The organism is Pseudomonas marincola, from assembly GCF_900116605.1.
GTDB lineage: Bacteria > Pseudomonadota > Gammaproteobacteria > Pseudomonadales > Pseudomonadaceae > Aquipseudomonas > Aquipseudomonas marincola.
Map to the genome: position 1 here is coordinate 57,293 of NZ_FPBC01000015.1, position 54,678 is coordinate 111,970.

Below are 54,678 nucleotides of genomic sequence, written 5' to 3' on the forward strand. Positions count from 1 at the left end.
CTGCTTTGCGGTATACAGGCGCGATTGGATTCAAACACCTGCTGGGTTCACAGATAGGGAATTTCATGAATATTCGACTGCTCTTATTGCTCACCATCACCGGACTCCTCAGCGCGTGCAGCAGCGCGCCAACCGCCCCGCCCGCTCAGCCCGAAGCGGTGCTGGCCGAGCCGACGCCTGCTGGCCAGAATGAAATCAGCGGTAATCTGCTGGGCGTTCCAGAGGGCGCCGTCGCCGAAGTTGCCCTGCTGACCATCGGCTCGAACGGCCTGCCTTTCACCACACTGGGCAACATTCAACTGCGCGGCACGGGCGAGCCACTGCCGTTTCGCGTGCTGTTCAATCCGCAAGCCTTCGCCAAGGGTATTCGCGTTGAGTTACGCGGCCGCGCCAATCAATCCGGCAAGCTGATCCTGCACATGCCAAAGCGCGTTATCGACTCGCCCCAAAGCCAATCGGTTGGCGATCTGCGCATGGTCCCCGCGCCATGAGCCCACCCGGCCACTTGCAAGCGGCATTGAGCGAGCTGCTGGGTGATGCACAGTTAGTCGCCGCGCAACTGCCGGGCACTGAGCTGATGTTATGGCTGATCAACCCAGAGAATATGCAGCGCGCGTTCAGCCCTGAGGAAACCATGCGTATCCTCAATGAGCCAACCTACTGGTGTTTCTGCTGGGCAAGCGGCCTGGTGCTGGCCCGCTGGCTGGCCGAGAATCCGCACTGGGTGGCGGGCAAGCGCGTGCTTGATTTCGGCGCGGGCTCGGGCGTAGCGGCGATTGCCGCCGCCAAGGCTGGCGCACTCGAAGTGGTGGCCTGCGACCTTGATCCGCTGGCGATCGCAGCCTGCAAAGCCAATGCCGACCTCAATAATGTGACGCTGGGCTATTCGGATGACTTTTTCAGCGAAGCGGATCGCTTCGACCTGATCATCGTCGCCGATGTGCTCTACGACCGGGCCAACCTGCCGCTGCTCGACGAATTCCTCAGCCGCGGCAAACAGGCGCTGGTTGCCGACTCGCGGGTGCGCAACTTCGAACATCCGCTGTACACCCGCCTCGGCGTGATGGAAGCCTGTACCTGGCCCGATCTGGCAGAACCTGCCGAGTTTCGCCACGTCAGCCTGTATCATGCAGAGCGCAGAGTTCACCCTTGATTTAAGCGCCACCCGCCCGCATTTATAAATCTATAAACGCCTCTATTTTGACCCGCGAGAGCCGACCATGAGCGACACCCCTTATATTTTTGATATCTCCGGCGCTGCCCAGTTTGATCAACTGGTCATCGAGAACTCGTTCCACAAGCCGGTTCTGGTCGATTTCTGGGCGGATTGGTGCGCGCCCTGCAAAGCACTGATGCCAACGCTGGCGCAAATTACCGAGGGTTATCAGGGCGAACTGCTGCTGGCCAAGGTCGACTGCGATGCCGAGCAGGATATCGTCGCCCGCTTTGGTATCCGTAGCCTGCCAACCGTGGTGCTGTTCAAGGACGGCCAACCGATAGATGGCTTCAGCGGCGCCAAGCCGGAATCTGAAATTCGCGCCATGCTCCAACCTCACGTCAACGAGCCCGCTGCGCCGCAAGTCGACCTGCTGAAAAGCGCGCAAGCGCTGTTTGCCGACGGCCATATCAGCGAAGCCGAAGCGCAGTTGAAGCAACTGCTCGCCGAGGACAACAGCAACGCACTGGGCCTGATTCTGTATGCCCGCTGCATGGCTGAGCGCGGCGAGCTGGCAGAAGCCGAAACCGTCCTAAATGCCGTGCAGGGCGATGAACACAAGCAAGCACTGGCGGGTGCGCGGGCGCAACTGACGTTTCTGCGTCAGGCGGCTGAAATGCCGGATATCGCTGCCCTGAAAACCCGTATTGCGCAAAACAGCGAAGATGACGAGGCGGTGTATCAACTGGCCGTCCAACAACTCGCCCGCCAACAATACGAGCCGGCGCTTGATGCGGTGTTGCGCCTGTTTGTGCGCAACCGTGGCTACGCTGACGGCATCGCCCACAAGACCTTGCTGCAGGTGTTCGAGCTGCTGGGCAATGATCACCCGTTGGTGACGTTGTACCGGCGCAAACTGTATCAAGCGATTTACTGATGTAATTTTTATCGCCCCACCGGCTCTGTAGAGACAACACCGCCGCAGAATCCCTCTCGGATCTGCGGCGTTTTTATAGCTCTCTAAAGGTTGCAGGGACGTATGTCGAACAAACTTTCAAAAATCGGTTTTTACCTCGCGCTGTACGGCACGGTTTTCATCATCGCCTGGATTGGTGCGTTCAAGTACCACCCCGATGAAGCCCAGGCCATCAGCGGCCTGATTCAGAATTCACCTTTGCTGTCATGGCTTTACGCGGTGGGCAGCGTGCAAGGCGTGTCATCCATGATTGGTACCGGCGAGCTGATCATTGCCGCGTTGCTGGCCCTGTATCCGCTCAGTAAAAAAGCCTCACTGCTGGGCGCCCTGCTGGCTATCGGTTTATTCCTGACAACCCTGACGTTCCTGTTCAGCACGCCCGGTGTTTTACATACCGAGGGGCTTTTCCCTTCGCTGCTGGGCTCGTTCCTGATCAAGGATGCCGTGCTGTTGGGCGTTTGCCTGTGGGTTGCCGGCGAGTCGTGGGACGCCATCAAGCAGCAATAGCCTGGAATTTTATATGCGTGAGGCGGCGCAATGCGGCCTCACGCATCTCCCAGCCAGTGATAAACCGGCGCATCCTCGCCATTCTCAACCCGCACCAGCGGACTGTGGCGCATGCGCACCAGCAGGCGCTTTCCAGCTTGCTCGCTGCCGGCCAGTGCCGACAATTGCCCCAGCAATTGCGGGCCATCGATTTGCCCGGCATTGCGCAGCAGCGTCAGGCTTGTGCTCCACAAGTCATCGGTAGCCGGCGCTGATGCCGCAACCGGAGTCGTGGGCGCAACATCCTGCACTGCGGTCTCTGCCCGCCCCGCCAGTTGAGCCCACTCATGCGGCTCCATTTCGACCGTCAAATCCACCGGCCATTCGCCGATCTTGCCGCGTATGCGCACCATCGCTACCTCCACCGTAATGCTCGAATGCTCCCACGCAGAGAGGGTGAGCGACAACTGCTGATAGCAATTGCTGTTATATTTCGTTATAACGTAACAATCATCACACGACACATGGACTCGATATGCGCCGCTTACTCCTTGCTGCTCCCTTCGTTCTGCTGCCATTGTTGGCTACCGCTCAAGAGCATGATCACACTGACCACGACAGCCTCCCCGCGCATGAGCATGGCTCGGCGCAGCTAAACGCGGCGCTCGACGAACACACTCTGGAACTTGAACTCAACAGTCCGGCAATGAACCTTTTGGGCTTTGAGCACGCGGCAAACTCTGCCGAGGATAAAGCCGTTGTTGCCGAAGTGGCACGCGCGCTGGCCGACCCGGTAACCTTGTTTGGTTTGCAAAACGGTAACTGCAGCGTCATCGAGCAAGACATTGACGGGCCTATGTTTGGCGGCCATGAAGAGCACGCGGAGCATGAACACAGCGCCGACGACAGCGACCATAAGCATGAACACGAACACGAACACAGCGATATTCACGCGCAGTACAGCTTCGACTGCAAACAACCCGAGGCCCTTGGTCAGCTGGATCTTGGCGGGCTGTTCAAGCGTTTCCCGGGCATGCACAAGATTCAACTGCAGATGATCGGCCCGGCAGGCCAGAAAGGTGCACAATTGGACCCGGCTAACGCGACTGCCAACTTTTAAGCACACCAAGCGAAGATCGGTCGGGGCAACTCGACCGACATGAACATGACCTCGACGTTGATTAGTTTGACCGACCTGGGCTTTGCCTGGCCCGGCCAGAATGAGCTGCTGGACATTCCGAGCCTGACCCTGCAACGCGGTGAGCGGCTGTTTCTCAGTGGCCCCAGCGGCAGCGGCAAAACCACCTTGCTGGGTTTGCTTGGCGGCGTACAAAAAGCCAGCCGTGGCACCGTCATGCTGCTCAACCAGGATCTCGGCGCCATGAGCGCCAGCGCACGGGATCGCTTTCGGGTGGATCACACCGGCTACATCTTCCAGCAGTTCAACCTGCTGCCTTTTTTGTCGGTGCGCGAAAACGTCGAATTGCCCTGCCACTTCTCGAAACTACGCAGCAGCCGCGCACGTTTTCGTCATGGCAGCGTTGCCAAGGCCGCGACTGAGCTGCTCGGCCATTTGGGCCTGGCGGATCGCGACTTGCTGGAACGCCGCGCCGACACCCTGTCGATCGGTCAACAACAACGCGTGGCCGCCGCTCGCGCCCTGATCGGCCAGCCGGCGCTGGTGATTGCTGACGAGCCGACCTCGGCACTGGATGCCGACTCGCGTGAGCGCTTTCTGGAGTTGCTGTTCGCCGAGTGCGCCACGGCCGAATCCAGCCTGTTGTTTGTCAGCCACGACCAAAGTCTGGCCAAACATTTCGACCGCACTGAATCGCTGGCATCGCTCAATCGCGTCAAGCGTGAGATGGAGAATTAAGCGTGTACCTATTTCGTCTGGCGCTGGCCAGTCTGGCCAACCGCCGCTTCACCGCCTTGCTCACGGTATTCACCATTGCTCTGTCTGTTTGCCTGTTACTGGCGGTCGAGCGCGTGCGTACCGAGGCGCGCACCAGCTTTGCCAATACCATCAGCGGTACCGACCTGATCGTGGGCGCACGTTCAGGCTCGATCAACCTGCTGCTCTACTCGGTTTTTCGCATCGGCAACGCCACCAACAATATCCGCTGGGACAGCTACGAAACCATCGCCAAGCACCCGCAAGTGAAGTGGGCAATTCCAATTTCACTGGGCGACTCGCATCGCGGCTATCGCGTAATGGGTACGTCCACCGACTATTTCAGCCACTACCGCTACGGGCGCAAGCAAGCACTCGAACTGGCTCAGGGCCGCGCATTCGCCGATGATCCGTTCGAAGTCGTACTGGGCGCCGAGGTGGCCGAGGCGCTGCATTACAAGCTCAAGGACGAACTGGTCCTCGCGCACGGCATTGCCACCATCAGCCTGGTTAAACATGCCGACAAACCATTTCACGTCGTCGGCATTCTCAAGCGCACCGGCACGCCAGTAGACCGCACCCTGCATATTTCCCTGAGCGGCATGGAAGCACTGCATGTCGACTGGAAAAACGGCATGCCAGCGCGCAAGGGTCAGGGCGTCAGCGCAGAACAAGTCCGCGCCATGGACCTGCAACCGCAGGCGATTACGGCCATGTTGCTGGGCCTGAAAAGCAGAATCGCAACCTTTGCCCTGCAACGCGAAATCAACGAATACCGTGGCGAGCCGTTGCTGGCGATTTTGCCGGGCGTGGCCCTGCAGGAACTCTGGAGCCTGATGAGTACGGCAGAAAAGGCACTATTTGTGGTGTCGCTGTTTGTCGTGCTGACCGGTTTGATCGGCATGCTCACCGCCATCCTGACCAGCCTTAATGAACGCCGCCGCGAGATGGCCATTCTGCGCTCAGTCGGCGCCCGCCCGATCCACGTCGCCGGGTTGCTGATACTTGAAGCTTTCAGCCTGGCGCTGGCCGGTGTGGCGCTCGGCCTTGGCTTGCTTTACGTCGGCATCGCGCTGGCGCAAGGCTATGTGCAAGCCAATTACGGTTTGTACCTGCCGCTAAGCCTGCCGTCGCACTATGACTGGAGTCTGCTCGGCGCTATTCTCTGTGCTGCGTTGCTGATGGGCTGTATCCCGGCGTGGCGCGCATACCGTCAATCTCTGGCGGATGGCTTGTCCATTCACCTTTAACCGTTACGAGCGCATCCGATGCCACGCTTTATCACCGCCCTACTCCTGGCCAGCAGCTTGCTGGCGGCATCTGCCGCCAGCGCCAATCCGGTTCGCGAATTGATCTGGGACGACCTGATCCCGCCAGACGCGCCACCGGTAGCTGCGCAAATGGCGCCAATGCATGATCTCTCGCAACTTGCCAATGTGCTCGACGAGTCTGGTCCGGCAGCCAGTCAGCCGGCGCTCAATGCTCCCGTGGTCAAAGCGCTCGACGGTGAGAACATCCGCCTGCCCGGCTACATCGTGCCGCTGGATACCGACGATAACGGCGACGTTACAAGTTTTTTGCTCGTGCCCTATTTCGGCGCCTGCATCCACGTACCGCCACCACCGCCCAACCAGATCGTAATGGTCCGCAGCCAGAAGCCCGTGAAAATGGAGTCGCTGTATCAGCCGTTCTGGATCGAAGGCAAAGTCAAAGTTGAAAGCGCCAGCAGCGAAATAGCCGACGCCGGCTACCAATTGCAAGCCAGCAAAATCTACCCCTACGAATTACCGGACAGCTAATCCCTACAACTGTCACCAACCGGCTCATGCCTCACACAACCGGGACTGGTACACCCCACAGATCGCCGTGACGGTTTACCCTGCGGGTTAACCATCCTCCGTCGGGATTCCAGTGGAATACCATTCACCCCACAAACCGGAGGATGGATAGCGGAGCTTCGCGACGCAATCCGTCAGGCGATATATGCATCGACGCATAAACCCACCCGCGGCAATTGACCGGCGCGCCGACCGAACAAAAACCGGAATGGGTACATCCCACAGATTGCCATGACGGTTTACCCTGCGGGTTAACCATCCTCCGTCGAGAAGGTCACCGCGGTATTCGACTCACACCACAAACCGGAGGATGGATAGCGGAGCTCCGCGACGCAATCCGTCAGGCGATTTATGCATCGACGCATAAACCAATCCTCGGCAATCGACCGGCGCGCCGACCGCGCAAAAATCCGGAATGGGTACATCCCCGAAGATCGTCATGACGGTTTACCCTGCGGGTTAACCATCCTCCGTCGAGGTGCCGGTGGAATACGATTCACACCACAAACCGGAGGATGGATAGCGGAGCTTGGCGACGCAATCCGTCAGGCGATTTATGCACCAACGCATAAACCACCCACCCCGCACGCGCGGCTTAACGGTTGCTGAGCAGGTTTGAGTCTTCGGCGAAGCTCAGTTCGCTTTCGGCCCAGCGTCGCCAGTCATTGACGGTTTTACGATTGGCGCCGCCCGCTTCGGCCTTTTTCAGTGCCGCGAGGCCGGCCTTCCAATGCGCCTGCTCCATTTGCAGTTGCGCGACCTTCAGCCAGTGCTGGCCGCTGCCGCTGTTTTTGGCCAGTTGCTGGAATACCTGCACGGCCTTTTGGCGATCACGCGCTTGCCACCAGAGGCTGCCCAAACGCTCTTCGCGAGCACTGCTGCGCTGCAGATAACCTTGTTCAAGCATGCCTTGCAGCAAGGTTGCGCCCTGCCATGGCTGGTCCGCTGCACTGGCCATCAGCACCAGATTATCCAACTCGCTGGCTTTGAACCGCAGCCCTTTGCGGTAAGCCGCACGCAAGGTCGCCAGGGCGCGCTCAGGTTTGCCGCTAATTTGCTCAAGCGCTGCCAACTGCCGCCATTGCTGCACATCATTGACGTGACGTTTGAGCAACTGACGCTGCCAGTTTTCGGCAGCTGGATAGCGCTTTAACTGTGCATTCATGGAAACCAGAAACTGCAGCCAGCTGTCGGCAGCCTTCGGATTGGCTTTGACGTAGCGCTCGGCTAAAGGCAGTGCCTTGGCTGGTTGCCCGGCGCCCTGATACGCCTGCACCAGCATTTGCAGCTGCTCTTCATTGGCCTTGGCCTGAAGCGGTGACAGCAAGCTGATGACTTGCTTGTAGCGCTTTTCGACCAGATTCAGCCGTGCCAGATTGATGGTCTCGGTGGCACTTTGTTCAGCGTCTAAATGTTTGCTCTTGAGCGCTTTATCAAGCAACTCGATGGCTTGCGCGTTGTTGCCCTCGGCCCAGGCCAGATAACCCCGGCTGCGCCATAGCAAGGCTTGCTCAAGCGTATCGGGCGCTGCTTTGGCGCCATCCAGTGCGCGCTTGGCGGCGGAGTAATTACCCTGCTGCTGAGCCGCTTGCGCCGTATTCAGCGCCTTCAACACAGAGGGATCAACTGATTGCGCAGCCTGTGTCGCTGACGCCCAAACCAAAGCAGTCAAAAACAGTAAACGATACATATCAGCCTTTCCCCTCTAAACGAAAGTACAAGGTTTTTACCGCCTCACGGGACACTGCCAGACCGCTCTCCGTGCGCGGCGCAAAACGCCAGCGCACGGCGGCGCGACGCGCTACACGTTCAAATACGTTGGCAGGCTCAGCCTCAAGCACCCGCACATTTTCGACCTTGCCGGCGCGGGTGATGGTAAAGGCCAATTTGACGTGCCCCTGAATCCCGCGCTGCAAGGCATAACGCGGATATTCCGGACGCACATCATTGAGCGGCATCACTTCGCTTTCCGGCCCACCCGCAGCAGCGCCGGAATCAGCTGGGACGGCAGGTGCAGCCGCTGGCGCTACCGCTGCTGCGCTCAGGCCGGTCAGACTTGGTGCGGGTGCAACACTGACGCTGACGCCAGCACTCAGGCTCGGCATCGGCATATCCAGCGCCGGCAAGCTTGCGCTTGGCGTGGCCGCGACCGGCGTTGGCGGAGTCGGCGGCTGAGGTGTTTGTGGCTGCGGCGGTTGCGGCGCTTGCTGGCGGGTACGCGACTCGGGGCTGCTGGTGTCGGTGTCCATGCGCACGAAGTTGGCGACCGATACCGGCTCATCCGATGGCTGGCTGTGTGGCGGCGCAACCATGTACAGCATCAAGCCGAACAGACCCAGCGCGACCAGACACGCGGCGGCTAATGATCCGAGTAAACGCATCAAAGCGCTCCCGAACTGGCCGCCAGCGCTACGTCTTGCACACCGGCCAGACGCGCCTGATCCATCACCTGCACCACCAGACCGGTACGTGCATCCTGGTCAGCCTGCACCACCACCGAACCTTCCGGCTGGTCGACCCGCATGCGCTCAATGTGCGCACGCACGCTGCGTACATCCACCACCTTTTTATCCATCCACACCTGCCCGTCGGCAGTCACCGCGATCAGGATATTGCCCTTGTCCTGCGGATTGGCCGTTTCGGCTTGTGGACGCTGCACTTCGACACCCGACTCCTTGATAAAGGAGCTGGTGACGATGAAGAAAATCAGCATGATGAAAACCACATCGAGCATCGGTGTGAGGTCGATGCCGGTGTCTTCGTCTTGCTGATGGTGACGACGCATTCTCATGATGATCTATCTCAGTCGTGACGCAGCTGGTCAGCCAGCCGCTCAATAGCCTGGCGGGCGTCACGTTCAAGACGCGCCAGGCTGAACAATCCACTAATCGCCAACACCATGCCGGCCATCGTCGGCAGTGTTGCCTGCCAGACGCCCGCCGCCATGCCGCGCGGATTACCGCTGCCGTTAATGGCCAGCACATCGAACACCGCAACCATGCCGCTCACTGTGCCCAGCAGGCCGAGCAACGGGTACATGGCCACCAGCGTTTTGCTCAGGCGCAGCGGGCCCATCAGTTGCTCGCGGGCTTGCGCAAGCCAGGCGCTGCGTACCGAGCGCTGCCAGTTTTCTGCGCTTTCCTGCTGCATCGCTTGCCACGCATGCAAGCGCTCAGTGGCCCATTGCGGGAAAACCCGGCGAATAAACCACAGGCGCTCGAAAGCAAGCGTCCAGAACAACACGCACAACCCCGCCAACGCCCACATCACAACGCCGCCCGCCTGCATGAAATCGAGCAAGGCGTAACCGCTGTCGGTCAGACGCAGCCACAGGCCGTAGACTTCACTCACGACGCGGTGCTCCGGACAAATGCAGGGCAATCAGGCCGGCGCTTTGTTGCTCAAGCAGTTGGATCAGATTTTTGCTGCGGCTGGCCAGCAAGGTGTGCAGGAACAGCAGCGGAATTGCCACCAACAAGCCCAGCACGGTGGTGACCAGCGCCTGCGAAATACCATCGGCCATTAGTCGCGAGTCGCCGCCACCGCCCTGAGTAATCGCCTGGAAGGTGACGATCATCCCGGTGACCGTACCCAGCAAACCCAGCAGCGGCGCAACAGCACTCAGCAGCTTGAGCAGGCCCTGGCCTTTCTCCAGCGGCGGGGTTTCGAGCATGATCGCCTCGTCGAGTTTCAGCTCCAGCGTTTCCAGATCCGACAGCTGCGGCTTGGCGCCGAGCACACCAATCACCCGGCCCAGCGGATTGTCATCACGCGGTGCACTCAGGTCACGCATCTGCGCACTCACGCCACGTCCGGCGCGCCCCAGAACAGCCATGCGCCACAGCGCAAGCAGCAAACCAACAACGCCCAGCGCGACAATCACCCATCCCACCAGACCGCCTTGCTGCAAGCGATCCCACGGCGTCGGTTGACGCTGCAACTGCGCCAGCAAGGTGCCCCGAGTCGGGTCAATCGGCAGTACGCCCAAGGCCTCTTTGCTTTGCAGGTAATCACTCACCAGCGCTTGCCCGGAAGGCTGACGCGCCGGAGTCAGGAGGTTCTGGGTGTCGGCATCGAAACGCAGGAATGCATTGTCGTCGAACGCCGAAAACGCCCCAACGCGCAGCACCTGCTTCTCGCTGCGCGTGCCGTCGGCAGCAACAACCGGCAACTTCACCCGTGCAACCTGACCACTCGCGGTAAGGTCTTCAAGCAGCAGCATCCAATAAGCTTCGAGATCTTGCGCGGCCGGCAAGGTGCGGCTTTTCGCCAGATTATTCAGACGCTCCAGACGCTCGGGGAATTGCGCATTAAGCAGGCTGTCTTGCCATTGCCCGGCCACATCGCCAGCGCTCTGACGGACCACGCCGAACAGCTCGCCCAAGTGACCTACGCGTTGGTTGAGCAGTTTTTCCTGCTCTGCCAACTGGGTTTCCTGAAGGTCGAATTCGGCTTTCAAGCGAGCCGCTTCGGCTTGCTGCTGGCTCAGTGCCGCCTTGGCTTTACTGAGCATTTGCGCACGCTCAGCGCTTTCGCTGATAAACGCCTTTTCGCGCGCCTGCATAGCCGTTACTTCACTGGCACGATCACTGCGAATGCGTTGCAGCAATTGTTCAGGGCTGAGTACTTCGTTGGCCGAGGCCATTATTGGCAGCAGGCTGAGCAAGAGCGCGCCGAGCAGATTTCGCTGAATGACAGGACGCATTAATGGCTCTCCCCAACCAAGGTTTTGACAGGTAACTCAAGCAACGCCGGCGCCTCTTCCTGACGGGCAATCGCCAACGCCTGGTGCAACGGACGCCGTGCAGCGTTATCGAGCACCTGCCAGCTTTGTGCCTGCGGATTCCACCAGCCACTTTCACGGCCGTCGAGTGTTTGGTAATAAAGCATTGCGCGCCCCAGGCGCAGGAACTCGACATTGCGCGTGCCGCCCTCTACAGGCAGCTCACCACGCCAGGCTTCAAGCGTGCGACCGTAATCGCTCTCGACTTGATAAGCCTCCAGAATGCGCCGGTATTTTTCCGCCAGACTGATGTCGGCTCGCGGCATCATTTCCTCAAGTTGAGCGAGGCGATCTGCACGCTCTTGCGGCAAGAACGGTACGTCGGCCGCAATGAACTCACCCAGCACCTCAACCATTTGCCGCATCAACGGCGTCACGGCTTCCTGCGTGCGCTCGATCCCGTCGAGTTGGGCCTGATAACCCTCAAGCTCTTTGCGCTGAGCTTCAACCAGTTCGCGCAGTTGTTGGTTGTAGCCTTTCAGGGCTTCGGCTTGTTGTACGGCATCGCGGTACTCACCGAGCATTTCACGGCTGCTGTCATCAAGCTTTTCGATGCGCGCTTGCGAGGCTTTGGCGTCTTGAGCCAGCCCTTGGCTTTCATCGAGTGCATTGTCGAGCGGTGCCGCAACGAGCGTGCCGCTAGATAGCAGCATGGCCGCAATGAGCGCACGAAGAGGATGGGGGTTCATGCAGTTTCCTTGACAGATACGCGAAGTACTAAAGATAACCATTATCATCTAGACGCGCAGGCAAAGGCAATCCATTCGTCGAGATTGGGCAGAATGCCATCCTATTGAGCTGGATCAACAAGCGCTTTTTACCAAGCCTTATGCTTATTCCATTCCCGATTTACAGCAACTCGATGGAGTTAATTAATGAATAAGCAACTGTTTGCAGCTCCCCTTCTTGCGCTTGCCATGGTTGCACCGTTCGCTCAGGCGCACGAAGCCGGTGACATCATCGTTCGTGCCGGTGCAATTACCGTTGACCCGCACGAAGACAGCTCAGGCATTGGCAGCCCGCTGGGTGACCTGGGTGGTCACGCAACTGTTGATAGCAGCACCCAGCTCGGTTTGAACTTCGCTTACATGATGACCGACCACTTGGGCCTCGAGTTGCTGGCAGCGACCCCGTTCTCACATGACATCGGCGTATCCGGCCTGCCCGGCGGCCTGGCCGGCCTCAACGGCAACCTTGGCGACGTTAAGCAACTGCCGCCTACCCTGAGCCTGGTTTATTACCCGCTGGACAAGAACTATGCGTTCCAGCCTTACGTCGGCATCGGCATCAACTACACCGCGTTCTACGATGCATCGACTTCAGGCTCCGCAGAAGCCAAAGGTTTCAGCAATCTTGACGTCAGCGACTCATGGGGTGCGTCCGCACAGATCGGCGCCGACTACATGATCAATGACAACTGGATGATCAACGGCCAGATCCGTTACATCGACATCGACACCAACGCCCACGTTGACCTGGCCGGTGTCGGCAACCTGAAAGTTAACGTTGAAGTTGATCCATGGGTTTACATGGTCGGCCTCGGCTACAAGTTCTGAGAACAATCTCAGGCACAAAAAAACCGGCTCAGTGCCGGTTTTTTTGTGCCGCGAAGAAAGTGACTAAAGCCCCAGCAGGTTTTTCAGACCTTGCTTGATCGAGGTTTGCTCAGGCATTTGATAACGCGACTGCAAACGCGTGTTATCGGCGCGAGAGTGACGAATATCGCCGGCACGCGGCGCCTTGTAACTTACCTCCGGCAAGCCGCCAAACAGCTCGCCAATCGACTCGAGCAATTGATTGAGGCTGGTGGTTTGATTCCAGCCGACATTCAGCGCATCAACGCCGACGTCAGACGTCTTCAGGCCTTGCATCAGCAGGGCAACCAGATCGGCCACATAGAAGAAATCGCGGGTTTGCTCACCATCGCCAAATACGCTGATCGGCAAACTCTGCTGAGCGCGCTGGGTGAAGATACTGATCACCCCGGAATAAGGTGACGAGGGGTCCTGACGCGGGCCGAAGATGTTGAAGAAGCGAAAAATCGCCGGCTCCAGACCGTGCTCACGGCGATAAAAGTCCAGATAGTACTCACTGGCCAATTTATCTGACGCATAAGGCGTGAGCGGCGCTTTGGCGGTTTCCTCGACAATCGACTGGCCCTGACCATTACTGCCATAAATTGCCGCACTCGAGGCGAACACGACGCGCTTGAGCCCATGCAGGCGCATGGCTTCACAGATATTCAGGGTGCCGACGAAGTTGCTCTGATGCGTACTTACCGGGTCATCCACCGACGCCTGAACCGAGGCAACTGCCGCCAGGTGCACGACCGCAGCACAACCGGCAACAGCGTCGGCAACAACGGCCGCGTCGGCGACATCGCCCTGGATAAACTGCAGTCGCGGGTTATCCAGCGGCAGGTTGTCGCGCTTGCCCATCGACAGGTTGTCGAGCACGCGCACGCTGCGCCCTTCAGCCAGCAGTGCATCAACCAGATGCGAGCCGATGAAGCCGGCCCCACCCGTAACAAGAACAGGTAAATCAGACATGGCGGTAATAATAGTCCAGTAGATTAGGCAGTCCCGCACGCCAGGCGCGGGGTTTTATGCCAAAGGTATGAAGGATTTTTTTGCAAGCCAACACCGCGTGCTGCGGCTCTTCGGACGCATCGGGGCGTGCGACGTGGGCTTGCGGGGTGATTTCCTCAACCAAACTACTGCGGAAGTTACGCGCCTCACTCAGGGCAGCCTGCCCTAACGCCAGCGAGGTGGTCGCCTCGTGGCCGCCGTAGTGGTAAGTCCCCCACAGCGGAGTCATGCAATCCAGTTGCTTGAGTACCGCGAGTATCACCCGCGCGGCGTCATCAATTGGCGTCGGATTACCGCGCCGGTCATCTGCCAGATACAACGCCTCATCACGCTCGGCGCGGCTCAGGAAACGCCCCAGCAGCCCCTCAGGGGTGCCGTCCAGAAGCCAGCCAAAGCGCAACAGCACATGCCGCGGGCAGGTAGCGCGGACACTTTGCTCAAGGTATCGCATGGCCTGACCATGCAAACCCAAAGGTGCAGGCTCGTCTTTTTCACTGTAAGCAGTCGCCCGCGAGCCATCGAATACGCGATAGCTAGAAGGCTGAATCAGCATGATTTCATGGTGTTTGCACAGCTCGGCCAGACGCTCGACCGCCCGCTGCTGCTCGTTGAAGCGCGCAGGGGTCACCGTCTCGGCCTGAAACCAGTCGAAGTAATACGCCAGATTGATCAGGGCATCCGGGCGAGTCTCATCGAGCAACTGAGTCAGGCTGGCAGCATCCCAACCCGACTCCGGCGGCTTGGGTGCCAGAAAGCCAATGTCTTCCTCGGCGCCCTGCTGAATCAGCGCCTGCCCCAGCACATTGCCACCACCTAACAGCATCAAACGCATTCGCATAATCGATAGCTATCTCAGCAATCAGTACGGTTATAAATAAGAGAAAGCTAACAAAGCTTCTGTGAGGTCACATAACTTGCATACTAAAGCTCAGGCGAGCAAAAACAAAATCAGGTCACATGAAAACGCCCACTTAACGCGGGCAGATAAAGTATCACATGACCCACGTCAGTTTAGTTTGATTAAGTCGCGCTATTGCCGGGTCGCCACGCCCATCGCCGCCCTTCGGATGGCACGGGTCAAGTCCGGATTATTGATTACGCTTAGGTAACCTTCAAAAAGGATCAACATCATGCGCATAAATACACTACTGGTTGGCGCGGTTGTTTCATTGGTTTGCCTGAACGCCAACGCGATTGACAGCAAATACCGGGAGAAACTCGAACGCTCCGGGTGCACTCAGATATCCGAGATGCAAGGCTGCGACATCAATAAAACCAAAGCCGAAAATGCCAAAGCGGGTTACGGCAGCAGCCAGACCGAAGCCACCCCAAAAGCCAGCACTGGGCACGGTGACCGACAGCTGACGGCAGTAAGTGACGAAGGGCAAACCGTCGCGAAAATCCGTATCGACTCGAAAAATCAGGTCTGGGTCAACGGCAAGTCGGTGAAAGCCAAACACACCGGCGGCGCGCTGCATTTCCAGCAAGGCATGATCACCTACACCGTAACCGACAATCCCGATGCCGACAGCTTCTGGATGGACACCGATGCGGGCACCAAGGGTGACATCAAAGCCCAGGGTGGCATGTAAGCGCGATCAGCCCCACTCAACGCTGCACTGCCCGTGCAATGAGTGTCGCCATTTCAATTGAGCAGAAACGATGAAGCCCCCGTAAACGGAGGCTTCATCAACAGCTTTTAGATGATTACATCATCCGTTACTTAGAACGGGATGTCGTCATCGAAGCTGTCGTAGTCAGCGGCTGGCTGAGGAGCCGGCGCAGGACGTGGCGCAGCCTGAGGCTGTGGTGCACGTTGTTGCGGCGCAGGACGCTGCTGACGTGGAGCGGAATCACCACTGTCGTTGTTCGGACGGCCGCCGAGCAGTTGCATGGTGCCTTGCATGTCGACCACGATTTCGGTGGTGTAACGCTTGATACCGTCTTTTTCCCACTCACGGGTCTGCAGCTTGCCTTCGATGTAGACCTGCGAACCTTTACGCAGGTACTCGCCAGCAATTTCAGCCACTTTGCCGAACATTGAAACCCGGTGCCATTCGGTCTTCTCGACCTTCTGACCGGTTTGCTTGTCGGTCCACTGCTCACTGGTAGCCAGGCTCAGGTTGGTAACCGCGTTACCGTTTGGCAGGTAGCGGGTCTCCGGATCTTGTCCGCAGGTACCGACCAGAATGACTTTGTTAACCCCACGGGCCATAACGTTCTCCTAAGCTTTCAGCTCATCACCGGGGCTGATCCAATCAAGCGATCCAGTGACGGGCGATCCAATTGTTGAGTATCCACTTTGATGTAGATGGCTGACTCATCGGCCACTACGACAGCATCCGCCACACCGGGCTCTGCCATTAAACGTTCGACCAATCCGACATCTTGCAGCGAGGCTGCGCTCAACGGCAAGCGCAGGCTGGTTACGTATGGAGGTTCCTTCATATTAACAGCAAAGATGAGCCAAAGAAGCGCCATTGCCGCACACCCGATGAATACACCTGAAAGTCCGTAATGCTGATACATCCAGCCACCGACAATGCCACCGATCGCGGCCCCGAGAAACTGACTGGTCGAGTACACGCCCATCGCGGTGCCCTTGCCGCCTGCGGGGGCCACCTTACTGATTAACGATGGCAGCGAAGCTTCGAGCAGGTTGAATGCGGTGAAGAACACGACCTGACCGATCACCAGCGCTTGCAGACTCGTGCCGAACTCGAAGAAATAAAGCTCGCACAGCATCAGCACCGCGACTGCGCCGACCAGCACGCGCTTCATCTGGCGTTTTTTCTCGGCATAGATAATGAACGGCACCATGCCGAAGAAGCCGATCAGCAAGGCGGTCAGGTACACCCACCAGTGCTGCTCTTTAGGCAAGTTGCCCTGCTCAACCAGCGCCAGCGGCAGCGCTACAAAGCTCGCCATGAGAATGGCGTGCAGTGCCAGAATCCCCAGATCGAGGCGCAGCAGATCCGGATTTTTCAGCGTCGGGATCAGCGCTTGCTTGGCCACGCCCGACTCACGGTGCTGCAGCGGCCCTGCAGAAGACGGCACCACGAAGGCAATAATCAACATGCCGACAATCGCCAGACCAGCGGTCGCCAAAAATAATCCGGAGAGTCCGAATGCGCGCGTCAGCAACGGCCCGACCACCATCGCCACGGCGAACGACAGGCCAATACTCATGCCGATCATGGCCATCGACTTGGTTCGGTGTTGCTCGCGTGTGAGGTCCGAAAGCAAGGCCATGACCGCCGCAGAAATAGCGCCTGCGCCTTGCAGCACGCGGCCTGCAATAACACCCCAGATAGAATCCGCGCCTGCGGCCAGCACACTGCCGGCGGCAAAAATCAGCAGCCCGAGATAGATAACCGGACGCCGGCCGATACGATCAGAAATCACCCCGAACGGGATTTGGAAAAAGGCCTGAGTCAGGCCGTAAGCGCCAATGGCCAAACCGATAAGCGCGGGCGTACTGCCCTTGAGGTCCATTCCATAGGTAGCTAACACCGGCAAAACCATGAACATGCCGAGCATACGAAAGGCAAAAACCATTGCCAGACCACCCGCCGCACGGGTTTCGCTACCACTCATACGCTCGCTGTGCAGATCGTGCATTGAATTGACCCTATTCGAACAAGCCGACGATTCTACCAGTCATCTAACCTGCGGCACAGGAGCGCACTTTGCCGCAGGGGGCGTCCCGGCCGTATACTTGATCGTTTCTCCGCCCGCCAAGCGAGGCCGCTGTTTGTGGACAAGATTCTGATACGTGGGGCCAGAACCCATAACCTGAAGAATATCGACCTGACTCTGCCGCGGGACAAGCTGATTGTCATCACCGGCTTGTCTGGCTCGGGCAAGTCATCACTGGCGTTCGACACGCTTTATGCAGAAGGCCAGCGCCGTTACGTCGAATCACTTTCGGCGTATGCCCGGCAGTTCCTGTCGATGATGGAAAAACCCGACGTCGACACGATCGAAGGTTTGTCGCCGGCTATCTCCATCGAGCAAAAGTCGACATCGCACAACCCGCGATCGACTGTCGGCACAATCACCGAAATCTACGACTACCTGCGTCTGCTGTATGCACGCGCGGGTATTCCGCGCTGCCCGGATCACGACGTTCCGCTGGAAGCGCAAACCGTCAGCCAGATGGTTGATCAGGCGCTGGCATTGCCCGAAGGCAGCAAGTTGATGCTGTTGGCACCAGTTGTGCGCGAGCGCAAAGGTGAGCACCTCTCAGTATTCGAGGAGCTGCGCGCCCAGGGTTTTGTGCGCGCCCGCATCAATGGCCGGCTGCATGAGCTTGATGAGCTGCCCAAGCTGGATAAACAGAAGAAGCACAGCATTGATGTGGTCGTTGACCGTTTCAAGGTGCGTGCAGACCTGCAACAGCGCCTGGCCGAGTCGTTCGAGACCGCGCTGAATCTGGCTGACGGTATTGCGCTCATCGCGCCAATGGATGACGAAGACAGCGACCTCAAAGAGATTATCTTCTCCGCCCGTTTCGCCTGCCCGCATTGCGGCCATTCGATCAGCGAGCTTGAGCCGAAGCTGTTCTCGTTCAACAACCCCGCAGGCGCCTGCCCTTCTTGCGACGGCCTGGGTGTTAAGCAATTCTTCGACACCAAGCGCCTGATCAACGGCGAGATGACCTTGGCCGAAGGCGCGATTCGCGGCTGGGACCGGCGCAACGTTTATTACTTCCAGATGCTCGGCTCGCTGTCGGCGCATTACGGTTTCAGCCTGGAAATACCCTTCGACGATCTCAGTGCCGAGCATCAGAAAGTCATTCTGTTCGGCAGCGGCACGCAAGCGGTTGATTTCCGCTACCTCAATGATCGTGGCGATATCGTTAAACGCTCGCACCCGTTCGAAGGCATCGTGCCGAACCTCGATCGCCGTTACCGCGAGACCGAATCGAGCAGCGTGCGCGAAGAACTCGGCAAGCTGCTCAGCACTCAACCGTGCCCGGACTGTTGCGGTGCGCGTCTGCGCCGTGAAGCCCGCCATGTGTGGGTCGGTGAACGCACGCTGCCGGCGGTGACCGGTTTGCCGATTGGCGATGCAGCTGAATATTTCAGCAGCCTTACCCTGCCCGGCCGCCGTGGTGAAATTGCCGACAAGATTCTCAAAGAGATCTGCCAGCGCCTGCAGTTTCTGGTCAACGTCGGTCTCGATTACCTGACGCTTGATCGCAGCGCCGACACGCTCTCGGGCGGTGAAGCTCAGCGTATTCGTCTGGCCAGCCAGATTGGCGCCGGCCTGGTCGGGGTGATGTACATCCTCGACGAGCCGTCGATTGGCCTGCATCAGCGTGACAACGAGCGCCTGCTCGGCACGCTGCGCCATCTGCGCGACATCGGCAACACGGTAATTGTTGTCGAGCACGACGAAGACGCCATTCGCATGGCTGACTACGTGGTTGATATCGGCCCGGGTGCCGGCGTACACGGCGGTCGTATCGTTGCCGAAGGCACTGCGGCCGAAGTGATGGCGCATCCGGATTCGCTGACCGGGAAATACCTGTCGGGTCGGGTCAAGATCGCCGTACCGAACAAGCGCACGCCGCCGAACCGCAAACAGCTGCTGAAGATCAAAGGTGCTCGCGGCAACAACCTGCGCAACGTCAATCTGGAAATTCCAATTGGCCTGCTGACGTGCGTCACCGGCGTTTCCGGCTCGGGCAAGTCGACACTGATCAACAACACGCTTTACCCGTTGAGCGCCACTGCACTGAACGGTGCGACGACGCTGGAAGCCTCGGCACATGACAGCTGCGATGGTTTGCAGCATCTGGATAAAGTCGTCGACATCGACCAAAGCCCAATTGGTCGCACGCCGCGCTCGAACCCGGCCACGTACACCGGCTTGTTCACCCCAATTCGTGAGCTGTTTGCCGGCGTGCCGGAATCGCGCTCACGCGGTTACGGGCCGGGCCGCTTCTCGTTCAACGTCAAGGGCGGACGCTGTGAAGCCTGCCAGGGCGATGGCGTGATCAAGGTCGAAATGCACTTCCTGCCGGATATCTACGTGCCGTGCGACGTGTGCAAGGGCAAGCGCTACAACCGCGAAACCCTGGAAGTGAAGTACAAGGGCAAGAGCATCACCGAGGTGCTCGACATGACCATCGAGGAAGCCCGTGACTTCTTCGACGCCGTGCCGGCCCTGTCGCGCAAACTGCAAACCCTGATTGATGTAGGCCTGTCTTACATCAAGCTCGGCCAGAGCGCGACGACGTTGTCTGGCGGTGAAGCGCAGCGGGTTAAGCTGTCGCGCGAGCTGTCCAAGCGCGACACGGGTAAGACCCTGTATATCCTCGATGAGCCGACCACAGGCCTGCACTTTGCGGATATTCAGCAGCTTCTAGAAGTCCTCCATCGCCTGCGTGACCACGGCAACACTGTGGTGGTGATCGAGCACAACCTCGACGTGATCAAGACTGCCGACTGGCTGGTGGATCTCGGCCCCGAAGGCGGCTCAAAAGGTGGCCAGATCATTGCGGTCGGCACACCTGAAGAAGTCGCCGGCATGGAGCAGTCACACACCGGCCACTTCCTCAAGCCACTGCTTGAGCGTGACCGCGACCAGCCCGCCTGAGGTAAACCGCAGGCAATAAAAATCCCCCGCACGCCAGGCCTGCGGGGGATTTTTTTGCGCCTTGAAAACTACATCTGCGATTGCAGGTAGTTCTCCAGACCGATCTTCTCGATCAGTTGCAGCTGGATTTCCAGCCAATAGGCATGATCTTCTTCGGTGTCTTTAAGCTGCGCCAACAGGATATCGCGGCTGGTGTAGTCCTGATGCTTTTCGCACAAGGCCATGCCTTTGCACAATGCAGCACGCACATGGTATTCAAGCTTTAGATCAAGCTTGAGCATCTCAGGCACGTTCTTACCGAAGGTGAAAGCATCCGGAGCCATGTCCGGCGTGCCTTCGAGGAAAAGAATCCGCTTGAGCAATGCATCCGCATGCTGGGTTTCTTCTTCCATCTCGTGATTGATGCGTTCATAGAGCTTGCTGTAGCCCCAGTCTTCATAAAAGCGCGAGTGAATGAAGTACTGATCACGCGCAGCGAGTTCGCCTTTGAGCAGCGTTTTCAGATAAGAAATGACTTCGGCGTGGCCTTTCATGGGGGCAAATCCTTGCACGTGGAACTGAATATAGCGCCAATGCTCCGCTCATCAGCCGGTTGGGTCAAGCAAAACGCCCCCATAACGGGGGCGCTCACTGAAGCATAGTTTACTTATTGGCTTTTAGTGCGGCCCGAACGCCATTGCCGTAGTCGGCATGCACAAGGTCGAAGTGAGCCAGTTGCCGCTCGACAATGAACTCAGGCACTCCGGCCATCGCGCCGGCGATATTGCTGAACAAGCGCTGCTTCTGCGCATCATCGAACAACCCGAAAAGCGCTCGTGGCTGGCTGTAGTCATCGTTACCTTCGCGATGGTTGAAGCGGTCAGCATCACCTTCGAGTGGCAGCGGCGGCTCAGCATATTCAGGCGCCTCGACCGGACCATTGAACGAGTTCGGCTCGTAGTAAGCATCCGCATTTGGATTGTTCGGCATAAAGCGCATGGCGCCGTCCTTGTGGTAATGGTGCACCGGATTCTTCGGCGCGTTCACCGGCAATGCTTCGTAATGCGTACCCAAGCGGTAGCGGTGCGCATCGGCATACGAGAACACCCGGGCCTGGAGCATCTTGTCTGGCGAGAAACCAATGCCAGGGATGATGTTCGAAGGCGAGAATGCGGCTTGCTCGATCTCGGCGAAATAATTTTCCGGGTTACGGTTGAGTTCCATGATGCCGACCTCAATCAGCGGAAACTCGCCATGCGGCCAGACCTTGGTCAGATCGAACGGATTGAACGAGGTGTGCTTCGCTTGCTCCTCGGTCATTACCTGAATGCACATGCGCCATTTCGGGAAGTCACCCTTCTCGATGCTGTAGAACAGGTCTTCCTGTGTGGTTTCGCGGCTGTTGCCGACCACTGTGCTCGCCTCGACATTGGTCCAGTGCTTGTGGCCTTGCAGGGTTTTGAAGTGGAACTTGACCCACACCCGCTGGTTTTCAGCGTTGAGCATGCTGTAGGTGTGCGAACCGTAGCCATTAATGTGGCGCACATCGGTTGGCAGGCCGCGATCCGACATCAAAATCGTCACCTGGTGCAGGCTTTCTGGCGACAACGACCAGAAGTCCCACATGGCGGTCGGCGAGCGCAGATTGGTTTTTGGGTGACGCTTCTGGGTGTGGATAAAATCCGGGAATTTCAGCGGGTCACGCACGAAGAACACCGGCGTGTTATTACCCACCAGATCCCAGTTGCCTTCATCGGTGTAGAACTTCAAGGCGAAGCCGCGTACATCGCGCTCGGCGTCTGCTGCGCCCTGCTCGCCCGCTACAGTCGAGAAACGTGCGAGCATCTGGGTTTTACTGCCAACTTCAGCGAACAGTTTAGCTTTGGTGTATTGGCTAATATCGTGAGTAACAGTAAGCGTACCGAACGCGCCCCAGCCCTTGGCGTGCACAACACGCTCAGGGATACGCTCACGGTTCTGATGAGCGAGTTTTTCGATCAACTGATAGTCCTGAAGCAACAAGGGGCCGCGCGGACCCGCACTCAGTGAGTTCTGGTTATCGGCAATCGGGTTACCGGCACTGGTGGTCTGAATGATCTTGTAGGTCATGGCATCGCTCCTTGTTTGCGACTTATTGCTGGCTAACCAGCGATGTACCAAGAATAAGTACAAACCAGTCGCGGCACTAATTTATTAAACCCAACGCATCATTAGCTTTTAACTATCGAACTTCATGGGTTAACCCCACAAATTAGCGACACAAAAAAACGGGCACTCGGCCCGTTCTTTTGGAGTACAGCGCGATATCAGGCCATCAGCAAAAAGCCAACAAAGGCCAGAGCTGCTGCAATCAGCGCATAAGGCAACTGAGTCACCGCGTGGCTGATCAGGTCACAACCCGAGCCTTGCGCCGCCAGTACGGTCGAATCGCTGTAGAAGCACGCCTGGCTGCCGAAAGCAGAGGCAGAGAGCAAGGCACCCAAAACCAGCGGGATGTCAGCATCCAGCGCATGAGCCAATGGCATGACGATCGGAATCGTCACGGCAAAGATGCCCCAGGACGAGCCAGTAGCGAACGCAAGAATAGCCATCGACAGGAAGACGATTGCCGGCATCATTTGCGGGGTCATGTATGGCTTGAGCGAGTCGATCACGTACAGGGAAAGATGCAACTGATCACAGACTTCTTTAAACACGAAGGCAGCGATTACAGTGCCGATCGCCGGAAGCATGGTTTTGAAACCATCCATCATCTCTTCGAACATTTCGGACATCGGCATCAGGCGCTGGATCAGATAGAACGGCACGATGAAAACCAAAGTGGCCAGCATGCCTTTCCACACATCGATGTCGAAGTAGACGGTAGCAGCAACGAGGAACAACAGCGGCGCGAGGAAGTTATAGAGCTTGCCACCCTCTTTGTCCGCGTGCTCCATCTCGGCTTCAACAGCCTTCATCGAGTAGTTGTGCTCAGGCGCGAACTCGCCAACGTGCATGGCACCGGCAGAGCCGTGACGGGCGAGATTCTCAGCTTTGCGCATCGGGCCGAAAGCCGGGACCACGCCCATGCACACCAGAATCACCAGAATTACAGACAACCAGGCGTAGAACATGTAAGGGATGGCTTGCATGTAAACCGACACACCTTGACCGGCATCGGCAACGCCATTGCTCTCGAGCAGGCCGCCAAAGAACACAGCCCAGGTCGACAACGGAACCAGCACGCAAACCGGTGCTGCCGTGGAGTCCACCACATAGGCGAGCATTTCGCGGGAAATCTTGAAGCGGTCAGTTACACGCTTCATGGTCTCGCCGACGGTGAGCGCATTGAGGTAATCGTCGATAAAGATCACCAAGCCCAATACGCAGGTCATCAGCAGGGAGGAACGACGTCCCTTGCACAGCTTCAGCGCTGAACGACCGAATGCCAATGCACCGCCAGTGCGAACCAACAAGGCGATAAGGGCACCAAAGCTGCCGCAGACCAGGATCAACCAGCCAATGGTTTCGTCCTGCATCACCTTGAGGGAAATGTCGGAAAAATTACCCAGCGCTTGCTCAGGGGATATCAGCAGAAGACCAGCCACTGCACCAATGATGAGGGCGAAGATCGGGCGGCGCAGCCAAATGGCCAGGACCAGCACGACCGCAGGAGGGATAAGGCTTAAAGCAGAAGGTTCGGGCATGATGTGCTTTTTCTTATGGGGGCCGAATACGGCGTTTCAAGTTCGGGCTGCACCATACCCGAGCTTGCTCCCGCACACAATATCAAACACGACGTGCGGAATAATCTCCACTTCAAAAACAAAAAAGCCGGGCTAAAAGCCCGGCTCTTTCGATGATCTACAGCTTACTCAGCAGCTTCTACAGAACCACCGACCGGACGGTCAACCAGTTCTACGTAAGCCATCGGAGCATTATCGCCAGCGCGGAAACCGCACTTGAGAATACGCAGGTAACCGCCCTGACGGGTGGCGTAGCGCTTGCCCAGATCGTTAAACAGCTTACCAACGATGGCTTTCGAACGAGTACGGTCGAAGGCCAGACGGCGGTTAGCAACGCTGTCTTCTTTAGCCAAAGTGATCAGCGGCTCGGCAACGCGGCGCAGCTCTTTAGCTTTCGGAAGAGTAGTTTTGATCAGCTCGTGCTCGAACAGCGATACCGCCATGTTTTGAAACATGGCCTTGCGGTGAGCGCTAGTGCGGCTGAGGTGACGGCCACTTTTACGATGACGCATGGTTCAATTCCTTACCAAACTCACGTTCGGTGATGATGACGATCAGGCAGTCGCCTTATCGTCTTTCTTCAGACTTGCCGGCGGCCAGTTGTCGAGGCGCATACCGAGGGACAGACCGCGAGAAGCCAGAACATCCTTGATTTCAGTCAGGGATTTCTTGCCCAGGTTCGGGGTTTTCAACAGCTCTACTTCGGTGCGCTGAATCAGATCACCAATGTAGTAGATGTTTTCTGCCTTGAGGCAGTTAGCCGAACGTACGGTCAATTCCAGGTCATCTACTGGGCGAAGCAGGATCGGATCGATCTCGTCTTCTTGTTCGATCACAACAGGTTCGCTGTCGCCTTTGAGGTCGACGAACGCTGCCAACTGCTGCTGCAGAATGGTAGCGGCACGACGAATGGCCTCTTCAGGGTCCAGAGTACCGTTGGTCTCCAGGTCGATGACCAGCTTGTCCAAGTTGGTACGCTGCTCAACACGAGCGTTTTCCACCACGTATGAGATGCGACGAACAGGGCTGAACGAAGCGTCAAGCTGCAAGCGACCAATGCTGCGGCTTTCGTCTTCATCGCTCTGACGGCTGTCTGCTGGCTCATAGCCGCGACCACGAGCTACGGTGAGCTTCATGTTCAGCGCGCCATTGCTGGCCAGGTTGGCAATCACGTGGTCGCCATTAACGATTTCAACATCATGATCCAGCTGAATATCGGCAGCGGTAACTACGCCCGAGCCCTTTTTCGCCAGAGTCAGTGTCACTTCGTCACGGCCATGCAGCTTAACAGCCAGACCTTTAAGGTTGAGCAGGATTTCAATTACGTCTTCCTGAACACCTTCGATTGCGCTGTACTCGTGGAGCACACCATCAATCTCGGCCTCGACTACTGCACAGCCAGGCATGGAGGACAACAAGATGCGACGCAACGCATTGCCCAGGGTATGGCCAAAGCCACGCTCGAGGGGCTCGAGAGTGATCTTGGCGCGGGTCGGACTGACCACCTGCACATCAATATGGCGGGGGGTCAGGAACTCATTTACCGAAATCTGCATGGATACACCTATTTTCTAGCCCTTACTTGGAGTAGAGCTCGACAATCAGGCTTTCGTTGATGTCAGCGGAGAGGTCACTACGAACAGGAACGGCTTTGAAAACGCCAGACTTGTTTGCGGTGTCTACTTCTACCCATTCAACGCGGCCGCGCTGTGCACACAGTTCAAGAGCTTGAACAATACGCAGCTGATTCTTCGATTTCTCACGTACTGCAACGACGTCACCAGCTTTAACCTGGAAAGACGGAACGTTTACAGTCTTACCGTTTACGCTGATCGCCTTGTGCGATACCAGCTGACGGGATTCAGCGCGGGTAGCGCCGTAGCCCATACGGTAAACAACGTTATCCAGACGGCACTCGAGCAGTTGCAGAAGGTTCTCACCAGTAGCGCCTTTCTTGCCGGCTGCTTCTTTGTAATAACCGCTGAACTGACGCTCAAGTACGCCATAGATACGACGAACTTTTTGCTTCTCACGCAGCTGAGTGCCGTAGTCAGACTGACGGCTACGGCGCTGACCGTGGATACCTGGGGCTGCTTCGATGTTGCACTTCGATTCCAGAGCGCGTACGCCACTCTTCAGGAAAAGATCAGTGCCTTCACGACGAGACAGTTTGCATTTGGGACCAATGTAACGAGCCATTTCTCACTGTCTCCTGATTACACGCGACGCTTCTTCGAAGGACGGCATCCGTTGTGCGGGATGGGCGTCACATCGGTGATGCTGGCGATCTTGTAACCGCAGCCGTTCAATGCACGGACAGCGGACTCACGGCCGGGACCTGGACCTTTGACGTTAACGTCGAGGTTCTTCAGGCCGTATTCCAGCGCAGCTTGACCAGCACGTTCTGCAGCCACCTGGGCAGCAAACGGAGTGCTCTTACGTGAACCGCGGAAACCTGAACCACCGGAGGTAGCCCAAGACAGAGCGTTGCCCTGACGGTCAGTAATGGTCACGATTGTGTTGTTAAAAGAAGCGTGGATATGGGCGATGCCATCAACCACCGTCTTTTTGACTTTCTTACGAGTACGAGCAGCAGGTTTAGCCATGATTAAATTCCTGTCGATTCGCTAATGCGATTACTTGCGGATCGGCTTACGCGGGCCCTTACGGGTACGCGCGTTGGTCTTGGTACGCTGACCGCGAACCGGAAGACCGCGACGATGACGCAGGCCGCGATAGCAACCCAGATCCATCAAGCGCTTGATTTTCATGTTCACTTCACGACGCAGGTCGCCTTCGGTATTCACCTTGGCAACTTCGCCACGCAGCTGCTCGATCTGCTCGTCAGAGAGATCTTTGATCTTTGCAGCCGGGTTAACCCCGGTCGCAGCACAGATTTTCTGTGCAGTAGTGCGACCAACACCAAAGATGTAGGTCAGCGAGATAACAGTGTGTTTGTTATCCGGAATGTTTACGCCTGCAATACGGGCCATTCAGTGGAACTCCAATTGACAGCTACCTACGCCCCGGAAGCCAAGAATAAGGGCGCGAGATATTAACGCTGTAGAAACAAATAATCAACCCGGCAGCGCACTAGCTGCCGGGCTTATTACGCAACAATCACACTCAGCCTTGGCGCTGTTTGTGACGCGGTTCCGCGCTGCAGATCACTCGCACGACACCTTCGCGACGAATAATTTTGCAGTTACGGCACAGCTTTTTCACTGATGCACGAACTTTCATCACCAACTCCTCGAACCTTATGGACACATTAGCGGAGCATGCCGCTGCCGTAGCCCTTCAGGTTGGCTTTCTTCATCAGGGATTCGTACTGGTGTGAAACGAGGTGCGATTGTACTTGGGACATAAAGTCCATAACAACCACTACCACGATCAGCAACGAGGTCCCGCCAAGGTAGAACGGAACGTTTGCCGCAACCACCAGGAACTGGGGCAGCAGGCACACGGCCGTCATGTACAGAGCACCGAACAGGGTCAAACGAGTCAGAACGCTATCAATGTAACGTGCCGACTGCTCACCTGGACGAATGCCTGGAATAAAGGCACCGGACTTCTTCAGGTTTTCCGCTACGTCTTTCGGATTGAACATCAATGCTGTGTAGAAGAAGCAGAAGAAAACGATCCCTGCACTAAACAGCAAAATGTTCAACGGCTGACCAGGAGCGATAGCCTGTGAAATATCCTGCAGCCAGCCCATACCTTCGGACTGACCAAACCAGGACCCCAGCGATGCCGGGAACAACAGAAGGCTGCTAGCGAAAATAGCCGGGATAACCCCCGCCATGTTCACCTTCAGCGGCAAGTGGCTAGTCTGCGCGGCAAAGACCTTACGGCCCTGCTGACGCTTGGCGTAGTGCACCGCAATGCGACGCTGACCACGCTCAATGAACACCACAAAACCGATGATCGCTACTGCCAGCAGACCGATGGCGACAAGGGCGAAGATATTGATATCGCCCTGACGAGCAGACTCGAAAGACTGCCCAATCGCCCGCGGCAGACCGGCTACGATGCCTGCAAAAATCAGCATCGAAATACCGTTGCCAACACCACGCTCGGTGATTTGCTCGCCCAGCCACATCATGAACATCGCGCCTGCGACGAACGTAGTGACCGCTACAAAGTAGAAGCTAAAGCCATCAGCGAACGCGACGCCCTGACTCGCCAAACCAACGGACATGCCGATAGCTTGAACGAATGCCAGGACGAGAGTGCCGTAGCGGGTGTATTGGCTGATCTTACGACGACCAGCCTCACCTTCCTTCTTCAACTGCTCCAGCTGTGGGCTGACAGCGCTCATGAGCTGCATGATGATCGACGCCGAAATGTACGGCATGATCCCCAGTGCAAAAATGCTCATGCGCTCCAGCGCACCGCCGGAAAACATGTTGAACAAGCTAAGAATGGTCCCCTCATTCTGTCGAAACAGGTCCGCCAGCCGATCAGGGTTGATACCGGGCACAGGGATGTGTGCGCCTATCCGATAGACGATAATCGCCATGAACAGAAAGCGCAGACGAGCCCAGAGCTCGGATAACCCGCCATTGCTGAGCGCTGAGAGAGCACCTTGCTTAGCCATTTATTCCTCGAACTTACCGCCAGCTGCTTCGATAGCCGCGCGCGCACCTTTGGTGGCGGCGATACCTTTAAGGGTGACTGCACGAGTAATCTCGCCGGACAGCATGACTTTTACACGCTGTACGTTTTGATTAATCAGGTCAGCATCCTTCAGCGCCTGCAGAGTAACTACGTCGCCTTCGATCTTGTTCAGCTCGGAAGTACGCACTTCAGCGCGATCCATAGCCTTCAAAGAAACGAAACCAAACTTAGGAAGACGACGGTGCAGTGGCTGCTGGCCGCCTTCAAAACCCGGAGCAATGGAACCACCGGAGCGGGAGGTTTGACCTTTGTGGCCGCGGCCACCAGTCTTACCCAAACCACTACCGATACCACGACCCGGACGGTGCTTCTCACGACGGGAACCCGGCGCAGGACTCAAATCATTCAGGTACATAATTAACCCTCCACACGGAGAAGGTAATAAGCCTTGTTCATCATGCCGCGATTTTCCGGAGTATCCAGAACTTCAACGGTGTGATTGATGCGACGCAGGCCGAGACCCTTGACGCAGGCTTTGTGATTAGCCAGACGGCCGTTCACGCTTTTGATCAGCGTGACTTTAACGGTATTAGCCATGATTAGAGAATCTCCTCGACGCTCTTGCCACGCTTGGCCGCAACGGAGTCCGGAGACTGCATAGCACGCAGACCCTTGAACGTAGCGTGAACCACGTTTACCGGGTTAGTCGAGCCGTAGCACTTGGCCAGAACGTTCTGCACACCAGCAACTTCGAGAACAGCACGCATAGCGCCGCCAGCGATGATACCGGTACCTTCAGAAGCAGGCTGCATGTACACCTTAGAGGCGCCATGAGCAGCTTTCATCGCGTACTGCAGAGTAGTACCGTTCAGATCAACGGTGATCATGTTGCGACGCGCAGCTTCCATCGCCTTTTGAATGGCAGCAGGAACTTCGCGGGATTTACCACGGCCGAAACCTACGCGACCTTTACCATCACCAACCACGGTCAACGCGGTGAAAGTGAAGATGCGGCCACCCTTAACGGTTTTAGCTACACGGTTAACCTGCACCAATTTCTCGATGTAGCCTTCGTCGCGCTTTTGGTCGTTATTTGACATAACTTAGAACTCCAGCCCGCCTTCACGAGCAGCATCAGCCAGCGCCTTAACGCGGCCGTGGTACTTGAAGCCAGAACGGTCGAATGCAACCTGAGTTACACCAGCGGCTTTCGCGCGCTCGGCAACCAGCTCACCAACTTTCTTGGCTGCGTCGATGTTGCCAGTGGCGCCATCACGCAGTGCTTTGTCCAAGGTTGAGGCGCTGGCCAGAACCTTGCTGCCGTCGGCCGAAATGACCTGGGCATAGATGTGCTGCGAAGAGCGATACACGCAGAGACGCACGACTTCGAGTTCGTGCATTTTCAGACGTGCTTTGCGAGCGCGGCGCAGTCGAGTAACGTTTTTGTCGGTCATTTGCTAGCCCTACTTCTTCTTGGCTTCTTTACGGCGGACGACTTCGTCAGCGTAACGAACACCTTTGCCCTTGTAAGGTTCAGGACGACGGAAGTCACGAATCTCCGCAGCTACCTGACCAACCAGTTGTTTGTCGACGCCCTTGAGCAGGATGTCTGTCTGGCTAGGGGTTTCGGCGGTAACGCCTTGCGGCAATTCGTAGTCAATTGGGTGGGAAAAACCCAGAGCCAGGGACAGGATTTGTCCTTTAGCTTGAGCCTTATAACCAACACCGACCAACTGGAGCTTGCGCTCGAAGCCTTCGCTGACGCCGATTACCATGTTGTTAACCAACGCACGAGTGGTACCGGCCATTGCGCGAGTCTGCTGGTCGCCGTTACGAGCGGCAAAACGCAGCTCACCGGATTCCTGGACCACTTCAACGGACGAATGAACATTCAGTTCCAAAGTGCCTTTAGCACCTTTCACCGAGAGCTGCTGGCCGGCGAGTTTGATCTCTACACCAGAAGGCAGCTTGACGGGGTTCTTAGCAACGCGAGACATGCTTATCCCCCCTTAGAACACTGTACATAGCACTTCACCACCGACACCGGCAGCGCGTGCAGCACGATCCGTCATCACACCTTTGTTGGTGGAGACGATGGATACGCCAAGACCGCCACGAACTTTCGGCAGATCATCGACGGACTTGTACTGGCGCAGACCTGGACGGCTAGCGCGTTTTACTTCTTCGATGACCGGACGGCCTTCGAAATATTTCAGCTCGATGGACAGCTGCGGCTTTGCTTCGCCGCTAATCTGATAATCCGCAACATAACCTTCGTCCTTCAGGACTTTGGCTACGGCTACCTTCAAGGTAGAAGATGGCATGCTTACGACGGACTTTTCAGCCATCTGGGCATTACGGATACGAGTTAGCATGTCCGCTAACGGGTCCTGCATACTCATGGGCTAGACGCTCCTGGTACATAGATAGATAGCCTTTCGGCTAGAGTCGCCATACATCCTGGGAAAACCCAGGCTCAGGCGAGCCGAACATTCTAGAGACTGTGCAGAAATGAATCAAGCCCCAATAGGGGCTTGATTCATTTTGCTTGTCTGTAAAGCCGACGCACGGAGGCATCGGCCATACAGTACGCAACGATTTACCAGCTTGCTTTACGCAGACCTGGTACGTCGCCACGCATAGCTGCTTCACGCAGCTTGATGCGCGACAGACCGAACTTACGGAATACACCGTGCGGACGACCTGTGATGCGGCAACGATTACGCAGACGCGAAGCGCTTGCGTCACGTGGCTGCTTTTGCAGTGCCACCGAAGCTTCCCAACGTGCTTCAGGAGATGCTTCCTGATCGACGATGATTGCTTTCAGCTCAGCACGCTTCTTGGCGTACTTGGCAACCGTTTGCTGACGCTTCAGCTCACGGTTTCTCATGCTCATTTTGGCCATGATCCAGCTCCTATCAGTTGCGGAACGGGAATTTGAAAGCACGCAGCAATGCGCGACCTTCATCATCCGTCCGAGCAGTAGTGGTCAGGGTAATATCCAGACCGCGGAGGGCATCGATTTTGTCGTAGTCGATTTCCGGGAAGATGATCTGCTCTTTAACGCCCATGCTGTAGTTGCCACGGCCGTCGAACGACTTGGCATTCAGGCCGCGGAAGTCACGCACGCGCGGCAGGGAGATAGACAGCAGACGATCCAGGAACTCGTACATACGCTCACGGCGCAGAGTTACTTTAACGCCAATCGGCCAGCCTTCACGAACCTTGAAGCCTGCAATCGACTTACGGGCATGAGTCACAACGACTTTCTGACCGGTGATCTTTTCCAGGTCGGCAACAGCGTGCTCGATGATCTTCTTGTCACCGATTGCTTCGCCCAGGCCCATGTTAAGGGTGATCTTGGTGATACGCGGAACTTCCATCACGTTCTCAAGCTTCAGTTCTTCCTTCAGCTTGGGCGCAATTTCCTTCCGATAAATCTCTTTTAGTCGTGCCATGGTCTTCTACCTAGCAGTGTTCAAGCATCAACCGCTTTTTGGGTCGACTTGAAGACACGAATTTTTTTACCGTCTTCAACTTTGAAACCAACGCGATCTGCTTTGTTGGTTTCGCCATTGAAAATGGCCACGTTAGAAGCGTGCAATGGCGCTTCTTTTTCGACGATACCGCCTTGAACGCCCGACATCGGGTTCGGCTTGGTATGACGCTTAACCAGGTTGATCCCACCAACGACCAAACGGTCGTCAGCGAGAACCTTGAGCACCTTACCGCGCTTACCTTTGTCTTTGCCGGCGATCACGATGATCTCGTCGTCACGACGAATCTTTTGCATGTCGGATCTCCTTAAAGCACTTCAGGGGCGAGCGAGACGATCTTCATGAACTTCTCAGTACGAAGTTCGCGAGTCACGGGCCCAAAGATACGGGTACCGATAGGCTCTTGCTTGTTGTTCAACAGAACAGCAGCGTTGCCATCGAAGCGAATGATCGAGCCATCAGGACGACGAACGCCGTGACGGGTACGGACTACAACAGCAGTCATTACCTGGCCCTTCTTCACTTTACCGCGCGGAATTGCTTCCTTAACGGTTACCTTGATGATGTCACCGATGCCAGCATAACGACGGTGTGAGCCGCCCAGCACCTTGATACACATAACGCGACGTGCGCCACTGTTGTCAGCAACGTCGAGCATGGATTGAGTCTGAATCATATAATTTCTCCGACCCCTAGTCCTTAGACTTCCACTGCGCGTTCGATGACTTCAACCAGAGCCCAAGACTTAGTCTTGGCTACAGGGCGAGTTTCACGAATCGAAACTTTGTCGCCGATGTGGCACTGATTGTTTTCGTCATGCGCGTGCAGCTTGGTCGAACGCTTAACGTATTTACCGTAGATCGGGTGCTTAACGCGACGCTCGATCAATACGGTGATGGTCTTGTCCATCTTGTCGCTGACAACACGGCCGGTCAGCGTACGGACTGTTTTTTCGGCTTCAGCCATGATCACTTACCTGCCTGCTGGTTGAGCACAGTTTTCACACGAGCGATGTCGCGCTTAACTTGCGAGAGCAGGTGAGACTGCCCCAACTGGCCAGTTGCTTTCTGCATACGCAGATTGAACTGGTCGCGCAGCAGGCCGAGCAGTTGCTCGTTCAGCTGCTGTGCTGATTTTTCACGAAGTTCATTCGCCTTCATCACATCACCGTCCGCTTAACAAAAGTGGTAGCGAGTGGCAGCTTTGCAGCAGCCAAGGCAAATGCCTCACGCGCCAACTCTTCGGAAACGCCTTCGATTTCATACAGGACTTTTCCTGGCTGAATCTGGGCTACCCAATATTCGACGCCACCCTTCCCTTTACCCATCCGCACTTCGAGAGGCTTCTTGGTAACTGGCTTGTCCGGGAAAACGCGAATCCAGATCTTCCCGCCACGCTTAACGTGACGAGTCAGAGCACGACGAGCGGACTCGATCTGACGGGCGGTAAGACGACCGCGGGCAACAGACTTCAAGGCGAATTCGCCGAAGCTGACTTTGCTACCGCGCTGAGCCAAGCCACGGTTGTGGCCGGTCATCTGCTTACGGAACTTCGTACGCTTTGGTTGTAACATTTGGCGTACCCCTTACTTAGCAGCTTTTTTACGAGGCGCAGGTGCTTGTGGTTTCAGTTCTTCGTGGCGACCACCAATTACTTCGCCTTTGAAGATCCAAACCTTGACACCGATCACACCATAAGTGGTGTGCGCTTCGTACGTGGCATAGTCGATATCGGCACGCAGGGTGTGCAACGGCACACGACCTTCGCGATACCATTCAGTACGTGCGATTTCTGCACCACCGAGACGACCGCTCACTTGGATTTTGATGCCCTTGGCACCAATACGCATGGCGTTTTGTACAGCGCGCTTCATAGCGCGACGGAACATCACACGACGCTCCAGCTGCTGAGCTACGCTCTGCGCAACCAGCATACCGTCGAGTTCCGGCTTGCGGATCTCTTCGATATTGATGTGCACAGGCACACCCATTTGCTTGGTCAGGTCCTGACGCAGCTTCTCAACATCTTCACCTTTCTTACCGATAACGATACCGGGACGAGCAGTGTGAATGGTGATACGTGCAGTCTGAGCCGGACGAGCAATGTCGATACGGCTTACGGACGCGCTTTTTAGTTTGTCTTGGAGATACTCACGCACTTTCAGATCAGCGAACAAATAGTCCGCATAAGTCCGACCGTCTGCGTACCAGACGGAGGTGTGCTCCTTGACGATTCCCAGGCGAATGCCAATGGGATGTACTTTCTGACCCATCTGATCGACTCCGTTACTTGTCCGCAACCTTGACAGTGATATGGCAAGACCGCTTGACGATGCGATCAGCGCGGCCTTTGGCTCGCGGCATGATTCGCTTCAGCGAACGCCCTTCGTTGACGAAAACAGTGCTGACCTTCAAGTCATCAACGTCTGCGCCTTCGTTGTGCTCGGCGTTGGCTACAGCCGACTCCAGCACTTTCTTCATGATCTCGGCGGCTTTCTTGCTGCTGAAAGCCAACAGGTTGAGCGCTTCGCCCACCTTTTTCCCGCGGATCTGGTCGGCGACCAAGCGGGCTTTTTGGGCGGAGATTCGAGCGCCCGACAACTTAGCGGCTACTTCCATTTCCTAACCCCTTAACGCTTGGCTTTCTTGTCTGCTACGTGCCCACGATAAGTGCGGGTACCAGCAAACTCGCCGAGTTTGTGACCGACCATGTCTTCGTTCACAAGAACTGGGACATGCTGACGGCCGTTATGTACAGCAATGGTCAGACCGACCATTTGCGGCAGGATCATCGAGCGACGCGACCAGGTTTTAACTGGCTTGCGATCGTTCTTTTCCACCGCCACTTCGATCTTCTTCAGTAGGTGAAGATCAATAAAAGGACCTTTTTTCAGAGAACGTGGCACTGTCGTATCCCTCTATTTACTTGCGACGACGGACGATCATATTATCGGTGCGCTTGTTTCCACGAGTCTTAGCACCCTTAGTCGGGAAGCCCCATGGAGACACCGGATGACGACCACCTGAGGTACGACCTTCACCACCACCGTGTGGGTGGTCGACCGGGTTCATGGCAACACCACGAACGGTCGGGCGAACGCCACGCCAGCGCTTAGCACCAGCTTTACCCAGCGAACGCAGGCTGTGCTCGGAGTTCGAAACTTCGCCCAAAGTCGCACGGCACTCGGCCAGAACTTTACGCATCTCACCGGAACGCAGACGCAGAGTCACATAGACGCCTTCACGAGCGATCAGCTGAGCCGAAGCGCCAGCGGAACGAGCGATCTGAGCACCTTTGCCTGGCTTCAGCTCGATACCGTGAACAGTGCTACCAACTGGAATGTTACGCAGTTGCAGGCTGTTACCTGGTTTGATCGGAGCCATGATGCCAGCTACCAGCTGATCGCCAGCACTCACGCCTTTAGGGGCGATGATGTAGCGACGCTCGCCGTCTGCGTACATCAGCAGAGCGATGTGTGCGGTACGGTTCGGATCGTATTCAATACGCTCGACAGTGGCTGGAATGCCATCTTTGTCGTTGCGACGGAAATCGACCAAGCGGTAATGCTGCTTGTGACCACCACCGATATGACGGGTAGTGATGCGACCATTGTTGTTACGACCGCCAGACTTCGACTTCTTCTCAAGCAGCGGAGCGTACGGAGCGCCTTTGTGCAGCTCCTGATTGACCACCTTGACCACAAAACGGCGGCCAGCGGAAGTCGGTTTGCATTTAACGATTGCCATGATGCACCCCTTCCTTACTCAGCACTGCTGGCGAAATCGAGATCTTGGCCTGGCTGAAGCGAGATGATCGCTTTCTTCCAGTCGTTACGCTTGCCCAGACCGCGAGCGGTGCGCTTGCTCTTACCCAGAACGTTCTGAGTAGTAACACGCTCAACCTTCACGCTGAACAGGCTTTCGACGGCCTTCTTGATTTCCAGCTTGGTTGCATCGGTTGCAACCTTGAATACGAACTGGCTTTTCTTATCGGCCAGTAGTGTGGCTTTCTCAGAGATGTGCGGACCCAGCAGCACTTTAAATACGCGTTCCTGGTTCATCCCAGCATCTCCTCGAATTTCTTCACGGCAGAAACGGTAACCAGTACCTTTTCATACGCGATCAGACTGACCGGATCGGAACCCTGTACGTCACGAACATCGACGTGCGGCAGGTTACGTGCAGCCAGGTACAGATTTTGATCAATTGCATCAGACACGATCAGGACATCAGTCAGACCCATGCCATTCAGCTTGCCCAGCAGATCTTTAGTCTTCGGAGCTTCGACAGCGAAGTCTTCAACTACGACCAGGCGATCGGTGCGGACCAGCTCAGCAAGAATCGAACGGATCGCAGCGCGATACATCTTCTTGTTCAGCTTTTGGTCGTGATTCTGCGGACGTGCCGCGAATGTCACACCACCACCACGCCAGATTGGACCACGAGTGGTACCGGCACGAGCGCGGCCAGTACCCTTCTGACGCCATGGACGCTTACCGCCGCCCGACACATCAGAACGAGTCTTCTGCTGCTTGCTGCCTTGACGGCCGCCGGCCATGTAGGCCACAACTGCTTGGTGAACCAGGGTCTCGTTGTAATCGCCACCGAAAGTTGCTTCGGATACTTCGATCGCTTGAGCGCCATTTACATTTAATTGCATGTCAGCTTCCCCTTAACCGCGAGTCTTAGCTGCTGGACGCACAACCAAGTTACCGCCAGTCGCGCCAGGAACAGCGCCTTTGACCAACAGCAGGTTGCGTTCAGCGTCGACGCGCACAACTTCCAGGGACTGTACCGTCACACGCTCAGCACCCATGTGACCGGACATTTTTTTGCCCTTGAAAACGCGACCCGGAGTTTGGCACTGGCCAATCGAACCCGGAACACGGTGGGACACGGAGTTACCGTGAGTGTTGTCTTGGCCGCGGAAGTTCCAACGCTTGATGGTACCGGCAAAGCCTTTACCTTTGGACTGACCGGTCACATCGACCATCTGTCCAGCTTGGAAAATTTCAGCGTTGATCAAGTCGCCAGCTGAGTAGTCGCCTTCTTCAAGACGGAATTCCCAGACACCACGACCTGCCGCGACGTTCGCCTTAGCGAAGTGACCGGCTTGAGCCTTGCTGACACGCGAGGCACGACGCTCACCTACAGTGACTTGCACTGCACGATAGCCGTCGGTTTCCTCAGTTTTGAACTGGGTGACGCGATTCGGTTCGATCTCAATGACCGTAACCGGAATGGAGACACCTTCTTCGGTGAAAATACGGGTCATACCGCATTTACGACCGACTACACCAATAGTCATGTTGTAAACCTCATGAGTGTACGGGGCTTTCACCCGCTATGGCCGCCCATTTCAGAGCGTTACACGACTAAGACCCAAGTCTTAGCCGAGGCTGATCTGCACTTCCACGCCAGCCGCAAGGTCGAGCTTCATCAGCGCATCAACGGTTTTATCCGTTGGCTGGACGATGTCCAGTACACGCTTATGGGTCCGAATTTCAAACTGATCGCGCGCGTCTTTGTTGACGTGCGGAGAAGTAAGAACTGTGAACCGCTCTTTGCGAGTTGGCAGTGGAATCGGACCACGCACCTGAGCACCAGTACGTTTCGCGGTTTCCACGATTTCCTGGGTTGATTGATCGATCAGGCGATGGTCAAAAGCCTTCAACCGAATACGGATTTGTTGGTTTTGCATTTTGACCTCAGATTCCAAGCTGCGATTCCCAACGAGCGCAGAACGCCCGTTAAAAGGAGGCGCAATTCTATAGACGCGTCAAGCTAGTGTCAACCCAATAAAAAAAGCCCCCGCAAGCGGGAGCTTCTTTTACTCGATCAATCGATTACTCGATGATCTTGGCAACCACGCCAGCACCAACGGTACGGCCGCCTTCGCGAATTGCGAAGCGCAGACCATCTTCCATGGCGATCGACTTGATCAGGGTAACAACCATTTTCACGTTGTCGCCCGGCATGACCATTTCAACGCCTTCCGGCAGTTCGCAGTTACCAGTTACGTCCGTAGTACGGAAGTAGAACTGCGGACGGTAGCCCTTGAAGAAAGGAGTGTGACGACCACCCTCTTCTTTCGACAGAACGTACACTTCGCCTTCGAACTTGGTGTGCGGCTTAACGCTGCCTGGTTTGCACAGGATCTGGCCACGCTCTACGTCGTCACGCTTGGTGCCGCGCAGCAGGATACCGCAGTTCTCGCCAGCACGACCTTCGTCGAGCAGCTTGCGGAACATTTCAACACCAGTACAGATAGTCTTGGTGGTGTCACGCAGACCAACGATTTCCACTTCTTCCTGAACGCGGATAACACCACGCTCAATACGACCAGTTACAACAGTACCGCGACCGGAGATCGAGAATACGTCTTCTACTGGCATCAGGAATGGCTTGTCGATAACGCGAACAGGCTCAGGAATGTAAGTATCCAGAGTCTCAACGAGCTTACGAACGGCAGTGGTGCCCATTTCGTTGTCGTCTTGGCCGTTCAGAGCCATCAGAGCCGAACCGATGATGATCGGAGTGTCGTCGCCCGGGAAGTCGTAAGTCGACAGCAGGTCACGAACTTCCATCTCAACCAACTCCAGCAGCTCAGCGTCGTCTACCATGTCAGCCTTGTTCAGGAAGACAACGATGTACGGAACGCCAACCTGACGGGACAGCAGGATGTGCTCACGAGTTTGCGGCATCGGACCATCAGCGGCCGAGCAAACCAGGATAGCGCCGTCCATCTGAGCAGCACCAGTGATCATGTTCTTCACATAGTCAGCGTGGCCTGGGCAGTCAACGTGCGCGTAGTGACGAATGGTCGAATCGTATTCAACGTGGGAAGTGTTGATCGTGATACCACGAGCTTTTTCTTCCGGCGCGCTGTCGATCTGAGCGAAGTCACGAACTGCACCACCGAATGCTTCAGCACAAACCTTGGTCAGTGCAGCAGTCAGAGTAGTTTTACCATGGTCAACGTGGCCGATAGTGCCGACGTTTACGTGTGGTTTGGAACGATCAAATTTTTCTTTAGCCACGACAGTGATCCTCTAGCCTAAAGGGCTGAATTAGCCTTTCTTAACGATAGCTTCGACGATATTCGACGGAGCCTCAGAGTATTTAGAAAATTCCATGGAGTAGCTCGCGCGACCCTGAGACATGGAACGAACGTCGGTCGCATAACCGAACATTTCACCCAACGGTACTTCAGCGCGGATAACCTTGCCAGAGACCGTATCTTCCATACCTTGAATCAGACCACGACGACGGTTCAGGTCACCCATCACGTCACCCATGTAGTCCTCAGGTGTAACTACTTCCACTTTCATTACCGGCTCAAGCACAACAGCACCGCCCTTCTGGGACAGCTGCTTGGTAGCCATGGAGGCAGCAACCTTGAACGCCATCTCGTTGGAGTCGACGTCATGGTAAGAACCATCGAACACAGTAGCCTTCAGGCCGATGAGCGGATAGCCGGCAACAACACCGTTCTTCATCTGCTCTTCGATGCCTTTCTGAATAGCCGGGATGTATTCCTTAGGAATCACACCACCTACTACCTCGTTGACAAACTGCAAGCCTTCCTGACCTTCGTCTGCCGGAGCAAAACGAACCCAGCAATGACCGAACTGGCCACGGCCGCCAGACTGACGTACGAATTTGCCTTCGATTTCGCAAGACTTGGTGATCTTCTCACGGTACGAAACCTGCGGCTTACCGATGTTGGCTTCGACGTTGAACTCGCGACGCATACGGTCTACGAGGATGTCGAGGTGCAACTCGCCCATGCCGGAGATGATCGTCTGACCAGTCTCTTCATCTGTCTTAACGCGGAAAGATGGATCTTCCTGAGCGAGTTTGCCCAGAGCGATACCCATTTTTTCCTGGTCATCCTTGGTCTTAGGCTCAACAGCAACCGAAATTACCGGCTCTGGGAAGTCCATACGAACGAGAATGATTGGCTTCTCTTGCGAGCACAGAGTGTCACCAGTGGTGACGTCCTTCATGCCGATCAGAGCAGCGATGTCGCCAGCGCGTACTTCTTTGATCTCTTCACGGGTGTTTGCGTGCATCTGCACCATACGACCCACACGCTCTTTCTTGCCTTTAACCGAGTTCAGAACGCCGTCGCCGGAGCTCAGAACACCCGAGTAAACGCGAGCGAACGTCAGAGTACCCACGAACGGGTCGGTAGCGATTTTGAAAGCCAGAGCCGAGAACGGTTCAGCATCATCTGCATGACGCTCCATCTCAACGGTTTCATCATCGATATCCGTACCTTTGATCGCAGGAATATCAACCGGAGCCGGCAGGTAGTCGATAACGGCGTCGAGAACCAGAGGTACACCCTTGTTCTTGAACGACGAACCGCAAACAGCCAGAACGATTTCGCCAGCGATAGTGCGCTGACGCAGAGCAGCTTTGATTTCAGCAGTGGTCAGCTCTTCGCCTTCCAGATACTTGTTCATCAGCTCTTCAGAGGCTTCAGCGGCAGCTTCAACCATGTTGCTGCGCCACTCGTCCGCCAAGTCCTGCATGTCCGCTGGAATTTCTTCTTCGCGGAAAGTCATGCCCTTGTCGTCGTCGTTCCAGTAGATAGCCTTCATCTTGATCAGATCGATCTGACCCTGGAAGTTATCTTCCGAACCGATAGCCAGCTGGATCGGCACCGGGGTGTGACCCAGGCGCGCTTTGATCTGGCCGATTACGCGCAGGAAGTTAGCACCGGCACGGTCCATCTTGTTTACGTAAACAAGACGTGGAACACCGTACTTGTTGGCTTGACGCCATACGGTTTCCGACTGCGGCTCAACGCCCGAAGTACCACAGAACACTACAACAGCGCCGTCGAGTACGCGCAGCGAGCGCTCTACTTCGATGGTGAAGTCTACGTGCCCGGGGGTGTCGATGATGTTGAAGCGGTACTTATCGAACTGCTTCTCGGAACCCTGCCAGAAAGCAGTGGTTGCCGCGGAGGTGATGGTAATACCACGCTCCTGCTCCTGCGCCATCCAGTCCATGGTCGCGGCGCCATCATGCACCTCGCCCATTTTGTGGTTTACGCCGGTGTAAAACAAAACCCGCTCAGTCGTAGTGGTTTTGCCGGCATCAACGTGCGCGACAATACCAATGTTACGGTAGCGGTTAATCGGAGTAGTACGAGCCATATAGCCCTCGCAAAGTTTAGAAGCGCTAGAAAATTAGAAGCGGTAGTGCGAGAAAGCCTTGTTGGCTTCAGCCATACGGTGCACGTCTTCACGCTTCTTAACTGCAGCACCTTTGCCTTCAGCAGCGTCCAGCAACTCGCCAGCTAGGCGCAGAGCCATAGACTTCTCGCCGCGCTTACGGGCGAAATCTACCAGCCAGCGCATGGCAAGAGCATTACGACGGGAAGGACGTACTTCAACAGGAACCTGGTAAGTAGCACCACCAACGCGGCGCGACTTCACTTCGACCAGCGGAGCGATGGCGTCGAGAGCTTTCTCGAAGATCTCCAGGGGATCGCTGTTCTTACGTTCTTTAACCTTTTCCAGCGCGCCATAAACGATACGCTCGGCAACGGCTTTCTTACCGCTTTCCATTACGTGGTTCATGAACTTGGCCAGAATTTGGCTTCCGTATTTTGGATCATCAAGCACTTCGCGCTTGGCTGCTACACGACGTCTTGGCATGTGATAAGCCCTCAAACGGTCTTCAGGTTAGCTCGGGACCGCATTTGCGCCCGACCTTACTCTTATCGACTCAAATAAATAGATAACTGCAATTTAGTGAAATGTCCCATTACTGGGGCGTAATCACTTAGGACGCTTAGTACCGTACTTCGAACGACCCTGGTTACGACCTTTAACACCGGAAGTATCCAAAGAACCGCGAACGGTGTGGTAGCGAACACCCGGAAGGTCTTTTACACGACCGCCACGGATCAGCACTACGCTGTGCTCTTGCAGGTTGTGACCTTCACCACCGATGTACGAAGAAACTTCGAAACCGTTGGTCAGGCGCACACGGCAAACTTTACGCAATGCCGAGTTAGGTTTTTTCGGCGTAGTGGTGTACACACGAGTGCATACGCCGCGACGCTGCGGGCAGTTCTGCAGCTCAGGCACGTCGGATTTCTCGACGATACGCTTACGCGGCTGACGTACCAGCTGGTTAATAGTTGCCATCTTTAGCTCCACTGTTGTCTTTCGACGCTATTGCTTTACAAACAAAGCAAAATGGCAGAGCACATGCCCTGCCAAATTTAGGGGTGCATGAGTCTAAAGAGACTCAGCCTCCCAGTCAAGATGCAACCCTACCGCTCAGCGCGGCAGGGTTACGCTCTTAATTTCCGCTGAAGTTCAACGCTTCGGTCAGTGCAGCTTCCACTTCACTGGCGCTAACGCGAACTGGCTTGTCTGCATCACGCTTGCGCTTACGCTCGCTGTGATAAGCCAAACCGGTACCGGCCGGGATCAAACGACCCACAACCACGTTCTCTTTCAAGCCGCGCAGGTAGTCACGCTTACCAGTCACTGCCGCTTCAGTAAGAACGCGGGTAGTTTCCTGGAACGAGGCTGCCGAGATGAACGACTCAGTCGACAACGACGCTTTGGTGATACCCAGCAACACACGGCTGTACTTGGCGATGAACTTGTCTTCTGCAGCCAGACGCTCGTTCTCACCCAGTACTGCGGTCAACTCCATCTGGTCACCCTTGATGAAGGTTGAGTCGCCGGACTCTGCCACTTCAACTTTACGCAGCATCTGACGCAGGATGGTCTCGATGTGCTTATCGTTGATCTTCACGCCTTGCAGACGGTAAACGTCTTGAATCTCGTTAACGATGTACTTGGCCAGCGCGCTTACACCCAGCAGACGCAGGATGTCGTGCGGATCGCTCGGGCCGTCCGAGATAACTTCACCCTTGTTAACCTGTTCACCTTCGAACACGTTCAGGTGGCGCCACTTCGGAATCAGCTCTTCGTACGGATCGCTACCGTCGGTTGGTGTAATCACCAGACGACGCTTGCCTTTGGTCTCTTTACCGAAGGAGATCGTGCCGCTGATTTCAGCCAGAATCGATGCTTCTTTCGGACGACGCGCTTCGAACAAGTCAGCTACGCGTGGCAGACCACCGGTGATGTCACGGGTCTTCGACGTTTCTTGCGGGATACGCGCGATAACGTCACCGATGGCGATTTGCGCACCATCCTGTACACCGACCAATGCGTTCGACGGCAGGAAGTACTGAGCCGGTACGTCGGTACCCGGCAGCAGCAAGTCTTTACCATCGTCGCCAACCATCTTGATGGCCGGACGAATGTCCTTACCAGCAGCCGGACGATCTTTCGGATCAAGCACTTCGATGTTGGTCAAACCAGTCAATTCGTCAGTCTGACGCTTGATGGTGATCCCTTCTTCCATGCCTACGAACGTCACGGTACCTTTCATTTCGGTAACGATTGGGTGAGTGTGCGGATCCCACTTGGCGACGATGGCGCCCGGATCAACTTTGTCACCTTCCTTAACCGAGATCACAGCACCGTAAGGCAGCTTGTAACGCTCACGCTCACGACCGAACTCGTCAGCCAGGGCCAGTTCACCCGAACGCGATACCGCGATCAGGCAGCCGTCCACACGCTCAACGTGCTTGAGGTTGTGCAGGCGGATTTGGCCGCCGTTCTTAACCTGAATGCTGTCAGCAGCCGAAGTACGGCTTGCCGCACCACCGATGTGGAACGTACGCATGGTCAGCTGTGTACCCGGCTCACCGATCGACTGTGCAGCGATAACGCCGACAGCTTCACCGATGTTCACCTGGTGACCACGGGCCAGATCGCGGCCGTAGCACTTGGCACAGATGCCATAACGAGTTTCACAGCTGATTGGCGAGCGCACGATAACTTCGTCGATGCTGTTCAGCTCGATGAACTCAACCCACTGCTCGTCTACCAGCGTACCGGCAGGAACGATTACATCTTCAGTGCCAGGCTTGAATACGTCTTTGGCGATTACTCGGCCCAATACGCGCTCACCTAGCGGCTCTACTACGTCACCGCCTTCAATGTGCGGTGTCATCAGCAGGCCGTGTTCAGTGCCGCAATCAACTTCAGTTACTACCAGATCCTGAGCAACGTCTACCAAACGGCGCGTCAGATAACCGGAGTTAGCTGTTTTAAGTGCGGTATCCGCCAGACCCTTACGAGCACCGTGAGTCGAGATGAAGTACTGAAGTACGCTCAAACCTTCACGGAAGTTCGCAGTAATCGGCGTTTCGATGATCGAGCCGTCCGGCTTGGCCATCAGACCACGCATACCGGCAAGCTGACGAATCTGGGCTGCGGAACCCCGCGCACCCGAGTCGGCCATCATGTACATCGAGTTGAAGGACTCTTGGTCAACTTCCTCGCCGTGACGGTCAACAACCTTCTCTTTCGAGAGGTTGGCCATCATCGCCTTGGACACTTCGTCGTTGGCCTTGGACCACAAGTCGATAACCTTGTTGTACTTCTCGCCCTGAGTTACCAGGCCCGATGCGTACTGGCTTTCGATCTCTTTAACTTCTTCGGTTGCACTGTCGATGATGCGTGCTTTTTCATCCGGGATGACGAAGTCGTTAACACCGATCGACACACCCGAGATGGTCGAATAGGCGAAACCGGTGTACATCAACTGGTCAGCGAAGATAACGGTGTCTTTCAAGCCGACAGTGCGGTAGCACTGGTTGATCAGCTTGGAGATAGCCTTCTTCTTCATCGACTGGTTGACCACGTCATAGGACAGGCCAGCAGGCACGATCTGGTACAACAGCGCACGGCCGACAGTGGTGTCGACGATGCGGGTGTTCTTGGTCACGCTGCCATCTTTTTCGTTGATGGTTTCGTGAATACGCACTTTTACGCGAGCGTGCAGAGAGGCTTCACCGGCGCGGAAAACGCGGTCAACTTCCTGCAAGTCAGCGAATACACGACCTTCGCCTTTGGCGTTGATCGCTTCACGCGTCATGTAATACAGACCCAATACAACGTCCTGCGACGGCACGATGATTGGCTCACCGTTGGCTGGTGACAGAATGTTGTTGGTCGACATCATCAATGCACGGGCTTCGAGCTGGGCTTCCAGCGTCAGCGGTACGTGCACAGCCATCTGGTCACCGTCGAAGTCGGCGTTGTACGCCGCACAAACCAACGGGTGCAACTGGATAGCCTTACCTTCAATCAGAACGGGTTCAAACGCCTGGATACCCAGACGGTGAAGGGTCGGTGCACGGTTGAGAAGCACTGGGTGTTCGCGAATTACTTCAGCGAGAACGTCCCAAACTTCTGGCAACTCACGCTCAACCATCTTCTTGGCAGCTTTGATGGTGGTAGCGAGACCACGCATTTCCAGCTTGCCGAAAATGAACGGCTTGAACAGCTCAAGTGCCATCTTCTTAGGCAGACCGCACTGGTGCAGACGCAGGGTCGGGCCTACGGTAATTACCGAACGACCGGAGTAGTCCACGCGCTTACCGAGCAGGTTCTGACGGAAACGACCTTGCTTACCCTTGATCATGTCAGCCAGGGACTTCAATGGGCGCTTGTTCGAACCAGTGATGGCGCGACCGCGACGGCCGTTGTCCAGCAGGGCGTCAACCGACTCTTGCAGCATGCGCTTTTCGTTACGCACGATGATGTCTGGCGCCGACAGATCAAGCAGGCGCTTAAGACGGTTGTTACGGTTGATCACACGGCGGTACAGGTCGTTGAGGTCGGACGTTGCGAAACGGCCACCATCAAGCGGTACCAACGGACGCAGATCTGGCGGCAGAACCGGCAGAACGGTCAGGATCATCCACTCAGGCAAGTTGCCCGAGCCCAGGAACGCTTCCATCAGCTTCAGACGCTTGGACAGCTTCTTGATCTTGGTTTCCGAATTGGTTTGCGGAATCTCTTCACGCAGACGGCCAATTTCGTGCTCCAGATCGATAGCGTGCAACAGCTCGCGAACAGCCTCGGCACCCATACGGGCGTCGAAGTCGTCACCGAACTCTTCCAGTGCTTCGAAGTACTGCTCATCGTTCAGCAGCTGACCTTTTTCCAGCGTGGTCATGCCCGGATCGATAACGACATAGCTCTCGAAATAGAGAACACGTTCGATATCACGCAGGGTCATGTCCATCAGCAAACCGATACGGCTCGGCAGCGACTTCAGGAACCAGATGTGGGCAACCGGCGAAGCCAGTTCGATGTGCGCCATACGCTCACGACGAACTTTGGCCAGTGCAACTTCAACGCCGCACTTCTCACAGATAACACCACGGTGCTTGAGGCGCTTGTACTTACCGCACAGGCACTCATAGTCTTTTACCGGGCCAAAGATTTTGGCGCAGAACAGACCGTCACGCTCAGGCTTGAACGTACGGTAGTTGATGGTTTCCGGCTTTTTAACTTCACCGAACGACCACGAGCGGATCATCTCAGGCGATGCCAATCCAATACGGATGGCGTCGAACTCTTCGACTTGACCCTGGTTTTTCAGCAAATTCAGTAGGTCTTTCAAGGCCTTTCCTCCTGGCGGAGCTGGCGATGGAGCAAAGTGCTCCACCGCCGATTCGCGTCACGTGTTATTCGGTTTCCAGATCGATATCGATACCGAGCGAACGGATCTCTTTGATCAGTACGTTGAAGGACTCAGGCATGCCTGGCTCCATACGGTGATCACCGTCCACGATGTTTTTGTACATCTTGGTACGGCCGTTCACATCGTCCGACTTCACAGTGAGCATTTCCTGCAGCGTGTAAGCAGCACCGTACGACTCGAGTGCCCACACCTCCATCTCACCGAAGCGCTGGCCACCGAATTGCGCCTTACCACCCAGCGGCTGCTGAGTAACCAGGCTGTAAGAACCGGTAGAACGCGCGTGCATCTTGTCGTCAACCAAGTGGTTCAGCTTGAGCATGTACATGTAGCCAACGGTAGTTGGACGCTCGAACTGATTACCGGTACGGCCATCGATCAGTCGCATCTGGCCGCTTTCTGGCAGGTCTGCCAGTTTCAGCATGGCCTTGATTTCAACTTCTTTAGCACCGTCGAACACCGGAGTAGCCATTGGCACGCCGCCGCGCAAGTTCTTCGCCAGGTTGAGGATTTCCGTGTCGCTAAGGTCATCCAGACTTTCCTGACGGCCGCCGATCTCGTTGTAGATCTGCTGCATGAATTGACGCAGTTCAGCGACTTTGCGCTGCTCTTCGAGCATCAGGTTGATCTTCTCGCCCAGACCTTTAGCCGCGAGGCCCAGGTGAGTTTCGAGGATCTGACCCACGTTCATACGCGAAGGTACACCCAGCGGGTTCAACACGATGTCTACCGGCGTACCGTGAATATCGTGAGGCATGTCTTCAACCGGCATGATCACCGAGACAACACCCTTGTTACCGTGACGACCGGCCATCTTGTCACCCGGCTGGATGCGACGGCGGATTGCCAGGTAAACCTTAACGATCTTCAGAACGCCCGGAGCCAGGTCGTCGCCCTGCTGCAGCTTGCGCTTTTTGTCTTCGAACTTGTCGTCGAGCAACTGACGGCGATCGGAAATGTAGGCCTGAGCCTTTTCCAACTGCTCGTTCAGTGCATCGTCAGCCATGCGCAGTTTGAACCACTGACCACGCTCAAGACCGTCGAGGAATTCGTCAGTGATTTCGGCGCCTTTCTTCAGGCCAGCACCGCCTTCAACAACTTTACCCACGAGAGCAGAACGCAGACGTTCGAAGGTTGCGCCTTCAACGATACGGAACTCTTCGTTAAGGTCCTTACGGATCTCGTCCAGCTGCATCTTCTCGATAGCCAGGGCACGCGAATCGCGCTCTACGCCATCACGGGTGAAGACCTGTACGTCGATGACGGTACCTTTGGTGCCAGTCGGCACACGCAGGGAAGTATCTTTAACGTCAGATGCCTTTTCACCGAAGATCGCACGCAACAGCTTCTCTTCCGGCGTCAGCTGGGTCTCACCTTTCGGCGTTACCTTACCGACCAGAATATCGCCCGGGCCAACTTCAGCACCGACATACACGATGCCTGCTTCGTCCAGCTTGTTCAGTGCAGCTTCACCCACGTTCGGGATGTCCGAGGAGATTTCCTCAGGCCCAAGCTTGGTGTCACGGGCCACACAGGTCAGTTCCTGGATGTGGATCGTGGTGAAGCGGTCTTCTTGTACTACACGCTCGGAAAGGAGGATGGAGTCTTCGAAGTTGTAACCGTTCCACGGCATGAACGCGACGCGCATGTTCTGGCCCAGAGCCAGTTCACCCATGTCGGTCGACGGGCCGTCAGCGAGAATGTCGCTGCGTGCTACCTGATCACCTTTGCTCACCAGCGGACGCTGGTTAATGCAGGTGTTCTGGTTAGAACGGGTGTATTTGGTCAGGTTGTAAATGTCGACACCGGCTTCGCCAGTTTCAACTTCGTCATCGTTCACACGAACAACGATACGGCTGGCGTCGACCGAGTCGATCACACCGCCACGACGTGCAACAACGCAAACACCGGAGTCGCGCGCTACGTTGCGCTCCATACCAGTACCTACCAGCGGCTTGTCCGAACGCAGGGTCGGAACAGCCTGACGCTGCATGTTCGAACCCATCAGGGCCCGGTTAGCATCGTCGTGCTCGAGGAACGGAATGAGGGAAGCTGCAACCGAAACTACCTGCTTCGGCGAAACGTCCATCAGGGTTACGTCTTCAGGCGCTTTTACGGTGAATTCGTTGAGGTGACGTACCGCCACCAACTCATCAACCAGCTGACCTTTGTCGTTCATCGTTGCCGACGCCTGAGCGATCACGTGGTCTGCTTCTTCGATCGCAGACAGGAACACGATCTCATCAGTAACCAATGTGTCTTTAACCACACGGTACGGGCTCTCAAGGAAGCCGTACTGGTTGGTACGCGCATAGGCCGCCAGGGAGTTGATCAGACCAATGTTCGGACCTTCCGGCGTTTCAATCGGGCATACACGACCGTAGTGAGTCGGGTGTACGTCACGGACTTCGAAGCCTGCACGCTCACGTGTCAGACCGCCCGGGCCAAGAGCCGAAACGCGGCGCTTGTGGGTGATCTCGGACAGCGGGTTGTTCTGGTCCATGAACTGCGACAGCTGGCTGGAACCGAAGAACTCTTTGACCGCAGCAGCCACGGGCTTGGCGTTGATCAGGTCCTGCGGCATCAAGCCTTCGCTTTCAGCCATCGACAGACGTTCTTTAACAGCACGCTCAACACGTACCAGACCTACACGGAACTGGTTCTCGGCCATTTCGCCGACACAACGCACGCGACGGTTACCCAGGTGGTCGATGTCATCGACGATGCCTTTGCCGTTGCGGATATCAACGAGGGTTTTCAGAACCTCGACGATGTCTTCTTTGTTGAGTACGCCAGAACCTTCGATCTCGGTGCGACCGATACGACGGTTGAACTTCATCCGGCCAACAGCCGACAGATCATAACGCTCTGGGCTGAAGAACAGGTTGTTGAACAGGGTCTCGGCAGCATCCTTGGTTGGCGGCTCGCCTGGACGCATCATGCGATAGATTTCAACCAGCGCTTCGAGCTGATTGGTGGTCGAGTCGATCTTCAGGGTATCGGAGATGAACGGACCGCAATCGATATCGTTGGTGTACAGGGTTTCAATGCGCACAACCTGCGCCTTGACGACCTTAGCCAGGTCTTCAACGCTCAGTTCAGTGTTGCACTCAACCAGGATCTCGCCAGTTGCCGGGTGCACGATTGCCTTGGCAGAAGTACGGCCAAGCAGGTAATCGATAGGCACGTTGAGCTCGGTGATACCGGCTTTGTTCAACTGGTTGATGTGGCGCGCAGTAATACGGCGGCCTTGCTCGACAATGACTTTGCCCTTGTCGTCAGCAATATCCAGTACAGCAATTTCACCGCGCAGACGCTCTGGCACCAATTCCAGACGCAGGCTTTCGCCGGTGACGTGGAAAACGTTGGTGGTATAGAAAGCGTCCAGCACTTCTTCAGTGGTGTAACCCAGTGCACGCAGCAGCACGGAAGCCGGCAATTTGCGGCGACGGTCGATACGTACGAACACGGCGTCTTTCGGGTCGAATTCGAAGTCGAGCCACGAGCCACGGTAAGGAATTACGCGAGCTGAATACAGCAGTTTGCCAGAGCTGTGCGTCTTGCCACGGTCGTGATCGAAGAACACGCCCGGCGAACGGTGCAACTGGGAGACGATGACGCGCTCGGTACCGTTGATTACGAAGGTACCGTTCTCAGTCATCAGGGGGATTTCCCCCATGTAAACTTCTTGCTCTTTAATGTCCTTGATCGCTTTGTTCGACGATTCTTTGTCGAAAATGATCAGACGGACTTTTACCCGCAGCGGTACGGCAAAGGTTACGCCACGAAGTACGCACTCTTTGACGTCAAAGGCCGGTTCGCCCAGGCGATAACCGACATACTCCAGAGCAGCATTGCCGGAATAGCTGATAATCGGGAAAACGGATTTGAAGGCTGCATGCAAGCCAATATCGCGAAACTGATCTTTGGTCGCTCCCGCCTGCAGGAATTCGCGATACGAATCCAGCTGGATGGCCAGGAGATAAGGCACATCCATGACATCCGGCAACTTGCTAAAGTCCTTGCGGATACGTTTTTTCTCAGTATATGAGTAAGCCATCAGCGTTCCCCAGCTTGGTCACCTGCTTATTTGGCCTCTCCGACGGGAGCAGCCAGAAACTCTTGCAAACCCATCATGGTTTGCTCCACCACCTATTCAGGCGTGGGTTTCCGTTCTAGTTCAACTGACGAACAGTTGAACTAGAACGGAAAAAGGCCGGTGGCAAAAGCCACCAGCCATCAGCCTTACGCGAGTCGCTCGGGCTGTAGACGCAAGGTCTTCGCTTACTTAAGCTCGACTTTGGCGCCAGCTTCTTCCAGAACCTTCTTAGCGGCTTCAGCTTCTTCTTTCGAAGCGCCTTCTTTAACAACGCCAGGAGCGCCGTCAACCACTGCCTTGGCTTCTTTCAGGCCCAGACCAGTCAGTTCGCGAACTGCTTTAATTACGTTTACTTTCTTCTCGCCAGCTTCAACCAGAACGATGTTGAATTCGGTCTGCTCTTCAACAGCAGCGGCAGCAGCAACAGCTGGGCCAGCAGCAGCAGCGGCGGAAACGCCAAACTTCTCTTCCATTGCCTTGATCAGTTCTACAACCTGCATCACGGACATTTCAGATACGGCGTTGATGATGTCTTCGTTAGTCAGAGCCATGACTCTAATTTCCTGTATTGGGGGACAGCCTACGCGGCCATCAAATTAAACAATTTTGATTGAAAGAGACTCGCTGCCTTAGGCGGCGGTAGCTTCTTTCTGGTCGCGAACAGCGGCCAAGGTACGAACGAACTTGCTGGTAGCGCCTTGAATAACGCTCATCAGCTGCGAAACCGCCTCGTCGTAAGTTGGCAAAGTTGCCAATACGTCGATTTGGTTGGCTGCGATCAGTTGACCTTCGAATGCGGCTGCTTTGATTTCGAACTTGTCCTGACCTTTTGCGAACTCTTTGAAGATACGAGCAGCAGCGCCCGGATGTTCATTCGAGAAAGCAATCAAGGTCGGGCCTTTGAACGCGTCGTTGAGCACTTCATACGGAGTGCCTTCAACAGCGCGGCGCAGCAATGTGTTACGTACAACTTTTACGTACACACCAGAAGCGCGGGCCTCTTTACGGAGTCCGGTCATAGCACCTACAGTCACGCCACGGGCATCAGCCACAACAGCGGAAAGGGCAGCTTTGGCAGCCTCGTTGACTTCAGCGACGATGGCCTTCTTGTCTTCGAGTTTAATTGCCACGGGTAAAACTCCTGCTTGTTACCGTTTCATCTGGCCGAAGCCGGATGTCGTTTTGGTGTCTGATTCGGTAAGAATCGGGAGCACCATCTGCGTAGGCTTCCATGTTTAAGGCTTGCGCCACCTACGGTCTTGGATAGCCCCCGCAAAGCAGGGACCCCAATTTTGTAGCGGGCACGTATTACGCACCCGCTTAAGTCATTACGCGTCGAGCGAACCCTGATCAATGATCAGGCCTGGACCCATGGTAGTGCTCAGGGTCACACGCTTAACGTAAACGCCTTTAGAAGTCGAAGGCTTCAGACGCTTAAGATCAGCGATCAGCGCTTCAACGTTCTGCTTCAATTTCTCGGCGTCAAAGCCAACCTTGCCGACGGAACCGTGAATGATACCGTTTTTGTCGGTACGGAAGCGAATCTGACCGGCTTTGGCATTCTTGACGGCAGTAGCAACGTCAGGAGTAACAGTACCAACCTTCGGGTTAGGCATCAGGCCACGTGGACCGAGCACTTGACCCAATTGACCGACAACGCGCATTGCATCAGGCGATGCGATAACGACGTCATAGTTCAGGTCGCCGCCTTTCATTTCAGCAGCCAGATCGTCCATGCCTACGCGGTCAGCGCCGGCAGCCAGAGCAGCTTCAGCAGCTGGGCCCTGAGTGAACACAGCAACGCGAACAGTTTTGCCCGAGCCATTCGGCAGCACAGTAGCGCCACGAACAACTTGGTCAGATTTACGTGGGTCAACGCCCAGGTTAACTGCTACGTCTACAGATTCAGAGAACTTAACAGCCGAGATTTCGGCAAGCAGAGCAGCTGCTTCAACGAAGTTATAAGCCTTACCAGCTTCAACTTTCTCAGCGATTGCCTTTTGACGCTTAGTCAACTTAGCCATTACACACCCTCCACGTTCAGGCCCATGCTGCGAGCGGAGCCAGCGATAGTACGCACGGCGGCGTCCATATCGGAAGCAGTAAGATCAGCCTGTTTAGTCTTGACGATCTCTTCCAGCTGAGCGCGGGTTACAGTGCCAACTTTAACGGTGTTTGGACGAGCGGAACCGCTAGTCAAACCAGCCGCTTTCTTCAGCAACACTGCTGCCGGGGTGCTTTTGGTTTCAAAAGTGAAGCTACGGTCGCTGTATACAGTGATGATCACTGGAGTCGGCAGACCTGGCTCTTGGCCTTGGGTCTTGGCGTTGAACGCCTTGCAGAATTCCATGATGTTCACACCGTGCTGACCCAGTGCCGGACCAACAGGTGGCGACGGGTTAGCTTGTCCAGCTTTTACCTGCAGCTTGATATAAGCCGTAATTTTCTTAGCCATGAGCTACTCCAATATTGGGTTCTGACGCCTTGCGGCTCCCCAGTTACTTACGCGTTTATCCCAGTGACGACAAAACCCCGCAGTCGATAACTGCGGGGTATGGGATGCTTGTGTCAGTTATGCCTTCTCGACCTGACTAAACTCCAGCTCGACCGGGGTAGCGCGACCGAAAATGGTCACAGCCACCTGGATGCGGCTTTTCTCGTAATTGACTTCTTCGACAACACCGCTGAAATCCGCGAACGGACCATCGATAACACGGACCATTTCGCCCGGCTCGAACAGTGTTTTCGGCTTTGGCTTATCGCCGTTATCTGCCACACGACGCAAGATAGCTTCAGCTTCTTTGTCGGTGATCGGAGCCGGCTTATCAGCCGTACCACCGATGAAACCCATGACGCGAGGCGTATCCTTGACCAAGTGCCAAGTGCCTTCGTTCATGTCCATCTGAACCAGAACATAGCCAGGGAAGAACTTACGTTCGCTTTTGCGCTTCTGGCCATTACGCATTTCTACCACTTCTTCGGTAGGAACCAGAATCTCGCCAAAGCCGTCTTCCATACCGGCGAATTTTACACGCTCAATCAAAGAGCGCATAACATGCTTCTCGTAACCCGAGTAAGCATGCACAACGTACCAACGCTTAGCCACGGGACACCCTTAGCCGACAATCAATGAAACAAGCCAGCCAAGCAGGGAATCTAAACCCCACAACAACAGCGCCATAACCAGAACTACCGCTACAACAATCAATGTTGTTTGGGTGGTTTCGGCGCGAGTTGGCCAGACTACTTTACGAATTTCAACGCGTGCTTCTTTAGTCAGAACCGCAAAGGCTTGACCCTTCGAAGTTTGCAGCGCAACAACACCGGCGATGACCGCAACCACCAACAGGCCTATTACGCGATACAGAATCGGCTCAGCAGCGAAATACTGATTACCAACCACGCCAACGACTACAAGAGCCGCAACTACCAGCCACTTGAGCAGGTCAAAGCGGGTTTCTTTGGCTTCAGCCTTTGCATTCATTTACGAGGATCCTGTGAAAGACGCGCCAAATTCATTTGAAAATGGCAGGTCAGGAGGGAATCGAACCCCCAACCTACGGTTTTGGAGACCGTCGCTCTGCCAATTGAGCTACTGACCTAAAACTTGATTAGGCCGACCATTATGTCGGCCTAACAGGGACAAATCAACTACTTACTCGATGATTTTGGCAACTACGCCAGCACCAACGGTACGACCACCTTCGCGGATTGCGAAGCGCAGACCATCTTCCATGGCGATCGACTTGATCAGGGTAACAACCATTTTCACGTTGTCGCCTGGCATGACCATTTCAACGCCTTCCGGCAGTTCGCAGTTACCAGTTA

At 55.9% G+C, this 54,678-nt stretch carries 66 protein-coding genes and 1 tRNA gene (1 of these 67 running past the window's edge); 11 read left to right on the plus strand and 56 right to left on the minus strand.

All coding sequences use genetic code 11. The features are described from left to right. The first annotated feature begins 65 nt into the window (after positions 1–65). From BM395_RS19445 to BM395_RS19460, 4 genes are all read left to right on the plus strand, one after another. A complete protein-coding gene (locus BM395_RS19445) occupies positions 66–491 on the plus strand; it encodes a YbaY family lipoprotein (RefSeq protein ID WP_090515035.1) in 426 nt (141 codons plus the stop codon). Then, the gene (locus tag BM395_RS19450) at positions 488–1,153 is read left to right on the plus strand and encodes a class I SAM-dependent methyltransferase (protein ID WP_090515037.1); all 666 of its coding nucleotides are present in this window, start codon (positions 488–490) and stop codon (positions 1,151–1,153) included. The genes BM395_RS19445 and BM395_RS19450 overlap by 4 nt, the downstream gene beginning before the upstream one ends. A 67-nt stretch (positions 1,154–1,220) precedes the next feature. Beyond that, entirely contained in the window at positions 1,221–2,093 is an 873-nt protein-coding gene (gene trxA / locus BM395_RS19455) for a thioredoxin (RefSeq protein WP_069901990.1), read from the plus strand. A gap of 102 nt (positions 2,094–2,195) precedes the next feature. Continuing rightward, positions 2,196–2,639 carry a DUF417 family protein gene (locus BM395_RS19460; protein WP_090515038.1) on the plus strand — a complete coding sequence of 148 codons (444 nt, stop codon included), beginning with the start codon at positions 2,196–2,198 and terminating at the stop codon, positions 2,637–2,639. Between the two features lie 38 nt (positions 2,640–2,677). Here BM395_RS19460 and BM395_RS19465 read toward each other — a convergent pair whose 3' ends face one another. Next, a complete protein-coding gene (locus BM395_RS19465) occupies positions 2,678–3,031 on the minus strand; it encodes a hypothetical protein (protein WP_090515040.1) in 354 nt (117 codons plus the stop codon). 122 nt (positions 3,032–3,153) lie between these two features. On the opposite strand from BM395_RS19465, the gene BM395_RS19470 reads away from it, so the two are divergent. From BM395_RS19470 to BM395_RS19485, 4 genes are read left to right on the plus strand one after another with little or no spacing between them, the layout of a single operon-like run. Continuing rightward, on the plus strand, positions 3,154–3,738 hold the full coding sequence (locus BM395_RS19470; RefSeq protein WP_090515041.1) for a DUF2796 domain-containing protein: 585 nt from the start codon (positions 3,154–3,156) through the stop codon (positions 3,736–3,738). A gap of 45 nt (positions 3,739–3,783) precedes the next feature. Next, entirely contained in the window at positions 3,784–4,494 is a 711-nt protein-coding gene (locus BM395_RS19475) for an ABC transporter ATP-binding protein (protein ID WP_090515043.1), read from the plus strand. 2 nt (positions 4,495–4,496) lie between these two features. Next, entirely contained in the window at positions 4,497–5,762 is a 1,266-nt protein-coding gene (locus BM395_RS19480; RefSeq protein WP_090515045.1) for an ABC transporter permease, read from the plus strand. An 18-nt stretch (positions 5,763–5,780) separates the two neighbouring features. Next, positions 5,781–6,311, plus strand: coding sequence for a DUF3299 domain-containing protein (locus BM395_RS19485; protein ID WP_090515047.1), 531 nt, complete (start codon positions 5,781–5,783; stop codon positions 6,309–6,311). 634 nt (positions 6,312–6,945) lie between these two features. On the opposite strand, the gene BM395_RS19490 is transcribed toward BM395_RS19485, so the two are convergent. The 6 genes from BM395_RS19490 to BM395_RS19515 are packed head-to-tail and all read right to left on the minus strand — an operon-like array spanning position 6,946 to position 11,822. Continuing rightward, complete coding sequence (locus BM395_RS19490) at positions 6,946–8,040, minus strand: tetratricopeptide repeat protein (RefSeq protein ID WP_090515049.1); 1,095 nt, start codon at positions 8,038–8,040, stop codon at positions 6,946–6,948. A 1-nt stretch (position 8,041) separates the two neighbouring features. Next, positions 8,042–8,731: an energy transducer TonB gene (locus tag BM395_RS19495; protein WP_090515051.1), complete on the minus strand. Its 690-nt coding sequence runs from the start codon at positions 8,729–8,731 to the stop codon at positions 8,042–8,044. Further along, positions 8,731–9,141, minus strand: a complete 411-nt coding sequence (locus BM395_RS19500) for an ExbD/TolR family protein (protein WP_069901981.1) — start codon at positions 9,139–9,141, stop codon at positions 8,731–8,733. The genes BM395_RS19495 and BM395_RS19500 overlap by 1 nt, the downstream gene beginning before the upstream one ends. Positions 9,142–9,152: 11 nt before the next feature. Beyond that, positions 9,153–9,638: a MotA/TolQ/ExbB proton channel family protein gene (locus BM395_RS19505; RefSeq protein WP_178115848.1), complete on the minus strand. Its 486-nt coding sequence runs from the start codon at positions 9,636–9,638 to the stop codon at positions 9,153–9,155. 55 nt (positions 9,639–9,693) lie between these two features. Then, positions 9,694–11,055: a MotA/TolQ/ExbB proton channel family protein gene (locus BM395_RS19510; RefSeq protein WP_069901979.1), complete on the minus strand. Its 1,362-nt coding sequence runs from the start codon at positions 11,053–11,055 to the stop codon at positions 9,694–9,696. Beyond that, entirely contained in the window at positions 11,055–11,822 is a 768-nt protein-coding gene (locus BM395_RS19515; RefSeq protein ID WP_090515053.1) for a DUF3450 domain-containing protein, read from the minus strand. The genes BM395_RS19510 and BM395_RS19515 overlap by 1 nt, the downstream gene beginning before the upstream one ends. Before the next feature lie 186 nt (positions 11,823–12,008). Between BM395_RS19515 and BM395_RS19520 the strand changes: the two genes are divergently transcribed. Beyond that, positions 12,009–12,689 carry an OmpW/AlkL family protein gene (locus BM395_RS19520; protein WP_069901977.1) on the plus strand — a complete coding sequence of 227 codons (681 nt, stop codon included), beginning with the start codon at positions 12,009–12,011 and terminating at the stop codon, positions 12,687–12,689. Positions 12,690–12,752: 63 nt separating this feature from the next. Here BM395_RS19520 and BM395_RS19525 read toward each other — a convergent pair whose 3' ends face one another. Both BM395_RS19525 and BM395_RS19530 read right to left on the minus strand, forming a co-directional pair. Beyond that, positions 12,753–13,682, minus strand: a complete 930-nt coding sequence (locus BM395_RS19525; protein ID WP_090515055.1) for an NAD-dependent epimerase/dehydratase family protein — start codon at positions 13,680–13,682, stop codon at positions 12,753–12,755. After that, positions 13,675–14,559, minus strand: coding sequence for a sugar nucleotide-binding protein (locus BM395_RS19530; RefSeq protein ID WP_069901975.1), 885 nt, complete (start codon positions 14,557–14,559; stop codon positions 13,675–13,677). The genes BM395_RS19525 and BM395_RS19530 overlap by 8 nt, the downstream gene beginning before the upstream one ends. Before the next feature lie 292 nt (positions 14,560–14,851). Between BM395_RS19530 and BM395_RS19535 the strand changes: the two genes are divergently transcribed. Beyond that, positions 14,852–15,313 carry a hypothetical protein gene (locus BM395_RS19535; RefSeq protein ID WP_090515057.1) on the plus strand — a complete coding sequence of 154 codons (462 nt, stop codon included), beginning with the start codon at positions 14,852–14,854 and terminating at the stop codon, positions 15,311–15,313. A gap of 131 nt (positions 15,314–15,444) precedes the next feature. Here the strand turns inward: BM395_RS19535 and BM395_RS19540 are convergent, their stop codons facing one another. Beyond that, the gene (locus tag BM395_RS19540; protein WP_069901973.1) at positions 15,445–15,936 is read right to left on the minus strand and encodes a single-stranded DNA-binding protein; all 492 of its coding nucleotides are present in this window, start codon (positions 15,934–15,936) and stop codon (positions 15,445–15,447) included. A gap of 17 nt (positions 15,937–15,953) precedes the next feature. After that, a complete protein-coding gene (locus tag BM395_RS19545; protein WP_090515059.1) occupies positions 15,954–17,342 on the minus strand; it encodes an MFS transporter in 1,389 nt (462 codons plus the stop codon). Between the two features lie 135 nt (positions 17,343–17,477). Between BM395_RS19545 and uvrA the strand changes: the two genes are divergently transcribed. Next, positions 17,478–20,327 (plus strand): excinuclease ABC subunit UvrA, encoded by a 2,850-nt coding sequence (uvrA, locus tag BM395_RS19550; protein ID WP_069901971.1) that lies wholly within the window; start codon positions 17,478–17,480, stop codon positions 20,325–20,327. 68 nt (positions 20,328–20,395) lie between these two features. On the opposite strand, the gene bfr is transcribed toward uvrA, so the two are convergent. The 45 genes from bfr to tuf (BM395_RS19775) form a co-directional block, all read right to left on the minus strand. After that, the gene (gene bfr / locus BM395_RS19555) at positions 20,396–20,860 is read right to left on the minus strand and encodes a bacterioferritin (protein ID WP_069901970.1); all 465 of its coding nucleotides are present in this window, start codon (positions 20,858–20,860) and stop codon (positions 20,396–20,398) included. 109 nt (positions 20,861–20,969) lie between these two features. Continuing rightward, positions 20,970–22,415 carry a catalase gene (locus tag BM395_RS19560; RefSeq protein ID WP_090515061.1) on the minus strand — a complete coding sequence of 482 codons (1,446 nt, stop codon included), beginning with the start codon at positions 22,413–22,415 and terminating at the stop codon, positions 20,970–20,972. Between the two features lie 197 nt (positions 22,416–22,612). Then, positions 22,613–23,992, minus strand: a complete 1,380-nt coding sequence (locus tag BM395_RS19565; protein ID WP_090515063.1) for a Na+/H+ antiporter NhaC family protein — start codon at positions 23,990–23,992, stop codon at positions 22,613–22,615. A 164-nt stretch (positions 23,993–24,156) separates the two neighbouring features. After that, on the minus strand, positions 24,157–24,543 hold the full coding sequence (gene rplQ, locus BM395_RS19570) for a 50S ribosomal protein L17 (RefSeq protein WP_069901967.1): 387 nt from the start codon (positions 24,541–24,543) through the stop codon (positions 24,157–24,159). Between the two features lie 42 nt (positions 24,544–24,585). Continuing rightward, positions 24,586–25,587: a DNA-directed RNA polymerase subunit alpha gene (locus BM395_RS19575; RefSeq protein ID WP_069901966.1), complete on the minus strand. Its 1,002-nt coding sequence runs from the start codon at positions 25,585–25,587 to the stop codon at positions 24,586–24,588. Between the two features lie 22 nt (positions 25,588–25,609). Further along, positions 25,610–26,230, minus strand: coding sequence for a 30S ribosomal protein S4 (gene rpsD / locus BM395_RS19580; RefSeq protein WP_069901965.1), 621 nt, complete (start codon positions 26,228–26,230; stop codon positions 25,610–25,612). Between the two features lie 17 nt (positions 26,231–26,247). Beyond that, positions 26,248–26,637, minus strand: a complete 390-nt coding sequence (gene rpsK / locus BM395_RS19585; protein ID WP_013789773.1) for a 30S ribosomal protein S11 — start codon at positions 26,635–26,637, stop codon at positions 26,248–26,250. A gap of 30 nt (positions 26,638–26,667) precedes the next feature. Beyond that, a complete protein-coding gene (gene rpsM / locus BM395_RS19590) occupies positions 26,668–27,024 on the minus strand; it encodes a 30S ribosomal protein S13 (protein ID WP_010487012.1) in 357 nt (118 codons plus the stop codon). A gap of 133 nt (positions 27,025–27,157) precedes the next feature. Then, entirely contained in the window at positions 27,158–27,274 is a 117-nt protein-coding gene (gene rpmJ, locus BM395_RS19595) for a 50S ribosomal protein L36 (protein ID WP_002555468.1), read from the minus strand. Positions 27,275–27,302: 28 nt separating this feature from the next. Then, entirely contained in the window at positions 27,303–28,631 is a 1,329-nt protein-coding gene (secY, locus tag BM395_RS19600) for a preprotein translocase subunit SecY (protein ID WP_069901964.1), read from the minus strand. Next, entirely contained in the window at positions 28,632–29,066 is a 435-nt protein-coding gene (gene rplO / locus BM395_RS19605) for a 50S ribosomal protein L15 (protein WP_069901963.1), read from the minus strand. It abuts the gene before it with no gap. A 2-nt stretch (positions 29,067–29,068) separates the two neighbouring features. Beyond that, positions 29,069–29,248, minus strand: a complete 180-nt coding sequence (gene rpmD / locus BM395_RS19610) for a 50S ribosomal protein L30 (protein ID WP_010487007.1) — start codon at positions 29,246–29,248, stop codon at positions 29,069–29,071. A gap of 2 nt (positions 29,249–29,250) precedes the next feature. Beyond that, positions 29,251–29,751 (minus strand): 30S ribosomal protein S5, encoded by a 501-nt coding sequence (rpsE, locus tag BM395_RS19615; RefSeq protein WP_069901962.1) that lies wholly within the window; start codon positions 29,749–29,751, stop codon positions 29,251–29,253. Positions 29,752–29,754: 3 nt separating this feature from the next. Then, positions 29,755–30,105: a 50S ribosomal protein L18 gene (gene rplR / locus BM395_RS19620; protein WP_069901961.1), complete on the minus strand. Its 351-nt coding sequence runs from the start codon at positions 30,103–30,105 to the stop codon at positions 29,755–29,757. A gap of 9 nt (positions 30,106–30,114) precedes the next feature. Then, a complete protein-coding gene (gene rplF / locus BM395_RS19625; RefSeq protein WP_069901960.1) occupies positions 30,115–30,648 on the minus strand; it encodes a 50S ribosomal protein L6 in 534 nt (177 codons plus the stop codon). Between the two features lie 12 nt (positions 30,649–30,660). After that, entirely contained in the window at positions 30,661–31,053 is a 393-nt protein-coding gene (gene rpsH, locus BM395_RS19630; protein ID WP_069901959.1) for a 30S ribosomal protein S8, read from the minus strand. Positions 31,054–31,250: 197 nt separating this feature from the next. After that, entirely contained in the window at positions 31,251–31,556 is a 306-nt protein-coding gene (rpsN, locus tag BM395_RS19635) for a 30S ribosomal protein S14 (protein ID WP_069901958.1), read from the minus strand. A gap of 13 nt (positions 31,557–31,569) precedes the next feature. Continuing rightward, a complete protein-coding gene (rplE, locus tag BM395_RS19640; RefSeq protein WP_069901957.1) occupies positions 31,570–32,109 on the minus strand; it encodes a 50S ribosomal protein L5 in 540 nt (179 codons plus the stop codon). A 20-nt stretch (positions 32,110–32,129) separates the two neighbouring features. Next, positions 32,130–32,444 (minus strand): 50S ribosomal protein L24, encoded by a 315-nt coding sequence (rplX, locus tag BM395_RS19645; RefSeq protein WP_009397501.1) that lies wholly within the window; start codon positions 32,442–32,444, stop codon positions 32,130–32,132. An 11-nt stretch (positions 32,445–32,455) separates the two neighbouring features. Then, the gene (gene rplN, locus BM395_RS19650) at positions 32,456–32,824 is read right to left on the minus strand and encodes a 50S ribosomal protein L14 (RefSeq protein ID WP_003281831.1); all 369 of its coding nucleotides are present in this window, start codon (positions 32,822–32,824) and stop codon (positions 32,456–32,458) included. Between the two features lie 23 nt (positions 32,825–32,847). Next, positions 32,848–33,114 (minus strand): 30S ribosomal protein S17, encoded by a 267-nt coding sequence (gene rpsQ, locus BM395_RS19655; protein ID WP_069902144.1) that lies wholly within the window; start codon positions 33,112–33,114, stop codon positions 32,848–32,850. A gap of 2 nt (positions 33,115–33,116) precedes the next feature. Then, entirely contained in the window at positions 33,117–33,308 is a 192-nt protein-coding gene (gene rpmC / locus BM395_RS19660) for a 50S ribosomal protein L29 (RefSeq protein ID WP_002555481.1), read from the minus strand. Beyond that, positions 33,308–33,721 (minus strand): 50S ribosomal protein L16, encoded by a 414-nt coding sequence (rplP, locus tag BM395_RS19665; protein ID WP_003243901.1) that lies wholly within the window; start codon positions 33,719–33,721, stop codon positions 33,308–33,310. Before rplP ends, rpmC begins: the two co-directional genes overlap by 1 nt. Before the next feature lie 12 nt (positions 33,722–33,733). Next, positions 33,734–34,420, minus strand: coding sequence for a 30S ribosomal protein S3 (gene rpsC / locus BM395_RS19670; protein ID WP_010486985.1), 687 nt, complete (start codon positions 34,418–34,420; stop codon positions 33,734–33,736). Between the two features lie 13 nt (positions 34,421–34,433). Further along, positions 34,434–34,766: a 50S ribosomal protein L22 gene (gene rplV, locus BM395_RS19675; protein WP_003103908.1), complete on the minus strand. Its 333-nt coding sequence runs from the start codon at positions 34,764–34,766 to the stop codon at positions 34,434–34,436. 11 nt (positions 34,767–34,777) lie between these two features. After that, a complete protein-coding gene (rpsS, locus tag BM395_RS19680; protein WP_010486981.1) occupies positions 34,778–35,053 on the minus strand; it encodes a 30S ribosomal protein S19 in 276 nt (91 codons plus the stop codon). 16 nt (positions 35,054–35,069) lie between these two features. Then, a complete protein-coding gene (gene rplB / locus BM395_RS19685) occupies positions 35,070–35,894 on the minus strand; it encodes a 50S ribosomal protein L2 (RefSeq protein WP_069901956.1) in 825 nt (274 codons plus the stop codon). Positions 35,895–35,908: 14 nt separating this feature from the next. Then, on the minus strand, positions 35,909–36,208 hold the full coding sequence (gene rplW / locus BM395_RS19690) for a 50S ribosomal protein L23 (RefSeq protein ID WP_069901955.1): 300 nt from the start codon (positions 36,206–36,208) through the stop codon (positions 35,909–35,911). Beyond that, complete coding sequence (gene rplD / locus BM395_RS19695) at positions 36,205–36,807, minus strand: 50S ribosomal protein L4 (protein WP_010486975.1); 603 nt, start codon at positions 36,805–36,807, stop codon at positions 36,205–36,207. The genes rplW and rplD overlap by 4 nt, the downstream gene beginning before the upstream one ends. Before the next feature lie 12 nt (positions 36,808–36,819). Next, positions 36,820–37,455 carry a 50S ribosomal protein L3 gene (gene rplC, locus BM395_RS19700; protein ID WP_069901954.1) on the minus strand — a complete coding sequence of 212 codons (636 nt, stop codon included), beginning with the start codon at positions 37,453–37,455 and terminating at the stop codon, positions 36,820–36,822. Positions 37,456–37,536: 81 nt separating this feature from the next. Then, positions 37,537–37,848 carry a 30S ribosomal protein S10 gene (gene rpsJ / locus BM395_RS19705; RefSeq protein WP_010486970.1) on the minus strand — a complete coding sequence of 104 codons (312 nt, stop codon included), beginning with the start codon at positions 37,846–37,848 and terminating at the stop codon, positions 37,537–37,539. Positions 37,849–37,993: 145 nt separating this feature from the next. Then, on the minus strand, positions 37,994–39,187 hold the full coding sequence (tuf, locus tag BM395_RS19710) for an elongation factor Tu (RefSeq protein WP_069901953.1): 1,194 nt from the start codon (positions 39,185–39,187) through the stop codon (positions 37,994–37,996). Positions 39,188–39,217: 30 nt separating this feature from the next. Beyond that, a complete protein-coding gene (fusA, locus tag BM395_RS19715; protein ID WP_069901952.1) occupies positions 39,218–41,317 on the minus strand; it encodes an elongation factor G in 2,100 nt (699 codons plus the stop codon). Positions 41,318–41,350: 33 nt separating this feature from the next. After that, the gene (rpsG, locus tag BM395_RS19720) at positions 41,351–41,821 is read right to left on the minus strand and encodes a 30S ribosomal protein S7 (RefSeq protein WP_002555493.1); all 471 of its coding nucleotides are present in this window, start codon (positions 41,819–41,821) and stop codon (positions 41,351–41,353) included. Between the two features lie 123 nt (positions 41,822–41,944). Further along, complete coding sequence (gene rpsL / locus BM395_RS19725) at positions 41,945–42,316, minus strand: 30S ribosomal protein S12 (protein ID WP_090515065.1); 372 nt, start codon at positions 42,314–42,316, stop codon at positions 41,945–41,947. A gap of 157 nt (positions 42,317–42,473) precedes the next feature. Further along, on the minus strand, positions 42,474–46,673 hold the full coding sequence (gene rpoC, locus BM395_RS19730; RefSeq protein WP_069901951.1) for a DNA-directed RNA polymerase subunit beta': 4,200 nt from the start codon (positions 46,671–46,673) through the stop codon (positions 42,474–42,476). A gap of 64 nt (positions 46,674–46,737) precedes the next feature. Continuing rightward, the gene (gene rpoB / locus BM395_RS19735) at positions 46,738–50,811 is read right to left on the minus strand and encodes a DNA-directed RNA polymerase subunit beta (protein WP_069901950.1); all 4,074 of its coding nucleotides are present in this window, start codon (positions 50,809–50,811) and stop codon (positions 46,738–46,740) included. Positions 50,812–51,035: 224 nt separating this feature from the next. After that, complete coding sequence (gene rplL, locus BM395_RS19740) at positions 51,036–51,401, minus strand: 50S ribosomal protein L7/L12 (protein WP_069901949.1); 366 nt, start codon at positions 51,399–51,401, stop codon at positions 51,036–51,038. Between the two features lie 78 nt (positions 51,402–51,479). Then, positions 51,480–51,980, minus strand: a complete 501-nt coding sequence (gene rplJ, locus BM395_RS19745) for a 50S ribosomal protein L10 (protein ID WP_069901948.1) — start codon at positions 51,978–51,980, stop codon at positions 51,480–51,482. A 198-nt stretch (positions 51,981–52,178) separates the two neighbouring features. Beyond that, entirely contained in the window at positions 52,179–52,874 is a 696-nt protein-coding gene (gene rplA, locus BM395_RS19750) for a 50S ribosomal protein L1 (protein ID WP_069901947.1), read from the minus strand. Further along, positions 52,874–53,305: a 50S ribosomal protein L11 gene (gene rplK / locus BM395_RS19755; RefSeq protein ID WP_069901946.1), complete on the minus strand. Its 432-nt coding sequence runs from the start codon at positions 53,303–53,305 to the stop codon at positions 52,874–52,876. Before rplK ends, rplA begins: the two co-directional genes overlap by 1 nt. A gap of 117 nt (positions 53,306–53,422) precedes the next feature. Next, on the minus strand, positions 53,423–53,956 hold the full coding sequence (gene nusG, locus BM395_RS19760) for a transcription termination/antitermination protein NusG (protein WP_069901945.1): 534 nt from the start codon (positions 53,954–53,956) through the stop codon (positions 53,423–53,425). Positions 53,957–53,965: 9 nt separating this feature from the next. Beyond that, positions 53,966–54,334 carry a preprotein translocase subunit SecE gene (gene secE / locus BM395_RS19765; RefSeq protein WP_090515067.1) on the minus strand — a complete coding sequence of 123 codons (369 nt, stop codon included), beginning with the start codon at positions 54,332–54,334 and terminating at the stop codon, positions 53,966–53,968. Positions 54,335–54,376: 42 nt separating this feature from the next. Continuing rightward, a tRNA-Trp gene (locus BM395_RS19770) sits at positions 54,377–54,452 on the minus strand. A gap of 53 nt (positions 54,453–54,505) precedes the next feature. Continuing rightward, positions 54,506–54,678, minus strand: the 3' end of a protein-coding gene (gene tuf, locus BM395_RS19775; protein WP_069901943.1) for an elongation factor Tu. It continues 1,021 nt past the right edge of the window; 173 of the gene's 1,194 nt are visible here — the last part of the coding sequence; its start codon lies off the right edge, out of view; it ends in the stop codon at positions 54,506–54,508.

Excerpts from the sequence above, each read along its gene's own strand:
- BM395_RS19445 (WP_090515035.1), top strand. The coding sequence starts at position 66 with ATGAATATTCGACTGCTCTTATTGCTCACCATCACCGGACTCCTCAGC.
- BM395_RS19450 (WP_090515037.1), top strand. The coding sequence starts at position 488 with ATGAGCCCACCCGGCCACTTGCAAGCGGCATTGAGCGAGCTGCTGGGT.
- trxA (WP_069901990.1), top strand. The coding sequence starts at position 1,221 with ATGAGCGACACCCCTTATATTTTTGATATCTCCGGCGCTGCCCAGTTT.
- BM395_RS19460 (WP_090515038.1), top strand. The coding sequence starts at position 2,196 with ATGTCGAACAAACTTTCAAAAATCGGTTTTTACCTCGCGCTGTACGGC.
- BM395_RS19465 (WP_090515040.1), bottom strand. The coding sequence starts at position 3,031 with ATGGTGCGCATACGCGGCAAGATCGGCGAATGGCCGGTGGATTTGACG.
- BM395_RS19470 (WP_090515041.1), top strand. The coding sequence starts at position 3,154 with ATGCGCCGCTTACTCCTTGCTGCTCCCTTCGTTCTGCTGCCATTGTTG.
- BM395_RS19475 (WP_090515043.1), top strand. The coding sequence starts at position 3,784 with ATGACCTCGACGTTGATTAGTTTGACCGACCTGGGCTTTGCCTGGCCC.
- BM395_RS19485 (WP_090515047.1), top strand. The coding sequence starts at position 5,781 with ATGCCACGCTTTATCACCGCCCTACTCCTGGCCAGCAGCTTGCTGGCG.
- BM395_RS19490 (WP_090515049.1), bottom strand. The coding sequence starts at position 8,040 with ATGTATCGTTTACTGTTTTTGACTGCTTTGGTTTGGGCGTCAGCGACA.
- BM395_RS19495 (WP_090515051.1), bottom strand. The coding sequence starts at position 8,731 with ATGCGTTTACTCGGATCATTAGCCGCCGCGTGTCTGGTCGCGCTGGGT.
- BM395_RS19500 (WP_069901981.1), bottom strand. The coding sequence starts at position 9,141 with ATGAGAATGCGTCGTCACCATCAGCAAGACGAAGACACCGGCATCGAC.
- BM395_RS19505 (WP_178115848.1), bottom strand. The coding sequence starts at position 9,638 with ATGCAGGCGGGCGGCGTTGTGATGTGGGCGTTGGCGGGGTTGTGCGTG.
- BM395_RS19510 (WP_069901979.1), bottom strand. The coding sequence starts at position 11,055 with ATGCGTCCTGTCATTCAGCGAAATCTGCTCGGCGCGCTCTTGCTCAGC.
- BM395_RS19515 (WP_090515053.1), bottom strand. The coding sequence starts at position 11,822 with ATGAACCCCCATCCTCTTCGTGCGCTCATTGCGGCCATGCTGCTATCT.
- BM395_RS19520 (WP_069901977.1), top strand. The coding sequence starts at position 12,009 with ATGAATAAGCAACTGTTTGCAGCTCCCCTTCTTGCGCTTGCCATGGTT.
- BM395_RS19525 (WP_090515055.1), bottom strand. The coding sequence starts at position 13,682 with ATGTCTGATTTACCTGTTCTTGTTACGGGTGGGGCCGGCTTCATCGGC.
- BM395_RS19530 (WP_069901975.1), bottom strand. The coding sequence starts at position 14,559 with ATGCGAATGCGTTTGATGCTGTTAGGTGGTGGCAATGTGCTGGGGCAG.
- BM395_RS19535 (WP_090515057.1), top strand. The coding sequence starts at position 14,852 with ATGCGCATAAATACACTACTGGTTGGCGCGGTTGTTTCATTGGTTTGC.
- BM395_RS19540 (WP_069901973.1), bottom strand. The coding sequence starts at position 15,936 with ATGGCCCGTGGGGTTAACAAAGTCATTCTGGTCGGTACCTGCGGACAA.
- BM395_RS19545 (WP_090515059.1), bottom strand. The coding sequence starts at position 17,342 with ATGCACGATCTGCACAGCGAGCGTATGAGTGGTAGCGAAACCCGTGCG.
- bfr (WP_069901970.1), bottom strand. The coding sequence starts at position 20,860 with ATGAAAGGCCACGCCGAAGTCATTTCTTATCTGAAAACGCTGCTCAAA.
- BM395_RS19560 (WP_090515061.1), bottom strand. The coding sequence starts at position 22,415 with ATGACCTACAAGATCATTCAGACCACCAGTGCCGGTAACCCGATTGCC.
- BM395_RS19565 (WP_090515063.1), bottom strand. The coding sequence starts at position 23,992 with ATGCCCGAACCTTCTGCTTTAAGCCTTATCCCTCCTGCGGTCGTGCTG.
- rplQ (WP_069901967.1), bottom strand. The coding sequence starts at position 24,543 with ATGCGTCATCGTAAAAGTGGCCGTCACCTCAGCCGCACTAGCGCTCAC.
- BM395_RS19575 (WP_069901966.1), bottom strand. The coding sequence starts at position 25,587 with ATGCAGATTTCGGTAAATGAGTTCCTGACCCCCCGCCATATTGATGTG.
- rpsD (WP_069901965.1), bottom strand. The coding sequence starts at position 26,230 with ATGGCTCGTTACATTGGTCCCAAATGCAAACTGTCTCGTCGTGAAGGC.
- rpsK (WP_013789773.1), bottom strand. The coding sequence starts at position 26,637 with ATGGCTAAACCTGCTGCTCGTACTCGTAAGAAAGTCAAAAAGACGGTG.
- rpsM (WP_010487012.1), bottom strand. The coding sequence starts at position 27,024 with ATGGCCCGTATTGCAGGCGTAAACATTCCGGATAACAAACACACTGTT.
- rpmJ (WP_002555468.1), bottom strand. The coding sequence starts at position 27,274 with ATGAAAGTTCGTGCATCAGTGAAAAAGCTGTGCCGTAACTGCAAAATT.
- secY (WP_069901964.1), bottom strand. The coding sequence starts at position 28,631 with ATGGCTAAGCAAGGTGCTCTCTCAGCGCTCAGCAATGGCGGGTTATCC.
- rplO (WP_069901963.1), bottom strand. The coding sequence starts at position 29,066 with ATGTACCTGAATGATTTGAGTCCTGCGCCGGGTTCCCGTCGTGAGAAG.
- rpmD (WP_010487007.1), bottom strand. The coding sequence starts at position 29,248 with ATGGCTAATACCGTTAAAGTCACGCTGATCAAAAGCGTGAACGGCCGT.
- rpsE (WP_069901962.1), bottom strand. The coding sequence starts at position 29,751 with ATGTCAAATAACGACCAAAAGCGCGACGAAGGCTACATCGAGAAATTG.
- rplR (WP_069901961.1), bottom strand. The coding sequence starts at position 30,105 with ATGACCGACAAAAACGTTACTCGACTGCGCCGCGCTCGCAAAGCACGT.
- rplF (WP_069901960.1), bottom strand. The coding sequence starts at position 30,648 with ATGTCTCGCGTTGCTAAGAACCCCGTCAAGCTGCCTTCTGGTGTAGAG.
- rpsH (WP_069901959.1), bottom strand. The coding sequence starts at position 31,053 with ATGAGTATGCAGGACCCGTTAGCGGACATGCTAACTCGTATCCGTAAT.
- rpsN (WP_069901958.1), bottom strand. The coding sequence starts at position 31,556 with ATGGCCAAAATGAGCATGAGAAACCGTGAGCTGAAGCGTCAGCAAACG.
- rplE (WP_069901957.1), bottom strand. The coding sequence starts at position 32,109 with ATGGCACGACTAAAAGAGATTTATCGGAAGGAAATTGCGCCCAAGCTG.
- rplX (WP_009397501.1), bottom strand. The coding sequence starts at position 32,444 with ATGCAAAAGATTCGTCGTGACGACGAGATCATCGTGATCGCCGGCAAA.
- rplN (WP_003281831.1), bottom strand. The coding sequence starts at position 32,824 with ATGATTCAGACTCAATCCATGCTCGACGTTGCTGACAACAGTGGCGCA.
- rpsQ (WP_069902144.1), bottom strand. The coding sequence starts at position 33,114 with ATGGCTGAAGCCGAAAAAACAGTCCGTACGCTGACCGGCCGTGTTGTC.
- rpmC (WP_002555481.1), bottom strand. The coding sequence starts at position 33,308 with ATGAAGGCGAATGAACTTCGTGAAAAATCAGCACAGCAGCTGAACGAG.
- rplP (WP_003243901.1), bottom strand. The coding sequence starts at position 33,721 with ATGTTACAACCAAAGCGTACGAAGTTCCGTAAGCAGATGACCGGCCAC.
- rpsC (WP_010486985.1), bottom strand. The coding sequence starts at position 34,420 with ATGGGTCAGAAAGTACATCCCATTGGCATTCGCCTGGGAATCGTCAAG.
- rplV (WP_003103908.1), bottom strand. The coding sequence starts at position 34,766 with ATGGAAGTAGCCGCTAAGTTGTCGGGCGCTCGAATCTCCGCCCAAAAA.
- rplB (WP_069901956.1), bottom strand. The coding sequence starts at position 35,894 with ATGGCAATCGTTAAATGCAAACCGACTTCCGCTGGCCGCCGTTTTGTG.
- rplW (WP_069901955.1), bottom strand. The coding sequence starts at position 36,208 with ATGAACCAGGAACGCGTATTTAAAGTGCTGCTGGGTCCGCACATCTCT.
- rplD (WP_010486975.1), bottom strand. The coding sequence starts at position 36,807 with ATGCAATTAAATGTAAATGGCGCTCAAGCGATCGAAGTATCCGAAGCA.
- rplC (WP_069901954.1), bottom strand. The coding sequence starts at position 37,455 with ATGACTATTGGTGTAGTCGGTCGTAAATGCGGTATGACCCGTATTTTC.
- rpsJ (WP_010486970.1), bottom strand. The coding sequence starts at position 37,848 with ATGCAAAACCAACAAATCCGTATTCGGTTGAAGGCTTTTGACCATCGC.
- fusA (WP_069901952.1), bottom strand. The coding sequence starts at position 41,317 with ATGGCTCGTACTACTCCGATTAACCGCTACCGTAACATTGGTATTGTC.
- rpsG (WP_002555493.1), bottom strand. The coding sequence starts at position 41,821 with ATGCCAAGACGTCGTGTAGCAGCCAAGCGCGAAGTGCTTGATGATCCA.
- rpsL (WP_090515065.1), bottom strand. The coding sequence starts at position 42,316 with ATGGCAACTATTAACCAGCTGGTACGTCAGCCGCGTAAGCGTATCGTC.
- rpoB (WP_069901950.1), bottom strand. The coding sequence starts at position 50,811 with ATGGCTTACTCATATACTGAGAAAAAACGTATCCGCAAGGACTTTAGC.
- rplL (WP_069901949.1), bottom strand. The coding sequence starts at position 51,401 with ATGGCTCTGACTAACGAAGACATCATCAACGCCGTATCTGAAATGTCC.
- rplA (WP_069901947.1), bottom strand. The coding sequence starts at position 52,874 with ATGGCTAAGTTGACTAAGCGTCAAAAGGCAATCGCTGAGAAAGTTGAA.
- rplK (WP_069901946.1), bottom strand. The coding sequence starts at position 53,305 with ATGGCTAAGAAAATTACGGCTTATATCAAGCTGCAGGTAAAAGCTGGA.
- secE (WP_090515067.1), bottom strand. The coding sequence starts at position 54,334 with ATGAATGCAAAGGCTGAAGCCAAAGAAACCCGCTTTGACCTGCTCAAG.